The organism is Rickettsia philipii str. 364D (assembly GCF_000283995.1).
GTDB classification, from domain to species: Bacteria; Pseudomonadota; Alphaproteobacteria; order Rickettsiales; family Rickettsiaceae; genus Rickettsia; species Rickettsia rickettsii.
On the sequence record NC_016930.1, the window covers coordinates 1,208,786 to 1,266,456 of the forward strand.

Here is a 57,671-nt window from a genome sequence, read left to right on the forward strand (position 1 = left end):
AACAAAAGATTAATACGCTGTTTATACAAGCTGAAGATAATGCTACTGCAGCAGAATTACCTTATTATCAAGATATTATTCTAGAACGTATTAAAATTTATTTAGGCTTTGCAGCAATACATCAAATAAACGTAACGTTTTATAAAGGCAAAAAGAGTCTTTAGATTAAGAGTTTGTTGGCATGAATATCAATGCCATCTCTACTATAACTCTGCAAGCTTGTAGGTGTTGTTGCCTGGCTCAGTTTATGTCATTCCCGCAGAAGCGGGAATCTAGTAAAACATCAAAAAACAAGTTTTTTTAGTTTACCAAATATGTATATCAATATTGAAGTTATTTTTCTGGATTCCCGCTTCCGCGGGAATGACATCGTACGGGCTAACCATACAACAACTCTGCAGCCGTAGGATCTAGGAAAAATAATCAAAATACTGTAAATCAGAATTTTTTACTGGATTGCTTCGTCAATTACTTCGTAATTTTCCTCGCAATGACAAAAAAGCTGAATCATGCGATAATACCTTGCAGTCGCTTAGCTCATGACGTCTCAGTATCCACGTAGGCAATACCAAAACATACAAACAAAAAAAGGAGTCTTTAATAAAGACTCCTTTTTCGTGTTAATAGCTTGTAAAAAGATTTCAGACTAATTACATATCAAATCTTAATCCTGCAATTAAGTTATGACCTTTATAACGGGTTCCACCAAATTTAACTTTATCCCCGTCAATAGTTTTGGTGGTATTTTTTGTTTTACCATAATCTCTCCAGCTATAAACTAGTTCAGCTTTTACACCTTGTGCAACTTCAAATGAAGTTCCTAAAGATAATTGATAAGCAAAGTTAGTTTTGTTTTTAGTAGTACCGTTGAAAGTGTCAGTTACACCACCTTTAATATCTTTAGAGTTAATTTTTTCCTTTACAAAAGCAGCACCAACACCTGCACCTGCAAATACTTTAAACATGCTTAAATCGACGAAATCAACATAACCGTTAAGTAATACACTTACAATAGTAGGTTTATTTTTTACTGAGAAAGAATTACCGTCTGGATAAGTTTTTGATTTCTTTAAATTACTACTTGCTACCGTTCCAATTGTTAAATCGGTTCTTAGATTATCCATGATATAGTAACCCGCACCGATCTCACCTGTAAATCCTGTATTAGACTTTATATTATTTAACTTAAAATCTGCTCCTTTAGGTTTTGTTTTGTTAAAAATCACACCACCGGCATTAAGTTTTAAATACCATTGATTTTCCACAGATGATGACATCGATGAATTAGTAGATGAAGCTACAGAAGAATTCATATCGCAATCAGCAAATGAAAGACCAGAAGTTAAAAGTGCGGTGCTTGCAGCTGCTATTAAAAGTAATTTTTTCATATTGTTAAATTTTTCCTTTAAATTTTATTAGTTGTTAGTAAAAACGATATTAGATAATAATTTTACAATTGTTACCTAAATTCGATAAAAAATAGCTTTAAGTGACATTTCTGAGTTGTCATCTAATATCACTCCGTGGCTTAACCACCACCGGAATCCAGTCTTTTTTTTTTTATTTCTAGATACCGTAAGCCACGGTATGATATTAGGTTATTACCTAAAACTATTAATATATTCTTGTTAATTATATATCAAATCTTATACCGGCTGTTAAGTTATGGCTTTGATAATGCATACCACCGGTTGGTACACTTGTTCCTTGGTAAATTACATTCTTACTTTTTGTTCTACCATCATCTATCCAGCTATAAGCTAGTTCTACTTTAACACCGTCGGCAATTTGTGCAGAAGTACCTAAAGTTAGCTTGTAAGAAATATTAGTTCTGTTTTTAGTGTTAGATGAAAGACCGGTTATCCCATTATATGTAATTTTTTCTTTAACTAATGCAGGACCAACACCGGCACCAGCAAAAACATCGAACATATCAAAATTAGTTAAATCTACATAACCGTTAATAAGTAAACGTGTAATAGTAGGTTTATGGCTTGCTGAAACATTAGTACGGGTAAAAGGTGCATTAGTCGCAGCTCCGGATTTCTTTAACTTACCACCGATTATAGTACCTAAAGTTAAATCGGCTCTAAAGTTTTCGGAAATATAATAACCGATACCTAAAGCAACTGGAACAGTTGTATTAGATTTTAATTTAACACCGGTTGCCTTATCTTTTTCTTCATTAAACATTGCTGCACCGGTATCTATTCTTAAATACCACTCATGATCCATGCCCTCAGCAAATGATACGCTAGAAGACAAAATTGTTGCACTTGTAGCAGCTATTAAAAGTAACTTTTTCATGATTAGCACCTCAAATTAAATAATTAAACATTATCTTAATGGCATATATAACATATTATATTTTTTAGTTCTATATTTAATCGGCAATTAGATTCACATAATAAAACTTTTATTAAGTTTTGTGATAAAATAAACACATATAGTTAATTCATGTATAAGATTTTTGAATGAATAGTTAATCCTATTCATTCAAAAATCTTATAATTTTCGCTTAAAAATATCTCAAAATAACAAATCAATTAGAAATCTTCACAGAACCTATGTATTTATTAAACTTATCTTTCTCATCTTTAAATTTATCGGCATCAGGCAAAGCAGTTTTTTTTTTGGTAATATTTTTCCATCCTTTATTTTCTATAAAATCTTTTGCACGTTCTACCCATTCTATTAACCCCGGTGATTCAGGTTTAATAGCACCTATAGGACAATCAGGAACACAAACGCCGCAATCTATACATTCATCAGGATTAATGACTAACATAAAATCATCTTCCCTTTCACCTTCATAAAAACAATCTACAGGACATACTTCAACACAATCGGTATATTTACATTTTACGCATTCATCGGTTACAACATAAGTCATTTTATTATCTGTTTTTGATTTTGTCGATTAATATAGCAGTTCTTAAAAGTAATACTAATAGAAAATATAATATAAAACTAATAAACATGATAATTAAAGGCTTTAGCATTGAAGAGTGAATAGTTGGACTCCCTAGCCTTAAAACACTAGCAGGCTGATGCAGACTATACCAAATATTTACCGAGAATTTTACTATCGGTATGTTAATCAGTCCGATAAGAGCAATAATAGAAGAAGGATTTTGTGCCTTTCTTATATTATCCGCACTATTCACCATAATAATATAGCTTAAATATAATAAAAATAATATGAGCATTGAGGTAAGTCTTGCATCCCAAACCCACCATGTCCCCCATATAGGTTTTCCCCATAAAGAACCTGTTACTAAACTAATCAAAGTAAAAGTAGCCCCAACGTAACTAGAAGCTACGGCTAGCAAATAGCTAATAGTAGTTTTCCATACTAAACAGCTAAAGCTGCATACTGCCATGAAAACATAAACACCAAGAGCCATCCAAGAGGCAGGGACATGAACATACATAATGCGTACAAAATCACCTTGCTGATAATCTACCGGCGAAACTATGAGGGCTAAATAAAGACCTATAATCATCATTACGCAAGTAGATATAGCTAATATAGGTATTATAACCTTTGATAATTTATTAAAATAATAGGGGGTTAATAGTTTTAGCATGTTTTCTTACTTCTTTATGTCATTCTGTGGCTAGAAATAACAGTTCTTATCCTCTTAAAAAACTCTTTCATTAATAGCCCCGAATCTTCGGCAAGAATTCCGCTATATATTTCCGGTCTATAAAAACAAGCACTACTGTTAAAATATCGCAAATTACTTTCGATTGCTCCGTGCTTGGAATCAGAAGCCCCATAAAATAAACGTTTTAACCTGCTATGAGCTATAGCTGCCGCACACATAGCACAAGGTTCTAAAGTAACGTAAATATCATAATCATTTAAATTTTTAGAAGATATAAGATTACATGCTTCATTAATAGCAATAATTTCAGCATGATAAAGAGCGTTATTTTTTTCTTCCGTATTGTTATGGGTACTAGCAATAATTTTCTGATTTAACCTATCTACAACTACCGCTCCGACCGGGACTTCATTTTTATCAAAAGCAATCTTTGCTTGTTTTAAAGCTTGCTCCATGAAAAAATTATTAAAATTAGCTTCTTTATCTAACAATATATTCACGGTACTTTACGTGTTCTTCGATTCCAAAAGGATCTTGGTGGATAATTATTTCAGCCTCCGGAAATTCCTGCAATATTTCAAAAGCAATCTCATCGCTAATTTTATGAGCATTATAAAGCGACATATTGCCGTCCATTTCCAGATGGCACTGGATAAAAGCTTTTTGACCGGCATATCTAGTTTTCATTTCGTGCATACCTTTTGCCCCTAAATGGTTATTCACTATCGAGATAATTTTTTGTCTGTCTTGTTCGGGTAATTCATGATCTACTAAATTTTTAAATGCCTTTTTAAATAAAGAATAAGAAGAGTGAAATATATATAACGAAATAACTACACCAAATAATGGGTCAACAAACCAAAAATAATCACTTAAATTTATAGAGATAATTACTATAACATTAGTTAGTAAGTCCGTGAAATAATGAAGCTTATCGGCTTTTACTATTTCCGATTCTGTTTTTTTAATTACATAAGTTTGGTAAAACACTAAAATAATTGTTAAGAATATACATACATACATTACAGTAGTACCGTCGCTAATATTCTCCGGTTTTGTTTTTTCAAATAAAGATTTAACCGAAGAAAAGCCTACAAAAAAAGCTGAAGCAAAGAAAAATATCGATTGAGAAAAAATTGTTAAATCCTGCAGTTTTTCATACCCGAATCGATGATGATGATCTGGCGGTTGCAGGGCAAATCTTAAAGCTATTAGATTAATAAAGGAGGAAGTTATATCAAGCATTGAATCCATTAAAGAAGCAAGGATTGATTGTGAATCGGTAACAACCCAAGCATATAATTTTATACTTAAAATAATTAATGCCGTAGTAACCGATAAATAAGATGCCGATTTTATTAACCGATTACGGCTATTAGTATCCATGACAAATCTTTCCAATTTATTTATTTGTAGTTTAACAAAGAAAATATAAAATTCAATTATAATGAGGTTCTGTGAACAAAATTAAAAATAATATTTTATAAAATACAAATAATTTAAATTTTGTTCACAGAATCTAGTTTTAGCTTTACAAAATTCTAAAAACCATATACTTATTAATTATATATTAATTTAGAGAGAATTATATGAAACTATTATCTAAAATTATGATTATAGCTCTTGCAACTTCTATGTTACAAGCCTGTAACGGTCCGGGCGGTATGAATAAACAAGGTACAGGAACACTTCTTGGCGGTGCTGGCGGCGCATTACTTGGTTCTCAATTCGGTAAGGGCAAAGGACAGCTTGTTGGAGTAGGTGTAGGTGCATTACTTGGAGCAGTTCTTGGTGGACAAATCGGTGCAGGTATGGATGAACAGGATAGAAGACTTGCAGAGCTTACCTCACAGAGAGCTTTAGAAACAGCTCCTAGTGGTAGTAACGTAGAATGGCGTAATCCGGATAACGGCAATTACGGTTACGTAACACCTAATAAAACTTATAGAAATAGCACTGGTCAATATTGCCGTGAGTACACTCAAACAGTTGTAATAGGCGGAAAACAACAAAAAGCATACGGTAATGCATGCCGCCAACCTGACGGACAATGGCAAGTTGTGAATTGATAGACAAAACGTCATTGCGAGGAAAATTACGAAGTAATTGCCGAAGCAATCTCAGGAATTTTATTATTTCATGAGATTGCCACGCAGCTTATGGCTGCTCGCAATGACGTTATAACAAAAGGAGCAACCTATGACTTTCATAATAACAAGTACGGAATTTAAACATAATGATCGCATTCCTGATAAATTTACTTGTAAAGGACAAAATGTTTCACCGCATCTTAGAGTGGAGTAATGCTCCTTCAGATACTAAATCTTTTGCACTTATAATGGATGATCCGGATGCACCGGTAGAAATAGCACCGCCACACGGTATATGGGATCATTGGGTAATATATAATATTTCTGCTTCTATTACTAAGCTTTCAGAAGGACAAATAGATAGTAGTATTAAAATTTAAAATAATAGCTGGCAAGAAAAAAAATACGGCGGTCCTTGTCCACCTGCCGGCAAACCTCATCGTTATTTTTTTAAACTATATGCCCTAAATGATTATCTTGAACTTGATGAGAATGCTAGCAAGCCAGATTTAGTATTAGCCCTGCAAAAACATTTACTTGCCGAGGCAACACTAATCGGCATTTATTCTATTTAATGAATGCTATTTATTGCCCACTGTGTCGTCCCGTGGCTTAACCACGGGATCTAGAAAAATAACTTAAAACATTAATAACTTTAGTATTTATTACTGGATCCCGTGGTCAAGCTACGGGATGACAGAAGTGAACTGACACATGCAAAAACCTATAATCGAGTTTCGTAACGTATCTAAAAAATTCGGTAATAAATTGCTGATAAATAACGTTAGTTTCACTGTCAAAAAAAATAATATCACTACTTTAATCGGACCTAACGGTGCAGGTAAAACTACCATAGTACGCTTAATGCTTGGACTTGAAAAACATACAAGCGGCGAGATTATAATTGATTCCAAACTAAAAATTGGATATGTACCGCAGAAGTTCGGATTAACCCCTGATTTACCTATTACAGTAAAAAATTTTTTAGAGTTGTTAGCACCGAGTAATTTTAATAACAATATTAAAGAGATTAACTCATTTATTGATTTGGAACATATAAAAGATCAAGAAATTTCTAAGCTCTCAGGAGGGCAGTTTCAAAAGGTAGTTCTTGCATGTTCAATAGTTAATAATCCCGACTTAATTATTTTAGATGAACCGTTACAGTCTTTAGACGTAACAAGCCAACAAGAATTTTATCAGCTTATTAATTTGATTCGTAAAAAGCTCAATATTACGGTTTTTATGATTTCTCATGATTTATTTACTGTAATAAAAAACTCCGATCAAGTGATATGCTTAAACGGTCACATATGTTGCAGCGGAATACCAAATGCAATAACTCCTAACTCTGAATTCTCAAATGCACTTTCTGCTCTAGGCTTCTATACTCACCACCATGACCATAAGCATTAGAATTCTTGCATAACTTATTTGTCTCCAAAAGGATCTCTCCTTATTAGCTATGTTATGCAAGAATTCTATTATACTTGAATTGTATTCCACGCTCACCTAAGCTTGTTCTGTAGCATCACCTATCAACTCTACTGTTAATGCATTGTGATCCGTATTATCGAACTGAGTTAAATCATTTTCATTTGTATTACCTGATTCTTGTTGGCCTGTTATCACATTAAACAATTCTTTCGTAATGAGCCTGGCCTTAGATAAGCTTTTTACCTTATAACTATTTTCAATAAAGAGTTTCTGCTGACTTGGTTTCATTGCAAGTAATTCTTTCACACTAACACCGGCGTCAGTCAAACTTTTTATATTATCGTCATTTTCAACAAAGCATTCTTGTTTATTGTTTTCTATATTCGAAATTTGTGCAAAAGTAAAACCTATGTTAAGCAACGATATTTCCTCTTCTGTTACATCTCGGTTCATTTGCTTACTTATTATAATTTGTTGTAGTAATTTACTATCAGTTTTTACAGTTTTTAGCTCTTCAATAGTAGAATATTGATTAACCTGGTTATTAGCATTTTTTCCTAAGTTTAATTCTATTGTTGGTACTTCTCTTGTAATAGGATAAACATTTGTTGCATCGCCATATATAAATCTTGCTCCATTGGTTTTGGATGAAGTATAGTGTTTATATCAAGTTTAGGAGTTTGTCCGCCACATCCTACATATAAATTTAATGCTTGTTTTTGTAATGCTTCTCTCAATTTATTTATTATAGGTACAAATAATAATTTATCTTCTTTCCCTAAATGCTCAAATGAATCTAGTACCATACATAGAAGTGGCTTTTTCATTCTTTTTTCCCTCTCCAGCAAGCCAAGCATATGACTGAGCTCTTATATTTCCTTTATCATCCGTAATTATATAAAAACCGGCATTTGCTTTACTCATACCGTCTAAAATACATCTTTCGGAATCATGTCCTATAGATTGGCAAGAATTACTAAATTTACCAAGCATAAAACCTTTCATATCATCGGCAGGTAATTTAGGAAAATTATACTTTTTGCCTGTTACCTCTATATCAAAATTAATATCAGGCATATAATATTCTTTTATAAAGTTCAATGCTTTTTGAAAACTATTATTATCTAGTTTTCCTTTTAAAGAAAAATTAGCTAAATTTTTTGCATGTAATTTATTTTCTTCTGATAATTCTTCTGCGTTGTACTTATAAGATTCTTTAATTACTATTTCAGTTACTTGATTTACTAATTCTTTAAATCATTTTTAGTTATCTGCTGAAAATCATTTAATTTATTTTCTTTAAGAATTTTTTGAAATTTTTCAGTTTTTTCCAGTAAGTGTGCATTACTGAAAATATATAATGAGTCTCTTCCAGATTTATTTAAAATTTGAAAAAATTCTAATGTTTTGGAAGACAATGTTTGTGGTAAATTAAATTGAAAACTCAATTCTATTGTTTCTTTTGTATCATAATTAACAGTTTTTAAGTAACTTTTTATATCTTCTAAATTTCCAAAGTAAGTAGATACTTTTTTAGCCATTTCTAAAGAATTTAAACCGCCATTCTCCTTATATAAGTCAGCGATTTTCGACAATATGGCAATATTCCTTACATAGTTCTTTACTAATAAGATTTTTTTAAGGCGTGTATTTGTACTTAAATATTGCTTATGTATTTTTTCAAAAACATCATTAGTATTTAATTGATCAAAATTATTTTCTAATAATTCTTTTAATGTATCACTAGACTTTTTATTAAAGCCCTCTTTATATAATATATTTCAGCATCGTCTTGGTTTATTCCAGCTTTTTTTAAAGTCATGGGATTACTTTTAGCATTTTCTTCTAAGGTTGTTATGGCCTTTTCTAAATTAATTTTTTCTTTTGGATCACTAGCTTTCGCTAGTTTTTTGTTTAATTGTTCCAAGCGTTGCTTTGGATCTTGTTTATCTATCCATTCTTCGGTAGTTAATAAATTATAAGTTTTTTCAATACTATTAAATGTAACTTTCATTAATTTCTTCTTTTATAATTATTCTACAAAAAACCATAAAACATGATAATTTTTAGAAAATAGCAAGGATTAGATTAATTTTTCTTAACGAAATCAAGGGATGAGTGTTAAGGATAATTTAGAAATACATCAAATAGCAAATTATATAGAGTAACTTACTATTTATATTAGATCACACCAAATATTGCTTTAAATATCTACCGGTATGGCTTTCCTCACAGGCAGCGATGTCGGCAGGGGTGCCACATACAACTATCTTACCGCCTTTGTCGCCACCTTCAGGACCGACGTCAATAATATAATCTGCAGTTTTTATAACATCTAAATTATGCTCGATAACTAAAACGGTATTGCCCATATCAACAAGTTTATGTAACACTTTTAACAATTTATTAATATCGTCGATATGTAATCCCGTAGTCGGTTCATCAAGTATATAAAGCGTTTTACCGGTTGAACGTCTTGATAATTCTTTAGCAAGCTTAACGCGTTGTGCTTCACCACCTGAAAGAGTAGTAGCAGACTGACCGATTTTAATATAGCCTAGACCCACTTCATTTAAGGTAATTAATTTTTCATAGATTAACGGTATTTTTTCAAAAAACTGCATCGCATCTTCTACAGTCATCATCAAAATATCGGCAATAGATTTACCTTTATATTTTATTTCAAGCGTTTCTCTATTATATCTGTGACCGTTACAAATATCACACTTTACATATACGTCAGGTAGGAAATGCATCTCTATTTTTATTAGCCCATCACCTTGGCATGCTTCACATCTACCACCTTTAACGTTAAACGAAAATCTGCCTACTTTATACCCTCTAGCTTTTGATTCAGGTAACTCCACAAACCAATCCCTAATATGGGTAAAGGCACCTGTATAAGTCGCAGGGTTTGAACGAGGAGTTCTACCTATCGGAGATTGATTAATATCGATAATTTTATCAATATATTCAAGTCCTTTTAACTCTCTATATTTGCCGGGAAATACTTTGCTAGTTGGCTCTAAATGCTTTAGAGCCGCTTTATATAGAGTATGAATCATCAAGCTTGATTTACCGCTTCCCGATACTCCCGTTATAACAGTAAAAGTACCAAGCGGAATTTTGATATCAACATTATCTAAATTGTTGGAAACCGCCCCAAGTAATTCAATTGCCCTATTATCATGCCCTACTCTTGTTTCAGACGGCACTTTGATTGTTTGACGACCACTTAGATACCTACCTGTGATACTTTCTTCACAATTCTTTATTTCTTCAGCATTTCCTTCCGCAATAACACGACCGCCGTGAATACCGGCTCCCGGTCCTATATCAATAATATGGTCTGCTTCATATATTGTTTCTTCATCATGCTCAACTACCAAAACGGTATTACCCAAATCTCTAAGCCTTTTTAGTGTCTCAATTAATCTTGTATTATCTCGTTGATGAAGACCAATAGACGGCTCATCAAGTACATATAAAACACCGCTCAGTCCTGAACCTATTTGAGATGCAAGACGAATACGCTGACTTTCCCCCCCCGATAAAGTACCTGCTTCTCGTGATAACGTTAGATAATCAAGCCCGACATTCATAAGAAATTTTAATCTCTCGGTAATTTCTTTGAGTATACGCTCAGCAATAAATAATTGCTTTTTATTTAATTTTTCTTCTAAGTGACTAAACCATTTTTGCAAGGCTGCAATACTCATACCTGCTACTTCGCCTATATGAAAATTTGCTATTTTAACGCATAATGCTTCGTCTTTTAATCTAAACCCTGAACAAGCAGTACATTTATGCTCTGACTTAAATTTAGCTAGTTCTTCTTTAATTAAAACCGATTCTATAGTACGGTCCTTTTCTTGCAAACTTGGTATTATACCGGCAAAAGGTTGTTTTATTATTTGCGTTTTAGAACCATCGTGAAATTCAAACTTTATTGCCTCTTCTCCTGAACCTTCAAATAAAATATCCTTAACATTTTGTGATAAACTTACAAAAGGTACTTCAATAGAAAATTTATAATGATCGGCAAGAGCCTTTAATGTCTCTAGGATAAATTTAGAAGCTGTACTACCCCAAGGCACTATTGCACCGTCTTTAATAGCAATTCTTTGATCCGGCACTATTAAATCTCTATCAAAGAAAAACTCCTTACCTATCCCTTCACATTTAGGACATGCTCCAAAAGGACTATTAAAAGAAAAGATTCGAGGCTCTATTTCAGTAAGCTGAAAACCCGATACCGGACAAGAATATTGCTCGGAAAAAGTAATACGCTGATTTTTTTCAAACTCGCTCTTAACTGCCGGCGGTAATTCTACAATTTCCAAATAAGTAATACCCTCGGCAAGATTTAACGAACTCTCTAAGCTATCTGCAAGTCTATTACCTAAACTTTCGTCTAGAACTATTCTATCAACGATCACTTCTATATTATGCTTCTTATTTTTATCAAGTTTCGGTAAATCATCAATTTCGCAAACTTCCCCGTTAACTATTAATTTCTGAAAGCCTTGCTTTTTCAAATTCATAATTTCACGCTTGAACTCACCCTTATGTCCTCTAACAATAGGAGCGAGTAAATATATTTTCGTACCCTTAGGTAGTTCGTTAATTATATCTACCATCTCGGAAACTGTTTGGCTATGTATCGGAAGACCGGTTGCCGGAGAGTAAGGAATACCCACCCTTGCATATAATAACCTAAGATAATCGTAAATTTCCGTTATAGTTCCAACCGTAGAACGTGGATTTTTGGAAGTAGTTTTTTGGTCAATTGCAATAGCAGGCGATAATCCGGAAATAGATTCTACATTAGGTTTATTTTGTAAATGTAAGAATTGCCTTGCATATGAAGATAAACTTTCAACATATCGCCTTTGACCTTCTGCATAAATAGTATCAAACGCTAAAGAAGACTTGCCTGAACCGCTAAGGCCGGTGATAACAACAAATTTATTCCTTGGAATATTAACATTTATATTTTTTAGATTATGCTCTTTAGCACCGCGTACCTTAATGTATTCTTGGTTCATAATCACTTCACTACAAAATTTTTGAGATATTTTTTAAAAAACCTGTAGTATTATAGGCTCTTTTATTTTATTATTGCAATAGTAATATTTAAAAGTAGGTATTAATGGCAGGTAGTTTAAATAAAGTAATATTAATAGGTAATGTAGGGCGTGATCCGGAAATGAGAACTACGGGCGAAGGAAAAAAAATCATTAATCTTTCCTTAGCAACAACCGAAACTTGGAAAGATCGCATTACCAGCGAACGAAAAGAACGCACTGAATGGCATAGAGTAGTGATATTTAGTGAAGGGTTAGTATCTGTTGTAGAACGCTATGTCACAAAAGGTAGCAAATTATATATTGAAGGTTCATTGCAAACCCGTAAGTGGAATGATAATTCAGGTCAAGAAAAATATACCACGGAAGTTGTGTTACAAAACTTTAATTCACAATTAATATTATTAGATAGTAAAAACTCTAATAATCATAATCAAGATTCAGGGCATAGCGAATATAAACATCCTGAAACTAAAAATCATTCCTTTGACCATAGCGACTTAGACGACGAAATACCGTTTTAATCAAAATTGTTATGAAAAATTTTATTTGGGCAATAATATTTTTAATACCAATATTTCTTTCAGGGTGTTCTACTACTCATGATGTAGCTAGAAGGGTAAAGCATTCGCAAGATATAGCAACTCAAAATAACTTTCAGATGGGGCTAGTAAACGGTGGTGATTTTACTCTTACGACTTATCAGCGTATTACCGACCGTAACCTACCTTTTGTATTCTATATTGAAGGAGATGGACATCTTGCGGATGGATCTGCTAATTCCGACAACCCTACTCCCGTTAATCCGATGCTCTTAAAGCTTGCTACAATGGATAAAAGACCGAATATTGTTTATATAGCAAGACCTTGCCAATATACTCCTTTAGACATGAACCCAAAATGCATTAGCGATTATTGGTTAGATAAAAGAATGGGGCAGGAAGTTGTAGATTCAATTAACAATGTCATAAATATTATCAATAACGGACAAAAATTTAGCTTAGTCGGCTTCTCCGGTGGCGGCGGGCTTACAATATTAATTGCCGCTCAAAATAGTAATGTTAAAGATATTATAACGATTGCCGGTAATTTAGATACTAAAAAGTTTGATAAATATCATAATTATCGTGGTTACTTAGTTAAATCCTTAAACCCGATAAATTATGCAAAACAGGTTAATAATATCCCTCAATTACATCTCTCCGGCATGGATGACAAAAGAGTCCCGCCTTTCATAGCAGCACTTTACGTAAAAGCAAGTAACTCACCGTGTGTAAAAAAGCAAACTTTTCCTAATATTTCTCATACAAAAGGTTGGGATAAAGTTTGGTCTAATATATTAGAGATTCCTCTGATTTGTAATTAGGCATTAGGAAATATTATTAATTTATATTCAAGCACTTATCATGGCTTTTGCCCTTAATGTTATGCCGGCTGTACCAAATTGTTTTAGACATTTTCCAATCTTTAAACGCTTTACTTCCGTAACATTTACACATGCTGTATCAACTGCTTGTATGTATGTTATTAGCTCTTTTGGTTTTCCTCACTTAATAAAAACCTTTAGAAACTGGGAAGTATTAATTATTATGATTCCAACAAGTATTGGATTTGGTATATTTCATTTTGAAAAATTGAAGCAAGAAAGTGGAAATTATCCGACAAAATCTTTTGCTCCTTCTCCGGTGATGTCTGCTTAATTGATAAATATTTATAGCAGGTTTCCTGTAATATCTATTAGTTTAAGCATATTATTAGAGAATTACAGGAAATAATCAAAAGTTTTAATAATTAGTAATAATTATAATCTATAATATTGCCGACGTTTCACTAAGCCTTGCAGCTTAAGACCGCCTTTAGCACACATCTATCGCAGTAACTCGTTAGCAGCGTTTGCATATTCCCCTCGGTTTAGCTTTTGCTGCAATGTTGATGCTTGAAATGCCCCAGCCCCACAGTTGAAAATAAACGAGATTAAGGCGGCTTGTTGGTTTTCGGTTAATGGCGCACACCCTAGTAGACGATTATCGATACATTTACCAGCTTCGAGTAATTATTATTTATCTTTCTACAGATCCTCGTTTGCTTTTTTGCGATATATTCTTGGGAGTAGTAATAAGAAATGAGGAAGGGGAGATTTATGTTTGTTAATAGTAGCCCTTATGCGTTCTAGTGTTTGTTTAGTATTTTTATTAGCATGTATTATAGCATCCATATAAAATACCTACTTCTTTCTGTTCTTTTTTGAAAGCTTCTTTATTTCCTATGTTAGCCAAAGCTTTAAAACTATGTTTTATAACTTGTCCAATATTTTTAAAAACATGCGAATTATCTTTTTTAGCTGTTTCTTTGCACCATATATCTAGATTCTCTAATTCTTTTTTGAGTTCTTGAGAAATTGCTTTTTTGTTTTCAGGATTTGCATTCCATTTTTCATAAGTATTAATAATCTTTTCTAATTTTTCTTTAAACTCTTTTTCGTTATTACTCGGTTTTAAATTAAGCATTACACCAGAATGGTCTGATGATAGTTCTGTGAGGGTATTAATAATCATTTCTTCTTTTAATCCATTATTAGCTCCATTAAGCAAATTTTCATATTTATGTCTACATATGGAACGATACTTGTGATATCATGATTATTAAATATTAGTTAACACAAAAGAAATTAAAGCTTTAATTAATAAACTTGAGAAATATTTTTAATATTTCGTTTTATAAGGTGATACATTATACTATTTAGAAGAAAGAGAAAAGCTGCTTAGTTTAGAGACTTGGTGAAAGACAATTAATATTCAGTTAAACGGTCAAAAGCTTGATTTTATGCTGCATCTGCGGTTTGATACGTTTTTAGAAATACCGAGAAATGCAGAATGGCGCACCCTAAAGGATTCGAACCTCTGACCCACAGATTAGAAATCTGTTGCTCTATCCAGCTGAGCTAAGGGTGCTAAACATTCATGGTAAGCATGATATCAGTTTAAGCAAAGTTTTTCAAGGATTCTTTTTTTATATAATAAGCAAATATGATAAAAAATATTCATGGATAAATTCTACAATTACAATTCTTCTTCACATCAGGCTTTACTTAGTTTTAAAGTAAAGCCTAATTCTAAACAAAATCTAATTAGCAATTTTGTAATTATTAATAATATCCCATATCTAAAATTATCTATAAAAGCAATACCGGAACAAGGTAAAGCGAATGCAGAAATCATAAATTATTTAGCAAAAGAATGGAAATTATCACGTAGTAATATCGAAATTATTAAAGGTCATACTCATAGCTTAAAAACGATATTGATAAAAAATATTAATGAAGACTATTTAAATTTGATTATTAATTCCTATATTAAATAAGGTGCAGTTGTTGCTAGACTTCCAATGTCATTCCCGCCTATGCGGGAATCCAGTTTATATTTATTATTTTCTAGATTCCTGCTTTCGCAGGAATGACATAAGCAGTCATATGACGAAAAAATAATTTATTAACTGGAATAATTATGATACAAGAAAAAAAGAAATTTGATGCCGAGGTTGGCAAGATTTTAAATTTAATGATTCACTCTCTTTATAGTAATAAAGAGATTTTTATGAGGGAGTTAATTTCCAATGCTTCGGATGCTTGTGATAAATTACGTTATTTATCTCAAAGTAATAGTGAATTAGTAGCCGGCGATAGCAATTTTAAAATTACGGTTAAAGTCGATAAAGATAACGGACAAATCATTATCCGTGATAACGGCATCGGCATGAATAAAGACGATTTAATTGAAAATCTCGGTACTATTGCAAGATCGGGTACGGCAAATTTTCTTAAAAGCCTATCCGGTGATTCTAAAAAAGACAATATGCTAATTGGTCAATTTGGTGTTGGATTTTATTCAAGCTTTATGGTAGCCGATAAAGTGACTGTAACCTCAAGAAAAGCTGGGGAAGATAAAGTCCATATTTGGGAATCAGACGGGCTTGGTGAATATACTGTCTCAGATTCAGATAAAGAGTTCACAAGAGGCACGGAAATCATTTTACATATCAAAAAGGAAGAAGATACATTCCTTGATCATTTTAGATTAAAACACATCGTTAAAAGCTATTCCGATCACATAGCAGTACCAATATATTTCTTTGATGAAGCTGGTAATAATGAAATCCAGCTTAATTCAGCTTCTGCATTATGGACAAGACCGAAATCGGAAATTACGGAAGAACAATATAAAGAATTCTACAAAAGTCTATCTTATGCCATTGATGACCCTTGGATAACTATGCATAATAAAAACGAGGGAGCTATAGAATTTACTAACCTACTTTTCATTCCATCAAGCAAAACATTTGATTTATTCCACCCTGATCGCAAAAGGCGAGTAAAATTATATATAAAAAGAGTATTTATATCTGATGAGAATATAGATTTAATCCCGTCATATTTAAGATTTTTACGAGGCGTGGTTGATTCAGAAGATTTACCACTAAATATTAGCCGTGAATCACTGCAGCATAATAGCGTGCTTGAGAAAATCAAAAATGCTATCACAAAAAGAGTGCTTGGCGAGCTTAGAAAAAAGAAAGAGGAATCACCTGAAGAATATAATAAGTTTTGGGCTAATTTCGGCGGTGCTTTAAAAGAGGGTTTATGTGAGGCTACTACCAACCATGAAAAATTATTAGAGGTATGCATATTCAGAAGTGCCTTGCATAATAAAATGATCAGCCTTGACGAATATATAGCGAATTTTAAAGAAGGGCAGAGTACTATATATTATTTAAGCGGTGATAACCCCGATAAATTACTTTCAAGCCCACAAATCGAAGGGTTGTTAAGTAAAAAAATCGATGTATTACTTTTTACCGATACAGTGGATGATTTTTGGGTAAATGTTAATAGCAAATATAAAGAACATGCTATTAAATCAGCGACAAGAAGCGATATCGATGTAGAGCAAACTACTTCACAATCTGAGGAGAAAAATACAGATAGTAAAAAATCCGATGATGAATATAAATTGCTAACAGATTATTTTAAAGAGATACTGGGGGAGTTGGTAAAAGAAGTTAAGATCTCTAAAAAACTTACTTCAAGTCCTGCTTGTCTTGCCGTTAGCGACGCTGCTATGGATATTCGTATGGAGAGATTTTTGATTGAACAGAAACAAATAGCTAATGCCTCAGCTAAAAATCTAGAGTTAAACCCTAAAAATAAAATCATAGAGAAAATCTTTAACGACTTAAAAGCAAATAATAAAAATAATGAAGAATTGGTTAATCTAATATTTGATCAAGCCTGTATTTTAGAGGGTGAACCGGTTGCTGATACAGGTGCATTTTCAAAGAGATTAAACGATATTGTACAAAAAGCCATATTATAACTTTAAACTTTTTTAATTTTAATGTAGAATAGCTGCAAACGTGAGTTTGGAAGTATTGTTCTGTTCGATGTCATTCCCGCGTAGGCGGGAATCTAGAAAGAACATTCAAAATATCTGATTATAGAATTTTATAATTAATCAAATTGGATTCCCGCCTACGCGGGAATGACATCGAGAAAATGTCTTATTACGATATTATATTTAGCAAACATATAGATAAGATCAAAAGCGAAGGAAGATATCGAGAATTTAAGGCCTTAAAAAGACAAGCCGATAATTTTCCTTTTGCAGAACACGCTAATAAACAAATAGTTATGTGGTGCATTAATGACTATTTGGGTATGAGTAAACATGCAAAAGTAATGCACGCTTCTATAGATGCCTTGCTAAAATACGGTGTTGGATCAGGTGGAACTCGCAATATCGGCGGTAATAATATTGCCATTCTTGGGCTTGAAAAAGAACTTGCAAATTTACACAAAAAGCAAGCAGCTTTAGTTTTTACATCCGGTTTTGTTGCAAATGATACAACGCTTGCAAGTCTTGCTAAAATCATGCCGGATATAGTATTTTTCTCCGATGAGCTAAATCATGCATCAATAATTGCAGGGATTACAAGTTCAAGAGCCGAGAAATATATATATAAACATTTAGATGTTAAGCATCTAGAAGAGCTTTTACAATCAGTCGATATTAATAGACCGAAAATTGTTGTTTTTGAATCGGCTTACTCTATGGACGGTTTTTTCTCACCTATCAAAGATATAATCAACTTAGCCAAAAAATATAATGCTTTAACCTTTATCGATGAAGTTCATACGGTCGGTTTATACGGTAAACGGGGTGGCGGTATTGCCGAGCTTCTTAATTGTAGTGATCAAATCGATATTATTCAAGGGACACTTGCCAAAGCATATGGTACTATCGGCGGTTATATCACTAGCAACCATAATTTAGTTGACTCTATAAGACTAACCGCTCCAGGGTTTATTTTCACTACTTCATTGCCGCCGGTAATTTCTACCGCTGCAACGCATAGTATTAGACATCTTAAAGAATCGAATGAAGAACGAATAAAACATCAAGAAGTAGTTGCAAAACTTAAAAATTCTTTTGAACGTTTTAATATACCGTATTTGAAAAATGAAAGTCATATAGTGCCGATAATTATTGGTGATCCGATTAAAACGGCGAAAGCCTCAAATATGCTCCTTAATAAATACGGTATTTACGTTCAACATATCAATTTTCCAACCGTGCCGAGAGGTACGGAACGCCTCCGCATCATCCCAACCCCTGCCCATACCGACAAAATGATCAATGATTTATCTGTAGCTTTAGTGCAGATATTTGCCGAACTTGATATAGAATTATCTTCTGCTAAAGAACTGAACGAAGAAGTACGCTTAAATAGTAATTGACTAAGCAGTCTAATAAAAAATGCTCTTAATTTCATTCCTGCGTGGCATTGTTGCGTGGATTGGTTTTCCGTAATTGCGAGAAGAATTACGTAGTAATTCGACGAAGCAATTCAGTAAAAAATTCTGTAAATCAGAATTTTTTTAATTATTTTTTTGGATTGCCACGTCGCTTCGCGCCTAGCAATGACGATTTGGCCTCCACGTAACAACACTTTCAGTTATTTAGCTCATAACGATATCTATCTTTGGTTAACAATGCCACAAATCTTATACCCAATTTATTTACTTGCTTTTGCTCCTAAATCATCTAGTTTATTGCAATATACTCTAAAAAAGTAGGATATAACCCTTTAAATTCTTTTTAAAAAATAAAGGGTTACCCCATAAATACCTTATCTTTATATAATTTAAAAAATAGTTGTATTTTTATACCACTATAGTATTAATTTTTTATTTCTATATAATTAATTTGTTTACTTTGAAGAATTTATAATTTGTTTTTGCTGCAAAATTTCAATACAAGGCTGTAATTATTGAAGTTAACTCAGATAAAGAACAAACGAGCAATAACAAAAAAGAAAAAAGTACTTCTACAAAATCGACTACGGCTAGTCGCTTAGCTCATGACAATATCCATCTTTAATTTAGCAATGTCTAAATTTTAACTTAATATAATTACCGAATATGTCTTTTTTTGACCGCAAAACTGCAATTATTAAACTCTTAAAAACTCATGCCGGCAAAGAGTTTACTGCTTCTAAAATAGCAACCTAGCTAGCTGATACTTATCCTGAAGAAGCAAAGAAAAAAGAGAAAGCAAGCAATGATAAACGATTACTTAATGCTAAAAGCAAAGTAAGAAAGAGAAAAATTATTATCATGATTTATAGCAATGAAAGCTATTGAACGCTATACAAAAAATAAAACCGAACATTAAGATAATAAAAAAAGGGCTTTTGACTAAATATTGTTATGTTAATAATACTAATAGAGCGGTTAATTATAATGAGGTATATTATAATAAAAAACTTGACCGTAAAAATGCAGTTATTGAGTTCCTTAAAGCTCATCCAGGGAAAGAATTTAGTAATGCTCAAATAGCCTACATGGATTGCTTAATACTTATCCTGATGAAACAAAACGAAAAGTACAAACAAGCAACGGCAAACGATTACTTAGCACTAAGAATAAAGTAGCAGAAAAAAATTATCATAATGAGTTATAGACACAAATTAAGGTTATTACTTACTATATCAAACATCGAACCGAACATTAATACAATAAAAAAGGGAAATCGGGCTAAATATTGTTATATTAATAATACCGATAAGATATTTGATATATCCAAAATTATTAAAGCCCTTGAAAATTATAAGAAGCAGGAGCTTACTGCTATGGAAATGGCTCAATTGCTGTTAAGTGCTAACGCGAAATAGTTAGTGATTGCAAAAATAGACGACTATATGCCAGCAAAGGTGAGTTCTGCGAAACTCACAGTTAGCAATGCCTAATCCTAATGGGATTTTACAAAAACTATTGCATATTACAGCTCTTTAGTTTATTTTGATTAGCAAACTATATACAGAATTAATGGATTATTAAAATGGGAATTACCGTATTAAAAAACGAAGGATTGGATTTTCATGCAAGAATTTCTACTCCTTTAAGTGAGATAGATGACGATATTCAAAAAGAATTACTTGATTTAACCAAAAAAGTTAAAATACCAGGTTTCAGAGCCGGTAAAGTACCAGTTTCAATTGTTAAGAAAAAATACGGTACTTCCGTCAGGAATGATATAATAGAAAGAAGAATTAACCATTCAGTAAATCACATTATTAAAGAGCATAATCTAAATATAATCGGTAGACCCAAAATTGAAGAATTACAAAACGAATCCGATAAAGCTTTAGAATTTACCGTAAAAATAGAGCTATTACCTAAAATTACTATTCCGGATTTAAAAAAAATCTCACTAGATCGTCCAAAATTAGAAGTAAACTCTAAAGATGTTGAAGAACAACTAGAAAAACTTGCTGCATTAACAAAAAATTATACTAAAGAAAGTAAAGCAAAAATAAAAGACGGAGATCAGGTTACTATTGATGCAATCGGGTACATCAAGGAGAAAACTTTTGAGGACGGTAAATTAAATGATTTTAAGGTAATAATAGGTAGTAATGCACTTATTCCCGGTTTTGAGAAACAATTAATAGGTTCTAAAACAGGTAGTAAAGTAGATGTTAATGTTACTTTTCCTGAAAATTACCATGCTAAAGATTTAGCAGGTAAGGATGCTCGTTTTGTAGTACAAATTAAAGCAGTACATACTGCAGAACCTACCGTTATCGATGACGAATTTGCTAAAAAATTCCAAAGTAATAGCCTTGAAGAATTGCGTACACATTTTACTAAACAAATAGAAAATGAGTCGGAAGAAGCTATTAATACTATAATGAAAATGAACTTATTTGATAAGTTAGAAAAATTGTTAGATTTTGATGTACCGGAATCTTTATTAGAGCAAGAAAAAAATATTCTAAAGTCCGGAACCGATAAAAATGAACAAGATGAATCATTATTGAAAGATAAATCCTCTAAAGAAATAACAGCATATTATAATAAATTAGCCCTACGCCGTGTGCGAATAGGCTTATTACTTGCTGAATATGCAAAATCTAAAAATTTGCAATTAGAGCCTGATGATTTAAGAAAAGTTATTATGCAACAAGCACGTAATTTTCCTGGGCAGGAAAATATGATATTTGATTTTTATAAAAATAATCCTAGAGCAATTGAAGGACTTAAAGGTCCTGCCTTAGAAGATAAAGCTGTACAATATATATTTAATCACGAAATAAAGCTTAAAGAAAAGAAATATACTAAGGAAGAGCTAGAGAAATATCTAGAAGCAGAAGAGCAACGTATTACTTTAATTTAAAGCTTATTCATTGTCATTGCAAGCGAACGTTAGTGAACGTGGCAATCTCAGGAATCCTCGTAATGACAATCCTCAGTATCCACCCAGGCAATACCTAGTAGTATTACTCCTGATTTTTTATAGTCTCTAAAGCAAGTTTAACTATTTTATTTACTCCAGCATTAGTGCAGGTAGAGATAGGAAAAACTTCTTTATTAGTAACTTTCTGCAGCTTATTTATTTTTTCCTGTATTTCCTCATCTGTGAGAACATCGCATTTATTAAGACATATGGTTTCGATTTTATTTTTTAGATAATCGGAATATGATTCAAGCTCAAGACGTACCGTATTATAATCTGCAACTACATCATTACTAGAGCCATCTATTAAATGTATTAATACATTACATCTTTCTATATGCTTTAAGAATTTATCGCCAAGTCCGTGACCTTGATGAGCCCCCTCAATTAAACCAGGAATATCGGCTATGACAAACTCTTCGTCATCAACATATACCACTCCAAGATTTGGCACTAAAGTAGTAAAGGGATAATCGGCAATTTTAGGCTTGGCTGCCGTTACAACGGATAAAAAAGTAGATTTACCGGCATTTGGAAGCCCCACAAGCCCAACATCAGAGAGAAGTTTTAAACTTAAATGAATCCACATTTCTTCGGCAATTTCTCCTTCCGTACGCTTTCTTGGAGCTTGATTAACCGACGATTTGAAATGGCTGTTACCAAGACCACCACTTCCTCCTTTAATTATTTCAAAGCTTTGATCATCCACAGTGAAATCATAAAATAATATATTGCCGTCCTCGGAAAAGATTTGAGTACCGATCGGGACATCAAGAACTAATGATTTTCCTGATTTACCGCTTCTATTTGAATCTTTACCGTTTTCGCCGTTTTCTGCGGTAAAATGCTGTTTATATCGATAATTTACTAGCGTATTAAGATGGTGATTACTCCTGAAAATAACACTACCGCCACGTCCACCATCACCACCGTCCGGTCCGCCTCTGTCAATAAATTTCTCACGATGGAAACTAACACAACCATTGCCGCCGTTCCCACCTTTTATATATATTTTAACTTCATCAATAAAATGCATATGATTTATATTTTCAACGTCATTGCGAGGCACGAAGCGACGTGGCAATCTCATCAAATCTCTTGAGATTGCTATGCTCCTTGCAGTCGCTCGCAATGACGAAAATGTTTACCTCTCCCGAATACCCTTATACTCTCTATGTACATAACCGGTGTAAAGCTGTCTAGGTCTGCTGATTTTTTGTTCAGGGTCTTCGTGCATTTCTTTCCATTGTGCCATCCAGCCTACGGTTCTTGCTATTGCAAAAAGTACCGTGAACATTTGCGACGGTATACCCATAGCTTTATAGATAATACCCGAATAAAAATCAACATTTGGATATAATTTTCTCTCAATAAAATATTCATCTTTAAGAGCGATAGCTTCAAGTTCTATTGCTATTTGTAAGAGCGGATTGTTGTCTAGCTGCCCGAGTTCCTTTAATACTTCTTTGCACGTTTCTTTAAGTACTACGGCACGCGGGTCATAGTTTTTATATACACGATGACCAAAACCCATTAATCTAAATGGATCATTTTTATCCTTAGCTTTAGCTATATATTTAGGAATATACTCAGAACTACCGATTTCTTTAAGCATATTTATTACCGCTTCATTAGCCCCGCCGTGAGCAGGTCCCCAAAGTGAGGCAATACCCGTGCTAATACAAGCAAAAGGGTTAGCTCCGGATGAGCCGGCAATTCGGACTGTTGAAGTAGAAGCATTCTGCTCATGATCGGCATGTAGGATAAATATCTTATTAAGAGCATTTTTTATTATTGGATTTACTGTATATTTCGTACAAGGCGTTGCAAACATCATATGCAGAAAATTTTCGGTAAAATCTAACGAATTATCAGGATAAATAAACGGTTGTCCTATAGAATATTTATAAGACATTGCAGCGATGGTAGGTATCTTAGCAATCATTCTAATAGCGGTAAGTTCGTAATCTGCTTCCTTAAAATTCAATAAATCAGGATAAAATGCCGCAAGAGAACCGACAGCCGCAAGCATAATAGCCATAGGATGAGAAGAGCTACAAAAGGTCTGAAATAAATAGTGTAATCTTTCATTCACTAATGAATGATGAGCAACCTGTTTAGTGAAATTATTATACTGCTCGCCACTTGGTAGTTCCCCATAAATCAGTAAATATGCTACTTCTAAAAAATCACTTTTCTCAGCTAAGTCTTTAATATCATATCCTCGATGCCGCAAGATTCCTTTATCACCGTCTATATAGGTGATAGTAGACTGACAAGAAGCAGTAGACATAAAACCCGGGTCGTAAGTAAAGCAATCGGCTTCCGCAGATACCCTACTTATATCGATTACATCCTCACCGATACTTGCTTTAAGTATAGGTAATTTAAATATTTTTCCTCTGATTTTTAATTCAGCAAATTCTGAATCATTATTATTTTCATTGGTCATATGGATATACCTTATTTTTATACATCAGTAAGTATAACCCTAATTTAATGAAATTAGAAATGAATTATGATTTATTAGGATTTAAAAATTTTCTTTGATATCTTGCTCAACTTGCAAGGTTAATGAAAATTTAAAACGTACATGCTTCTACTTTCAACTGCAAGCCTAAAGCGTTTAATAGATAATATTCTCTATATATATGTTCCCTATTTATATGAGCTTCTTAGAGATTTTTGCTATACCTCCTCTTGCTATAATGGCTTCTTTTAAAACAGCCATTATAGCTCATTATTATGATCCACGAAATATTACTCTAACGCTTCATTAATATACCCTACTAATATTTCCTCATGTTGTAATTTTTCCTTTAAATAATCTGTAAACTTTCCATATAACACCCTCAATTTCGTTTATAAACTTCTTCTATTATTTCTAAGGCTTTTTTTAATACCTTTGCCTTGAGTATCTTTATTACCTGCATTTAATAGCAGAATATCTGTTATAAAAATTGTATTTGTTTAGTGTTTTGCATATTAAGCTTAACTAGAGATGATTACACTGTCGCATATATACGACTAATTGTCCAGTAGAAAATTATTTTGAAAAGTACGTGAAGCTGTTAGTACTAGATTAATGTACAAGTTATGCAAGAAGTCTATTATTGACTAAATACTCCTTAATCTTGAGTAAATCATACCAAGAGGTGCGTTTTTGCATAGGTTGGCGGAGTAAATAGGCAGGGTGGAAGATTGCCGTAGTTTGAATAGGAGCGGATAGATATTTATTGGTATAAAAATAATATTCTTGTCTAATTTTAGTAATACCCGAATTTTTTCCAAGTAAGCTAGTTGCAGCCGTGCTACCGACTAGAATAATTAGCTGCGGGTTAATAAGAGCAATATGCTTCTCGACAAAAGGTCTACAAATATCGACTTCTTCGAACGTCGGCTGTCTATTAGCAGGAGGACGCCAAAATACCGTATTAGTAATATAAGCGTTATTTTTTCGTGAAATTCCGATAGCATGTAGCATATTATCAAGTAAATTGCCACTTTCGCCGTAAAAAGGTATTCCTTTCAAATCTTCGGTACTTCCCGGGGCTTCGCCTATTAACATAATTTTAGCTTCCAAATTACCGTCACCGAAAACCGTATTAGTAGCAAATTTCTTAAGTTCACAACCATTAAAATTTAGTAGAGATTCTTTTAGTTCTTCGATATTATTAGCTTTATCGGCAAGAGATCTTGCTAGGGTTATATTATCATGAACTTTATCATTCATATTGAATACAGTTTCTTTTGTAGACATAAGTTTTACTTGTGGCTTTTCAGTTAGTTCAGTATTATTACGTACCTTTAATTGCGGTGGATGTTCATGGCAATAATATTCAACACCGACTGCACTTAACCATTTAAGCGTATTATTCATTATCTTAAAATAAAATATGTTAAAATATTCCGTACCACACGAACTAAATGGCATAAGGCTTGATAAAGCTCTATCATCGCTTCTTGAAAATGTTTCAAGGAATCAAATCCAAAAAGCTATTAAAGATTCGCAAGTACTAGTTAATGATGTAATTATTTCTGATCCTGATGTTTTGGTCAAGGAGAATGATATTATATTATTTTCTTTTAAAGAACCTGAAGAGCTAAAAATTGCAGCAGCAAATGTAGCACTTGATATAATATATGAAGACGATGATTTGATAGTAATTAACAAAGCTGCAGGTATGACGGTACACCCAGGAGCAGGGCATCATGACGATACGCTTGTTAATGCTTTATTACATCATACAAAAAACTTATCGGATATCGGCTCATCAGAAAGACCCGGGATAGTACATCGTTTAGATAAAGACACTACGGGCTTGATGGTAGTTGCTAAAAATAATAAAGTACATATGCTACTTGCAAATCAGATAGAACAAAGGCAGGTAATACGGAAATATAAAGTGTTAGTGTGGGGAGTAATAAATCCGCTAGAAGGAGTCATTAAGAATAATATAGGTCGCAGCCGAAGCGATCGCCAAAAAATGACCATATTAAAATATGGCGGCAAAGAAGCCGTTACACATTATAAGACTCTAGAATTATTTTATAAAGGTAGTATTAGTATGGTGGAGTGCAAGCTTAGTACGGGTAGAACTCACCAAATTAGAGTACAGCTAAGCCATTTAAAGCATTCGGTAGTCGGCGACCAAACTTACGGCAATAACGACCGAAAAATTGCTTATTCTCCCCCTGAACTAAAAGCAAAATTAATTGATTTTAAACGTCAAGCCCTGCATTCTTGGTATTTAAGTTTTACTCATCCGACTAGTAATGAGATTATGGAATTTTCTTGTGAGTTGCCAAGGGATATGGAAGAGATAATTAGTTTATAATTGACAAAATATTAATCCTTAATATTATATTAAAAATTAATATTTATTTATAAAATGAAAAAAGCTAATGCTAAATTATAAGAAGCCTTATATTCTATGGAAGAGGGTATTTTAAACCTTAAAAACAAAAAGCGAGCTTAGAAAAGATTTTTACTTTTCTGCAAAATTTAAATACCGCCACAGACAAAATTATTTCCTTAGATATATCAAATTATAGAGATTGGCCAGAAGTAAAAGATTTTATTTTAAAATTAGGTAATAATTTATCTTTTAAACCGCAATCTATGAAAATTGCTAGCTCTTCCCAATATAGTACAGAACATGAAATTAAAATTTCTGAATTCGTCAATGAACTTCTTTCTCTAAGATTAAAAACAGGCATAGATATTAATAATAGTACGTATATTGATGATGCAAATTATAGGAAAGAACTTTTATTAAAAAAATTTTTAGCAGAATTTAAAAAAAATGATTTTAATGAGCAAGAAGAACAAAAATTTATAAAAGTTGCATGCAAAGAAGCAAAAGCACCTGATAATATAGACATGCAATATATACAAGCTCTGAGGATTTTCTCTGAATTTGATTTCAGTAAAATAGATGAAAAAAATAATTGGTGATATAATAACATAAAACGGTTTATGAAAATAATTAAAATACCTAAAACCAAAAATTATCTTAAAATAGATATTATAACTCTAGAACCCGAATATTATAAGAATAAATTTGGTAATAATATATTTCATGAATTTACTGAACTTAAAAAACGAGCACCGATAGGTAGTGTAGATGAGATTTTAGAAATGAAAAATTTTGGCAGAAAATAAAACTTTCCATGCAATGTTCTATAAAGCAAATTCTTAGTGACGCTACAGATAAATTAAATAAAATAGGTATTAGTTCGCCGCAATTAGAAGCACGAATTTTACTACAGCATGTTATAAATAAACCTATTGAGTATTTACTTATTAATCTTGATGAACAGTTAAATGAAGCCAAGATAGAAGCTTTTGAAAAACTGTTAGCGAGAAGATTAAAGCATGAACCGATAGTATATATTACAGGTGTTAAAGAATTTTACTCACGTGAATTTATTGTTAATAAACATGTATTAATTCCAAGAAGCGATACTGAAGTTTTGGTGGATGTTGTATTTCAATGTCATTCCCGCGAAAGCGGGAATCCAGAAAAAAAACAACCGGATCCCTGCTTTCGCGGGAATGACATAAGCGAAAACTGCAATGACAAATTCTTAAATATCCTAGAACTTGGCACAGGTAGCGGCTGCATTGCTATCAGTCTATTATGTGAGTTACCGAATGCTAATGTAGTTGCAACCGATATAAGTCTTGATGCTATAGACATTATCAAAAGTAATGCGGCAAAATATGAGGTAACGGATCGCATTCAGATTATTCACAGTAATTGGTTTGAGAATATTGAAACTCAGAAATTTGATTTTATCGTTAGCAACCCGCCATATATAGCTCACAGCGAAAAATCAGAGATGGCAATTGAAACAATCAATTATGAACCGTCTATTGCTTTATTTGCTGAAAAAGACGGACTGCAAGCTTACTTTCTCATCGCCGAAAATGCCAAACAATTCTTAAAACCAAACGGTAAGATTATATTAGAAATAGGGTTTAAACAGGAAGAAGCGGTAACCCAAATTTTCTTAGATCATGGTTATAATATTGAAAGCGTTTATAAGGATCTACAAGGTCACAGTAGGGTAATATTATTGTCTCCTATTAATCTCAATCGGTCATATGCAAGACGTATCGGTAAAAGCTTATCAGGAGTGCAAAAGAATTTATTAGATAACAAACTACCAAAATATTTATTTTCTAAAGAAAAGCTTGTAAATGAAAAACGTAAAGTATTTCTTGAGATAGGCTTTGGTATGGGTGAGCATTTCATTAATCAAGCTAAAATGAATCCTAATGCACTTTTTATTGGGATAGAGGTATATTTAAACGGAGTTGCAAATGTTTTAAAGCTTGCAGGCGAACAAAATATCACGAATTTTTTATTATTCCCTAATAATTTGGATTTAATATTAAATGAGATACCAAGTAATAGCCTTGACGGAATTTATATTTTATTTCCCGATCCATGGATAAAAAATAAGCAAAAAAAGAAACGTATTTTCAATAAAGAACGACTTAAGTTTTTACAAGATAAGCTAAAAGACAATGGTAATTTAGTATTTGCTTCCGATATCGAAAATTATTTTTATGAAGCAATAGAGTTAATACAACAGAACAGTAATTTTGAAATTATAAATAAAAACGATTATTTAAAACCGCACGATAACTATGTAATTACCAAATATCATCAAAAAGCTATTAAGGCGAATAGAACGCCGAAATTTATGATTTTGCGGCACGTTTTAGGCGATCATTAATTGCAGCCCCTATATTCACTTGAGGTATAGGGCTAACTGCTATACCTCTTACATCATGAGATGCAGCATAATCGTCAAGTATTCTTAAATAAGCATAAAGATTTGCAGCGGCTTCTATAAAGTCACCTTTTACACTTAAGTTTAATGAAAATCTTCCTGTAAGATTGCTATTGCTAAAATTTAATCCGATTTCTTTATCCTCTAAATTTATAGCATTTAGCCTAACCGGTACTTTTGGTGAATAGTGTTTTGCAAGCATTCCCGAAGCTTTTATAGTACTTGTCTCTGATGCTTTCAAAACTTCTATCCCTAGTATTTCTCCTAAAATTTCAGCAGTTATAAACCCTTCTCTAAGAATAGTAGGAGTAACAGTTGTTGTATCAATTATCGTTGACTCTAGCCCATATTTAGATTGATAGATTTCAGGTGCTAAAATAAAAATTTCCTGATTATCCTTAAAATGTTTTGTGACATGCTCAGCGTTAGTCGGACTAATATAGTTTGAAGGGTTAGCACTTGGGGCAGCTATAGGTATGCCTGATTGTTTGATAAGCTCTAACGCTACAGGATAAGATGGTATCCGAAGTGCTATGGTATTTAGTCCTGCTGTTACGCTAGGGGCAATATTTGCATTCTCTTTTAAAGGGACAACTATAGATAATGGTCCAGACCAAAATTTTTCTGCTATTTTTGTAGCTAAATCGTCAAACTCCCCTATTTCCTTTGCTTGCTCTATGGAGGAGACATGCACGATAAGCGGATTGATAGCAGGGCGCTCTTTGAACTGAAAAATCTTTAAACACGCCTCATTATTTGTGGCATCCGCACCAATCCCATAGACTGTTTCAGTCGGAAAAACAACCACTTTACCTGATTTTATAAATTGAACTGCTTTGTTTATCATAAGCGGTTAAACTTAGCTACTTTATCAAATAATTCACAAATATTCTGTAATAACGACAAACGATTTTGAGCGATCTTTGGATCAGAGTCATTAACGAGTACATTATCAAAAAAGCTAGTAATGGGAGTTAATAGAGACGATAATAAATTTAAGGCTTTCTTATAATCTTTATCAGCTATACTATCTATAATTTGCGGAGAAATTTTTTGGATTACTTCAAATAATTCTTTTTCAGGTTGTGTACTAAAGAGACTCACATCAACTAAGCCGGTAATTTTCTGATCACCAATTATATTGCTAGCTCGTTTGTAAGCATTTAATAATTGCTTGCCTGCATCTTCTATTAAAAATTCTTTTAACTCATCAAGCTTAAAGTTTGTATCTACTAAATTTAAGTCAAGAACTGCATTAATTAACGCAATATCATAGTCATTTTTAAAGTAAAATTTTGCTCTTTCTTCAAAAAAAGATATTATTAAATTCTTATTTTCATCAGATGAATCTTTATATAAGTTTATAGAAAAATTAATTAAATCATTAAAATTTAGCTCTAATTTATTTTCAAGTATTATTCTTATTATACCAAGAGCTTGACGTCTTAAGGCATATGGATCACCTGAGCCTGTTGGTGTTTCCCCTGCTATCATCAAACCTACTAAACTATCTAGCTTATCGGCTAAAGCAAGTAAAGCCGCATTTCCACTTGGTACATTGTCACTCAAACCTTGCGGTTTATAATGGTCTTTAATTGCAGCGGCTATTTCTGCATTTAGCCCTTCATGTTTTGCATAATAATAACCCATAATCCCCTGTAAATCAGGAAATTCCCTGACCATCTCAGAAACAAGATCACTTTTGCAAAGTCTAGCTGCTGTAATCACATCCTTATTATTTGGAGCTATATAATTACAAATATCGGTTATGCGTTCAATTTTTTCTCTTAAATTACCAAGCTTTGCATGAAATGTTACAGCTTCTAATTGGCCTAATCTTGATTCTAAAGTTTTAGCTATATCCTGCTTACAAAAATATAAAGCATCCGAAAGACGTGCCGATAGAACTTTCTCGTTACCTTGAATAACTAGTTCAGCATTTGTAAATCTGCCATTACTGACAAAGAGAAAATACGGTGTGAAATTTCCTGTTTTATCAAATAAACAAAAATATTTCTGATGCGTACGCATCGAAGAAATAAGTACTTCTTTAGGTAACTCTAAAAATTTTTGCGGTATTTTTCCAAGCAGCACAACAGGAAATTCGCTAAGCCCTACTACTTCTTCTACTAAACGATTATCTTCTTTTATAATTAACTCATGAGAATTTGCTAGTTCCAGTAAACCGGTTTTAATTATCGCCTCTCTCTTTGCTCTTTCTAAAATAACATGATTTTCTAAAAGCTTATTTCTATAATCTTCAAAATCTGTTACTTCTAATTTTTTATTATCAGTAAGACGATGCCCATACGTAATATTATTAGCGGTTAAATGCCCAAATTGCATCGGTAATATTTCGCCGTCAAATATACATAAAATATTTCGCAGAGGTCTAATCCATTTTATTTTGTAATCACCCCAAAACATCGATTTTGCCCAGCTATATTTATTAATAGCCTCTATAATAATCTCCGGCAAAATCTCTTTTATTTCTCTTTCTTCTGTTTTTTTGACAAAGAAATAATATAGCTGATTACTAATTAATTTAGTAGGAAGCTCTAATTTACTAACATTATGAGCTTTACAAAAGCCGTTAATAGCGGCTTCCGGAGCTTCTATGCTTGGTCCTTTAATTTCTTCCTCTTTTGGCAAAGTTATCTTTGGCAAATGGGTAGCATGCAGCGTTATCCTGCGAGGTCCCGCGAATACTTGTACTTTTGCAAATATTTCGTTTTCTTCAAAAATTTTTGTGAATATATTTAAATAACCCTCTTCAGCATTTTTTTGCATAAAAGCCGGAATTTCTTCGCTAAATAGTTCTAATAATAACTCGCTCACTTGTTCATCTCCAACCATTTTGTACAACAAATTCTAGCTAAATGACGCACTCTTAAAACATAAGAAGCACGCTCAGTGACGCTGATTACTCCAAGTGCATTTAGTTGATTAAATGCATGACTTGCCTTAAGGCATTCATCATAAGCCGGCATAGGTAAATTAGCTTTGATTAATCTCTCACACTGGTCTTCGCTATCCTTGAAATGTCGCAGTAACATTTCACTATCGGCAAGCTCTAAATTATATTTTGAAAATTGCCATTCAGCTTCGAAATCCACTTCACCGTATTTTAAAGCTTTTTCGCCTACTTGCCCGTTCCAATCAAGCTCTCTTACTTCATCAACACCTTGAATATATAAAGCAAGCCTCTCGAGTCCATAAGTGATTTCACCGGCAACGGGACAGCATTCAATACCACCGATTTGCTGCATATAAGTAAATTGCGATACTTCCATACCGTTACACCATACTTCCCAGCCAAGCCCGGCAGCACCTAAGGTTGGCGACTCCCAATCATCTTCAACAAATCTGATATCATGAATTTTTAAATCTATGCCTAAACATTCTAAGCTTTTAAGATATAACTCTTGAATATTATCCGGAGACGGCTTTAAGATAACTTGAAACTGATAATAATGCTGCATTCTATTAGGATGCATACCATACCTGCTATCTCCTGGTCTTCTTGATGGCTGAACATATGCAACAGACCAAGGTTTAGTACCAAGGCAGCGAAGTACAGTTGCAGGGTGAAACGTACCGGCTCCAACATAGGCATCGTAAGGTTGCAATATTGCACAGCCATAATCCTGCCAATAATTTTGTAATGTCAGAATAATTTGCTGAAATGATAGTTTTTTCATAGGGTATTATTATTGGGAAAGAAAATTTTGATCAGTTAAAAGGATCAAATATTTTTATATTAAACATATTATAATGTTTAATATTTCTAGTAACTAGTATCATATTACTTTGTTTTGCCTGTGCAGCTATTAAAGCATCGATTACATTCGTACTATCAATACTCATTAATTCACCCCACTCCTCACATATTTCTTTGTCAATATTAAGAATTCTTTCATTATAATCTATTATTATTCTTTCTAACCATTTTTCTAATTTCAAACTTGCTATTTTATCTTTCTTGGCTAATTTTGATATTCCCTTTCTTATTTCGCCGATAGTAATACAACTTAAGTATAACTGGCTAGAATGAATAATTGAAAACCATGCTGCTACTTGAGAATTGGATTTTTTCTTTTGAATTTCAGATACAACATTAGTATCTAATAAATATTTCATAATTCAAAATCTCTAGCATATCCTTTTGCTCTCTGAATATCCAAATTATCTGTCTTAGGTATGCTCAATAAATATTCTTTGAAATCAGGTTTTTGTTTAGTAAGTTGTTTATAGTCTTTTATACTAATAATTACAACTGCTTCTTTACCCCTTTTTGTAATACATTGAGGGGTACCATGCATTGCAATATCAATAATATTACTTAACTTATTCTTTGCTTCGTGTAACTGCCATTTATTCATATAAAATCCTCATATAGCTAGATTGTCTAGATTATTAGAATATAAAGATGCAAAAAAATAAAATATTTTTTTATTAATTTGAGGTCTTAATAATACTCCTTGCCGATCTCGATTTTAGGACGATTGTTTGCTACTCGCCAATCGTTAGTATCACGGAAAGAATAAACACAGCCGCAAAATTCTTGTTTATAAAAGTTCTCTTCTTTTGCAATTTCGTACATTCTGCTAGCACCGCCATCTTTACGCCAATTATAAGTCCAATAGGTCACCCCTTCATAATGAGATGCCGCCCTAGTTCCTGATTCATTAATTTGGTTCATATCTTTCCATCTAGAAATACCAAGCGAGCTAGTTATAACTTTAAAGCCGTTCTCATAAGCATATAAAGCCGTACGCTCGAAACGCATATCAAAACACATTGTACAGCGTATACCTCTCTCAGGCTCAAGCTCCATCCCTTTAGCACGCCTAAACCAATTTTGTGGATCATAATCTGCATCGATAAATTCTATATTATGTTTCTCGGCAAATTTAATATTTTCGTTTTTACGAAGCTCATATTCTTTTTTAGGATGAATATTAGGATTATAGAAAAAAAGCATAAACTTAATGCCGGTATCGATCATTTTTTCCATTAAAGGGCCAACACAAGGAGCACAACAACAATGGAGTAAAACCTTGCTTTCACCGTTTGGTATTTCAAAAACTTCGCTCATATTAATTTACTAGATTCTTTTTATAGGTTTCTTTATAGAATTTTAGAATTATATAAGATAACAAGGCAAGTGCAATTAAATAATATGCAATAGCATAATTGTCTCCAGTCACTTTCGTTAACATCATTGCTAACATTGGAGCAGTACCGCCAAATATAGCAGCTGCAAGGTTATATGAAAGTGCAACACCGGTAAATCTTATGCTAGTCGGAAATATCTCTACTAAAACCATTGGAATAGGCCTCATATAGATGCTAATAACTCCAGCAAATATTACTTGAGATATTATAGCTAAAGTAAAATTCATCGATCCTAAGACTACAAAAATAGGATAGACTGATAAAATTAACAAGATAATCCCCCATATTAGTATAGGACGTCGCCCCACCTTATCCGAAACATACGCAGATATAGGAAATACTATCATCATTACGATTAATATTATACTACTAACAATTGTGCTTTGCTGATTAGTATAACCGAGTGTTTGCATAAAATTACCAATAAAAACCGTAGAAGTATAAAAAGGAGCAGTTACGGTAATATACAGACCAAGTGCGATAATTAGTGCTTTTGGGTATTTTGTTAATGTTTCTCGTAAAGGAAAACGTGCTAAACGCCTTGTTCCCTTAGCTTTTTTATAAATAGGACTTTCTGCTAGGTTCTTTCTAATATATAAACCTACGGAGCTAATAAATAAACCGGCAATAAAAGGTATCCTCCAACCCCATTCAAATAGCATATCGGCAGGCATAAAATAAGAAAAACCGGCTGCTGTACCAAGTCCAAGCAGCATACCGCTGCACATACTAACAAATGAACTACTCCCCGCAAGTCCTCGCTGCTCGAACGAAGCATGTTCTACAATATACGAAATACAACCGCTAAATTCCCCTCCTAAAGAAAAACCTTGTATGAGTCTGATAATAGTTAAAATAATAGGAGCGGCAATTCCAATAGTTTTATAACTTGGTAAGAGCCCTATCCCGACGTCGGTATTGCCATAGCTATAATACCCATCACCAAAGCAGTACGTCTACCGAATCTATCACCTATATTACCGAAAATAATACCGCCGAGCGGTCGTACTACAAAGCCTGCAGCAAATACCGCAAAAGTTAACGTCTCTTGCATTTCTGGATCCGGAAAAAATGCTGCCCTATAATATAAGCAAATTGCGCATATAATGCATAATCATACCATTCTAAAGCGTTGCCGATCATACCGGATATTACTACTTTTCTCATTAAGTTATTTTATTGATTTAAAAAAAGATAATAAGAGTAATATTTTATATTCTCAAGTAAAAATAACTTTATTTCATGCGAATAGCTTTGCTTGCGTTGATACCGTAGTCGTCATTGCGAGGAGCGTAGAGATGTGGCAATCTAGAAAAATAATTAAAACAATTCTGATTTACAGAATTTTTACTGGATTGCTTCGTCGAATTACTGCGTAATTCTTCTCGCAATGACTATACCCTATCTATGTTTTTCATTAACCACTTTCTTAGTTAATTTAACATTGATTTGAGAAGGAGAAACTTTAATATTTTGTTTGATGTTTTTTGTTTTTTCTTGAGATAGAAGACTTTCTTTATCATTTTGTAATGTTTTCATAAACTTATCTATATTGCTTTGTTCTAGTTTTATTGCATTATCATTATTCAAAATTAATCCTCCAATTTTTTCACCAAGTTCAGGTGCATATCTGACGGCAAAAATTGATGCCGGTACAACTATTATAGAAAAAGCTGCTCCTGCAGTCGCAACACTGATTGCTCCGACTAATAAAGCACAAACAGCACCGGCGATTTTTCCAGTTGCTTGTTTAAATATATTACTTTTTTGTGTAAATACTAAAGACATCTCTAATATTTTATTAAATTCTTTCTTTATATAGATGGTTGCTTCATCAATATTATTATATTTCTTCATTGCATACATTACAGAAGCCTTAAATAATTTTTTGTGAGACTCCGCATAATTTATTATTTTATCAAAATTCTTCTCTTTTAAAAGAGTTTTAAATATATTTTTAATTTTTTCTTTTTCGGTACTATTTATTTCATCTCCAAAATAAACTTCTACAAGATTTGCTGCTATTATATCTTGTGATTGCTCTAAAATATTATTCTTATTTTGCTCATTTTCGTCTTCAGAAGTAATCATTATTGCAAATAACTCTAATGCTACGGAAAAATTATCATCGTTAATAACCCGCATACCTAAATAATTTTTGAGTCTAGAAATACATTTATTAATATATTTTTCAGCCTCTGGTTTAGAATTAAGCCTTAGCGTATAATCTATAGCAAGCATATTTGCAATAGTAGAGCAAGTAGATTTCATAAGATTATTGACAAAATTATTAACAATATCTTTTTTAAATAAATTAGTATTTACGTTATTAAGTACTATTGCATTATTCATTTTGGTAATTTATTTTGAGGCTAATTCTCTGATATATAATATCAATTTAGCATAAATAAGATTAGGAGCATGATTTACTGAAAGTTTATATATATTCTTAGGTGTTAATACTTCTTCATTACGTACTCGTACAAAAGATATAAGAGTATTAGGAGGCATATAAGAATAAATTTCAGAAAATATTTTTAGAAAAGTCAAAAAATCTGCACATGCATATTTTATATTTATGCTATAATTATTTACATAAATCGATTCACCTTCTTCTTCAATCGCCTGAACATTATTTTTAAAAAATACTGAATTTATAAATACATCTATAGGTTCTACTAAATCATATTTATTGCTTAAGCTTTTTATTTTAGGAATTAGTTCTTGATAATTTAAGTAACTCACACTACTTGGCACGCTTAAATCTACATATTTTTTGTACGATTCTAATATTTCTTCTTTAGAGTTAATGACAGAATAAAGCTTTAAAACTTCCTCTGTTAGATTTTCTTGTAAAACTTGTTTATCAAGAATAGATTTACTGTATTCTTGCTGGAAAATTTTTATTATCCAAATAGTTAAGGAAATAAAGAAGAAATATATAATAAATTGAAAAAATATAAGATTCTTTAAATACATAATATATTTTTCAAACATTATTTTTACCTTGGGTTATTAGTGCCGTTGCATGGTTTATGTCATTCCCGCCTACGTGGGAATGACATGGAATATTACGTTTTATTATCAACTATATTAACCGATAAAGGAATTACTACCTTACCGAATATATCAAGTATTTTATCCTTATATATAACATAATCTATCTGCAAATTAGATAATTTATTTTTTACGTTTGTCATATGATCATCTAGCATCTTTAGAGATTCATATACCGATAGATTATTAGTATGATATTTAAGTATTAACTTGATTATTAATTGTCTCTTAGAAACTAACAAAATATTATCTATATTTGTTAATTCCCATTTAATTTCTTCTAATTTAAAAGCCGGATTTAAAGTAATTATTAGCCTTTTAAGTAAATCAAACGGCAGTGGTACCGGTGCTTCTAGTAATTTTTCTATTACATATAAATCAGCTAGGCTAGTAGTATTTTTAATATAAGGATATTTATATTTGATCTCATCATATTCTTGATTTGTTGCATAATATTTTTCATTAATAGAGTTTATGTCTTTGTAATTTTGTTTTGTATTATATTTGATAATACCAACCACTAATATTAATATTATAAGTAATGCACTATATAATTTAAATGTCAGATCCTTTATAGTAACTAGTTTTTTTATTGATTTTAAATTATTATTATAAGCGGGAAAACTCTTATATTCTAGAAACAGTCTACTAATATTCGTATCTATAAATCTTTCTTTTTCTAGAGTTTGCTTATTTAGTATATTATCAACCGGTATAAAGATTACAGGGCGTTCTTCAAAGTTTGTTGATTCTAATAAAGATTTTAACTCTTCATCTACTATAAGAATTATACAGACTCTTTGGTCAAGATTACTTATATAGTTTTTAAATAATATCAAACAATCATTAATTTCTTGTTCTATAATACCTTGAACATAGCCGATTGTTTTATCAAATGGATACTCAAGATTTCTAATTGTTATTATATTATTTTTATGTTTGATAATAAATTTTATACCGCTAGCTTGTGATGCATATACACAAATTTGAAAATAATCGTTATATTTATCATTTTCTATATTCTGCACTATTTTATTTATAATAACTTTTAGCTCTAACGTTAAAAAGTAAATTCCTTTTAAATCAAGAGATCTTTTATCTATAATGCATGAAATTATATCACTTAAAGGTGTTTCAAATGGACACGACATAATTAAAGTCGACCAAATTTCACTTGGGGTAGTAGTAATTTCGTAAACACAATGTGCTATAATGTCTTCTTTATTAAAATAACCTTCAATAAATTGTTCAATAGGATCAAGTTTAACTATTGACTGTAATATAGGTATTTGATCGTGCCGTGTTTTACATTCACTGCCGTCAAGTAAAAAATAAATATCGCTTTTTGGAAATTTACTAAAAAAGTTTTTATAAGGATTTAAGTCTATCTGTTCCCGAGTAGGGATAAATAATTTATCTAATAATTTATTATCGAGAAAAGTACTAAGAAATACACCTTTATTACCTAGTAACACCACAATCTTTTTTCTTTTGAAAGAAAATATTTTTAATTTTGTAGCAAATTGAACAAAATGTAATTTGATCGAATCAAAAATATTTTTCATAAATAAATTTATTTTAATCATAATTCAGTGTATTTTACTATACTGGACGTCATTTCTGCGTGGATACCTGAACCGTCATTGCGAACGACTAAAAGGAGCGTGGCAATCTCAGGACTTTGGCACGAGATTGCGTACGTACAATTACTACGTAATTTTCCTCGCCATGACGAAAAATGATCCTCTCCGGAATGACATAACATTAAATAATATATCTTACCATGACTAAATTTACCACTGAAGAAGTTAGAAGTAAATTTATAACTTACTTTAAAGCAAATAATCATACACATGTACCGGCCAGCTCGTTAATTCCACACAATGACCCTAGCTTAATGTTTGTTAATTCCGGAATGGTACAATTTAAAAATGTTTTTACCGGACAAGGAAAAAGACCTTATAACAAAGCGGTAACTAGTCAAAAGTCTCTTAGAGCCGGCGGCAAGCATAATGACCTTGAGAATGTCGGTTATACGGCAAGACATCATACCTTTTTTGAAATGCTAGGTAATTTTTCATTCGGTGACTATTTTAAAGAACAAGCCATATATTACGCTTGGAATTTATTGACTAAAGAATTTGAACTCCCAAAAGACAAGCTTTATGCAACAATTTATCATACTGATGACGAAGCAGCTGCTTATTGGAAAAAAATAGCAGGTTTTGGGGATGATCGCATCATAAAGATCAAAACAAACGATAATTTTTGGTCAATGGGTGATACTGGCCCTTGCGGTCCTTGTTCCGAAATTTTTTACGACCACGGTGAACAAATATATGGCGGACTTCCTGGTACTAAAGATGAAGACGGTGATAGATTTATCGAGATTTGGAATATGGTATTTATGCAATATGAACAAATCGATAAAGATACTAGCATAGAATTATCGCAAAAATCTATCGATACCGGTATGGGTCTTGAGCGTATGACGGCAGTATTACAGCATGTTAACAACAATTATGATATAGATTTATTTCAGGAAATAATTAATTTTACCGAAAATATAGTAAAAGTGAAAGCAGAGGGAGAAGCTAAATTTTCTTACCGAGTTATTGCCGACCACTTACGAGCAAGTAGCTTTTTAATAGCTGACGGCGTTATTCCTTCAAATGAGGGGCGTGGTTACGTACTTCGCCGCATTATGCGAAGATCCATGAGGCATGCTCATATGCTTGGGTCAAAAGAACCTTTAATGTATAAATTACTGCCAAAACTTGTTGATTTAATGGGGAATGTTTATCCTGAACTTAAAAGAGCAGAAAGCTTTATAAGCAGTATCTTAGAACAAGAAGAAATTAGATTTAAAGCCACATTAGAACGTGGTCTCAAACTTCTTACCGAAGAAACAGAAACGCTAACAAAAGGTAATAAATTATCAGGAGAAGTAGCATTTAAACTATACGATACTTACGGATTTCCGCTTGATTTAACCGAAGATATTCTAAAAAACCGTGATATTGCCGTTGATCACAAAGGGTTTGAAGGACAAATGCTTATGCAAAAAGAACGTGCTAGAAAATCTTGGCTTGGCTCCGGTGAATCAAAAACCAATCAGTTGTGGTTTGATATCAAAGAGCAACATGGTAGCACGGAGTTTTTAGGATATACACTTAATGAAGCAAAATGTAAAATAATTGCATTAATCAAAAATAATAATTTAGTTAATGATATAAAAGAAATAGATACACAATTCCTACTAATCAGCAACCAAACTCCTTTCTACGGTGAATCAGGCGGTCAAATAGGTGACATCGGAACGATATCTGCAAAAGATTCTGAAGTAGAAGTAATAGATACTTTAAAATATTTAGGTTCTATTATAGTCCACAAATGTATTTTGAAAAAGGGGCAGATTAACGTAGGCGAGAATGCTAATTTTAGTATAGACATAAGATATAGGCAAAATTTAAGAATTCATCATTCGGCAACGCATATATTACATGCAGTACTGCATGAGGTACTTGGGAAACATGTTACTCAAAAAGGTTCGTTAGTCGCTCCGACTTATTTACGCTTTGATATTAGCCATTCTAAAGCTGTGACTAATGAAGAAATCACTTTAATCGAAGATAAGGTAAATGAGATTATTAGAGATAATCATGAAGTAACTACTACATTAATGGCAACTGAAGATGCAATTAAACAAGGAGCTATGGCACTGTTTGGCGAGAAATACGACTCTGAAGTAAGAGTAGTTAAGATGGGTGAGACTTCTTTAGAATTATGCGGCGGTACGCATGTCAGACGTACCGGTGACATCGGTTGCTTTAAAATCACAAGCGAAAGTGCTATAGCAGCAGGTGTTCGTAGAATTGAAGCAGTTTGCGGTGAATTCGTAATTACATTAATGAGAGAAAAGGATAGTTTACTTAAATCGATAGAAAGCAGTTTCAAAACTAATAAAAATGAACTTATTACTAAGGTTAATAATATCTTAGAGCGTAACAAGGAAGTTGAGAAAGAGTTAGAAAAAACTCTTTTAGCTAGTTTAGATTTAAGTATAGAGCAAATTGAAAAGCAAGCTGCACAAATAACAGGAATAAAACTATTATATAAAAAAGTAGGAAATATAGACAATAAAATATTACGTCAAGCTGCCGAAAATTTAACAAAAAAAGTAGAAGATTTGATAATGGTATATATTGCCGAGGGAATTGGTAAATTATCTATTACGGTTGCGGTGAGTAAAGCTATAACAGACAAATACAATGCAGATATAATTGCAAAAAAACTTTCTTTATTCTTAGGTGGCAGCGGCGGAGGTGGACAAGCAAGCCTTGCTCAAGCCGGTGGAAATGATATAGGTAAGCTAACTAACATCCATGAAAAATTATACAGTTTATTGACAGTGTCGTAGTGTACTAATTTAGGACGTCATTACGAGTGTGCTTTGTAGATGGATACCCGGTTGTCATTGTGAGCAACCGTAGTACTTGTGTGGCAATTTCGTCAAATATCCTGAGATTACTTCGTAATTTCCTCGCAATGACAAGGTGGTATCCACATAACAATGCCTATGCAGGGAGGCATTGTAATGACAAAATTTATGGTTGTTAATACGCTGCTTTCACAAAATAAAGACCGGAGGCGGGAGCAGTAGGACCAGCGGCTTTTCTATCTTTGGCTTCTAAAACATCTTTAATTTGTTCTGCCTGCCAAATATTTTTACCAACAAGTACTAAACTGCCAACAATATTACGTACCATATGATGCAAAAATGACGGGGCTGAAAGATATAATTTTATTTCTTCGTCTTCTTTAATAATATTAAGTTCAGTTAAAGTTTTAATCGGTGATTTTGATTGACATGAGCTAGCCCTAAATGAAGTAAAATCATGTTTGCCTAATAGATAGGCGGCAGCTTGTTGCATAGCCGAAACATCTAAAGGTGAACTAATCCACCATGCTCTATTTAAATCAATTACCGATGGATAAGGTCTATTAATAATTCTATATATATAATAACGAGAGGTAGCCGAAAACCTAGCATGAAAATCATTGGGGGCTAATTCACAATTCCATACTCCTACGGCATAGGGTCTTGCAAAATAGTTGATAGCTGTAATAATTTTGTGAGGTTCTAAATATTTTGAAAGATCAAAATGTGCTACTTGACCTACAGCATGAACACCGGCATCTGTCCTTCCTGACCCAAACAATATCACCTGTTCACCGGAAAATTTATAAATCGCTTCTTCTAATATCTGCTGTACCGACATTACTCCTGCTTGTCTTTGCCAACCTGCAAGATCCGTGCCTAAATATTCAATGGTAATTTTATATCGATACATAATAGCCCACTGTCATCCCGTGGCTTGACCACGGGATCTTGTATCACAGCCCGTGTCCTGAGATCCCAAATCACGGGATGACAGTATAAGTATTATCATGCTTCTAGTAAATCCGATGGATTACCATCACCACGCTTTCCTCCGCTTCTAAAGCTATTAAGTTTTTTGGATCTAATAGGATGTTGTAACTTTCTTAAAGCTTTTGACTCGATTTGTCTTATACGTTCTCTAGTTACTTTAAATTGCTGCCCTACTTCTTCTAATGTATGGTCAGTATTCATACCTATACCGAAACGCATTCTAAGCACTCTTTCTTCACGAGGCGTAAGGGTGGCAAGTACTCTAGTGGTAACTTCTCGTAAATTTGACTGAATTGCTGCATCAATCGGTGCTACTGCATTCTTATCTTCGATAAAATCGCCTAATTGACCGCCGTCACTATCATCACCTACGGGATTCTCAAGACTTATAGGTTCTTTAGCTATTTTCATGACTTTACGCACTTTATCAAGCGGCATTGAAAGACGGTTAGCGATTTCCATTGCTGTTGGTTCGTATCCGAGTTCATTAAGCATTTGTCTTGAAGTACGTAGTATCTTATTAATTGTTTCAATCATATGCACAGGAATACGTATAGTCCTTGCTTGATCGGCAATAGCTCTTGTTATAGCTTGTCTAATCCACCACGTAGCATAGGTAGAGAATTTATAACCACGGCGATATTCAAATTTATCCACTGCTTTCATAAGTCCTATATTACCTTCTTGAATTAAATCTAAAAACTGCAATCCTCTATTAGCGTATTTTTTAGCAATAGATATAACTAAACGTAAATTCGCTTCTATCATATCTTTTTTTGCTTGTAGCGTTTGTCTCTCGCTTTTTTGTATAGTATTCACTAGTTTTTTAAAATCATTAACTAAAAGACCGGTTTTAGATTCTATAACCGATAATTCAGCAATCATTTGATCTATATAATCCGATTCTTTAGTCATTAACTCTTTCCAAGCGACTTTTTTATTTTTCAGCATTTTTTCTTTCCATGCTGCATTGATAACCGATCCTATATATTCATCAAGGAAATTTTGGCGAGTTACTCCATATTTTTCAGCAAGTTTTAAAAAAGCTGTTTCTTTATTAATTAAATCACGATTTATTCCATACATCTTACCTAAAATTTCTTCCGTTCTTTTAGAATTAAAATGTATTTCCGAAACTTCATTTATTAATAATTCCAAATTATTATATTTTTTGCTATTTTGTAAAACCTTCGGCTCAAAAGATTTCTCATAACATTTTTTAGCTTCAATGAGTAGCTCTTCGCAGATAAAAGCAATCTTTTTCATACGCTCTATAATATTAGGTAATATCTGCGTTTCTACTCTAGACATAGATAAGTGATTATCCTCATGCTCTTCTCCTTCGGTCTCACTACTATGTTCTTCATCATTTTCGGGTGTTTCGTCATGTAACATGTTAGCTTCTAAATCTATCAGATCACGTAGTAACATTTTTTCATTAACTAAATCTTCATACCATACTATAAAACAACGCATAGCAATAGGGCTTCTACATAAGGAAGCAGTCATTGTTTTATGTCCTTCCTCAATCCTTTTTGCTATTTCTACTTCATGTTCACGAGTTAAAAGATCGACTCCCCCCATATCCTTAAGATATAATCTTACAGGATCATCGGTAGTACCTATATTTTCTTCTTCTACCTCATCCTCAGGTTCATTATCAACATTGGTAGATAGCTTAAATTCTTCATCCATTCCGATATCAAGCTTAATTTCATCATCTTCATTAGATTCTAAAATATCTACTCCTGCATCGGAAAATTTTAATATAGCTTCCTCTAATTGTCTTATTGAAGGATTTTTATTAAGAGGAAGAGCGTTGTTTATATCATCATAAGTGACCGGTATCTTTTTAGATTTAGCTTTTTTAAGTAAACTATCTATTTTATCTAGATCATTGTCTATATTGCTATTGCTCATTAAATACCTATATGCTTTTTTCTTTTAAAAGAAGTTTGAAATAATTAAGTTATCGTGTGATTAATAAAAGATTCGTTTAAAACTTGCAGTTCATTTGCAATCTTCAGAATTTCTTTTTTATATAGTAAAACTTTTTCAAAGTCGTGATTGTCAGTACTGTTTATGGTAATAGCGTATTCTTGTTGTAAATTTATTAGATAATATTTCTTATGTAGCCACTGCCATAATAAATCCAGTCTGATATTATTTTTATTACATGAGATATCTAAAAACAAATTATCCGTCTTTGATAATAATAAAAAAATATCAAAAAAGCTAGTTTTTTCCACAATTGCAGTAATTTCACTTGCTTCTACGTTATTATCTATAATCTCGTTTAAATACCAATTACGGAATTCTTCAAGCGATTTATTATTAAAATTTAAATTTAAGATGAAATCTCTAATATCTTTTTCTTCAAGTATTATAGGAAATTTAACCAACAAAGCACAAAAAGCGTGTTCTAGTATTTCAAGCTCCGAATAGCCGTGACTTGAAATTATAGGAGCCAAATTTGAGTTTTTAGTTGTAGCTTTCTTCTGCTTTGTAACTAAATTTTGCCATATTTGATCTTTAAAAAACCTGTAATAACTTACTTTTAAATCACTATCCGATATTTTGCTGCAATAATTTTTTAAATTTTTCTCTAAATTAGCTTTTTCTTCCGCAGTTTTAAAACTCTTGCCGCTATACTCAATATGCCAAATCATTTCTGATAAGCTTATTCTTTTATCTATAAGCTTTGCAAAAAAATCAGCACCGTTTTTATTTACTGCATCGTCGGGATCAAGTCCGCTGGGTAACCTAATAAAAGAAATTTTCTTTTCACTATTAATAAGCGGTAATGCTAAGTTAATAGTTCTTATACTAGCTTTTATGCCTGCATTATCTCCGTCAAGACATAATATAATTTCATCGCCAGCACGCCATAATTTATGTAAGTGATTCTCAGTAACGCTAGTACCGAGACTCGCAACCGTTTCACTAAAACCTGCTTGATGTAGTGCTATAACATCAAAATAACCTTCTACTAAAATCGAATGATTTTTTTTATAGCTACTGCTTATCGCTTTATGCTCACCGTATAGAGTTTCACTTTTTTGAAATACTGTAGTTTCAGGTGAATTTAAGTATTTAGGCAGCCCCTCCCCTAGTACTCTACCGCCAAAGCCTACAATTTTATTGTAAATATTTCTAATTGGAATAGTAATACGGTTAGAAAATAAATTATATATTTCACCGTTTTCTCGCTTGCCGATTAGCCCTGCTTTACCAAGTTTTATAATATCTATATTTTTATCGTGAAAAAATTTTTCAAATTTATTATTCTTCGGGGCAAAACCTATTGAAAACTCTTTTACTGTTTCTTCGGTAATACCCCTTTCGTGTAGATAATGTAATATTTCAGGTGTTAATTGTGTCCTGAAAAACTTATTGGCGAGTTCTAAAATATTTAGAATTTCATCGGATTCTTCATAAAATTCTTTCTGTTTTGCAGTTAATTTCGGTATCTCTATACCGTAATCGATTGCAAGCTTTATAGCAGACTCATTATAAGATAAACCGCTAATATTAGAAGTAAATTTTATAACGTCACCGGCTGCTTTACAACCAAAACAATAGAAAAATCTCTTACTATTACTAACCGTAAAAGATGGGGTCTTTTCTTGATGGAAGGGACATAAACCTACATAGTTACCGGATTTTCTAGTTAAAGCTACTTTTTGCCGCACTACATCCGATATGTTAATACGGTTTCTTAAGAACTCATAAAATTCTGGTGCAACTCTCATTATATTACAATATGTAGGAAAGAATAGCTGTAGAAAGACAATAAGAAAGCGGTATAGACAAATTATCGTTAATTCTTAAATCTTTTGAATAAAATTCAGCTAATGTAGCCCCTATGCAGCTTATAATAATACTAATAAAACTTGTATTATATCCTAAATAGAAATACACTAATATACTTATAAAAATTGCAGAAGCTAAAAAGGTAATAGAACCGGCTATAGATTTACCGTTACCTAAGCTATTTCCTATTTTAACGCCGACAAGAGCCGCTAAACAATCTGAAATAATTAAAATCAACCACGAACAAATCACTAAATTTTTAGGGAAAAGAAGAGCAGTTAAGAAAAAACCGATCATCATAAAGCTAACGCCGCTTAAAGCAAAAGAACCGTTATTTTCTTCAAGCCTTATAACTTTTGAAAAAAATCTAGTTACAAATTCGCTAATTTTTGCATTATTATGACGTGATACATCTAAATATAATGTAATAGCCGTTATTATAAATAATAATAACGTAATAGCGGTTCTTGGAATAAATAAATAAAGCAGCGGAAATATTATAGCCAATAGGTGGAAAATTTTACGCTTTTTCTCAAAGTCAAAATCTTTAATTTCCATAAGATTACTAATTTGTTGCTATTGTTATATGAGAAATAATGCCAACATCATTGCAAACAGTATTCGATGTCATTCCTGCTTTCGCAGGCATGACATAACAGAATCCGCTTAGACAAGGACCACTTGCAATGACAATATTTAGGCAATGCCAAATAATTAAAAAGGCTTATTTGACAAATTTCACTATTACAAATATACTTGCTGAAATCTATATTATTGAAAATAGTATACTAAAATTACTAAATCTATACAATATAATTATGAATACAAAATTTCCTATCACTGCTAAAGGTTTTGAAAAATTAGAACACGAGCTTAAACATTTAAAACATGTAGAACGTAAAAAAATTAGTGCAGATATAGCAGAAGCACGAGAACACGGCGATTTATCCGAGAATGCGGAATATGAAGCGGCACGTGAGAAACAAGCATTTATAGAAGGGCGTATTAAAGAGCTTGAAGATATGACGGCAAGAGCGGAAATTATTGATATTGGTAAATTATCGGGAGATAACATAAAATTCGGGGCTACGGTTACTTTGATCGACGACGATACTGAAGAAGAAGTAACATATATTATTGTAGGAGAATATGAAGCCGATATAACTAGAAAAAGAGTTTCAATCGCTTCCCCTATAGCAAAAGCTTTGATTGGAAAATCGGTAGGTGATTTTGTAGAAGTTACAACACCGAAAGGATCTAAATCATACGAAGTAGTTACCGTTGAATATAAAGAACTAGAACTTTAATTTGATTTTTTTGTCACTATAAACGTTAACCGTATGGCTTGTTATGTCATTCCCGCCTACTTAGGAACGACATCGAGTAGGTTTTTCGATCCATGTAACAACCCCTGCTCCTTGCAATGACGATTTGGGTATCAACAACGCAGGTATGACATTATTAATTACTTCTTCTTAAACATCTCGAGCATTCTTTTTGTTACTATAAATCCGCCGAAGATATTTATAGAAGCAAGCAGCGTTGCAAAATACCCTAGTAGACCGGGAAACCCAAAAGCAGAGCTACTTGCAGCAATCATAGAACTAAGAACTATAATACCTGAAATAGCGTTAGTAATAGACATAAGCGGAGTATGGAGTGCAGGCGTTACTTTCCACACAACATAATAGCCCACAAAAGAAGCTAATACAAAAATAGTTATAGCAAATACTAGCGGATCTATAGTACTTGTGTTTGTTTGCCAACTAGTATCTATTACCAAATCTTTTAATTTATCTGATAATTCTTGGGTATTATGGGCAATTTCAGCAGCCTGTTTAGCCATCGTCGGTAATTGATTCATATATTTAATTTCTCACTCACAATTTTTCCGTCTTTAGTAATCAACATCTCACGTACTAACGCATCATCCATATTAAACTTACCGTCTTGCAATGCATAGGTTAGAAAATTATACAAATTCTTAGCATATAATTTTGAGCTGTCGGTAGCAATTTTAGTAGCAAGGTTTGATAAACCTATTATGGTAACTCCGTGCTTAGTAACGATCTTATCCGGTTCTGAATCTTCCACGTTCCCGCCTGTACTAGTCGCTATATCAACAATCACTGAGCCGCGCTTCATAGATTCTAGCATTTTTTCCGTAACAAGCAGAGGTGCTTTTTTTCCCGGAATTTGTGCAGTAGTAATCACTATATCATATCCTTTAATAATTTTTGCTAAAAACTCTTCTTGTTTAGCTTTATAAGCTTCCGAACTCTCGTAAGCATAGCCTGATTTATCTTGTAAATCCTCCTGTAATTCCGGTGAAACAAACTTAGCTCCTAAGCTTTCTACCTGCTCTTTGGTAGCAGCTCTTACATCATATCCTGCAACAATGCTACCAAGCCTTTTTGCCGTTGCAATAGCTTGAAGACCGGCAACACCGATACCAAGCACTAAAGTTTTACACGGTGAAATCGTCCCTGCTGCCGTCATCATCATAGGAAAAGCCCTTGTATAATGATAGCTTGCTTCAATTACCGCTCTATAGCCTACTAAGTTACTTTGAGAAGATAAAGCGTCCATATTTTGAGCTTTAGTAATTCTCGGCACAAACTCCATAGCAAAAGTCGTAAGGTTTTTTTTAGCTGCCGCTTTTATATATTCATGATTTAAATAAGGCGATAATAATCCTACAATAATTGCTCCTTTTTTTGCAAATTCAAGCTCACTATATTTATCCGTAACGGATGAAGGTTGCACCTTTAATATAATATCAGCATCAGAAATAATTTCGAGTGGTACCGAAGATATTTTAGCACCTAGAGCAACATATTCTTCATCAAGAAAACCGGCATGAAGCCCTATATCTTTTTCTACCATAACCGTATAGCCTTTTTTGACTAGCAATCCTGCTACTTCAGGAGTTATTACGGCTCGTGTTTCATTCTTGGCTTTTTCTTTTAAAGCAACGATTTTCATAAATACTAATTATATTTTGCATTAACTGAATACATAAGGTATTTTAAACATAATTTAAAATATAAAACAACGAAAATGAAAAAAATATTTTTTCTAATCATTATTTATCTTTTTGTGAATTCAAGCTTAGCATTTGGGGCAGATGATAAAACAGCTATTTCGGAGCTAAAAACTTATCTACGTAAGATAAAATCGGTTGCGATAGATTTTACTCAAGAAGATTCGTACGGTAAAATAGTTAAAGGAAAATTACTGATCCATAAACCTTATAATTTTAGATGTAATTATTATCCTCCTTTCCCTTTAGTTATAATAGGTACTAAAAATTTCGTATCGATGTATGATTATGATATGGAGCAAGTAAGCCGTATTAATAGAAGCGAAAATACATTTAATTTTTTATTAGAAGATAATGAGCATTTTGACAAGGATTTTGTTTTTGAAGCGGTAATTAACGCAAGAAATATTTCTAAAATTACTATCTATCATACTCTAACAGAAAAACGTAGCGAAATTACTTTTAATAAAGCTACTCAACAAATTGAAGCATTAAAAATATTTGAAGATAATAATATAGTCACTATTACTTTTGATAAAATAGCTAAAGTACAAAAATTTTCCGATGATTTGTTTAAAATAAAAAACCCTGAAATATTCGGTCCTCCTAAAAGATTAACAAAATCGGAAATAGAAAAAAAATATATTGTTTCTTAAAAATAAACAGGTTATGTTAATTATGCTAGTAGTGGGCATTGTACCTGTTTAGTCGGTCAGGTCTGAAAGGAAGCAGCCAGAGTGGGATTCGATGGGTCATTACTAGCATTATTCTAATTTTGATGTCATTAAGGCGGCTCGTTTTATGTCATTCCCGCGAAAGCAGGAATTCTCAGTAAAACATATACAAAATAAATTTTTTATAAAGTCTTATAACTATCGTGCTAGATATAAATTCATCAAATCAATATATTCCTTTTGCAAGGAAATATCGTCCTAGTAACTTTGCCGAGCTTCAGGGGCAAGAGGTATTAGTTAAAGTTTTAAGCTATACTATTTTAAACGATAGGCTCGCCGGAGGCTATCTTTTAACAGGTATTAGAGGAGTCGGTAAAACTACTTCCGCCCGAATTATTGCTAAAGCTGTCAACTGTTCTGCTTTAATTACCGAAAATACGACTATTAAAACATGCGAGCAATGTACGAATTGCATCAGCTTTAATAATCATAATCACCCTGATATAATCGAAATTGATGCGGCAAGTAAAACTAGCGTAGATGACATACGTAGAATTATAGAATCCGCCGAATATAAGCCCCTACAAGGTAAGCATAAAATCTTCATTATTGATGAGGTGCATATGCTCTCTAAAGGGGCATTTAATGCACTTCTTAAGACACTGGAAGAACCACCACCTCATATAATATTTATCTTTGCAACGACGGAAGTACAAAAGATACCTGCAACTATTATCTCAAGATGTCAACGTTATGATTTAAGGCGGTTGAGTTTTGAAGAGATTTTTAAGCTACTTGAATATATAACTAAGCAAGAAAATTTAAAAACCGATATAGAAGCACTAAGAATTATAGCTTACAAATCGGAAGGGTCGGCACGTGATGCAGTCTCTATTTTAGATCAAGCAGCTAGTATGTCGGTAAAATCTGACAATATAATTAGTCCTCAAGTAATTAATCAAATGCTTGGGCTTGTCGATAGTTCGGTTATAATAGAATTTGTCGAATATATTGTCCACAGAGAGACGGAAAAAGCTATAAATTTAATAAATAAACTTTACGGTTCTTCGGTTAATCTTGAGATTTTTATAGAATCGGCATCAGATTTTATTGCTTATCTTAATAAAGTAAAAATGTTACCTAATTATAGTTTGCCTATATATGAATCATTTAATGATAGAACTAAAAACATATTAGATAAAACCAGCTTGCCACACTTATCAATCTTATGGCAAATATATAATAAGGGAGTAGGGGAAATAAAAATTTCCTATAACCAACTAACAGAAACGGAAATGTTAGTTATAAAATCTATATATTCGACGTCGCTACCCTTGCTTACAGATTTTGACGGTAATAATCAAAATTTAAATCAATCAATTAATCCGGAAATAAAAAAAAATTTTGAAATTGTAGATTTTCTTGAATATTTATATAAAAATAATGAGATAGATATATATTATTTCCTGCTCAATCATACGGAACTTAAAAATCTCAGTAATAATAGATTAGAGTTCGTAAGTCTTAAAGTTACAAGCAAAATAAAAAGACAAATAGACGATTTGTTAGCTGCTTTTACTAATGAAAAGTTTGAGATAATAATAATAAAAGAGCAGAACAAGCAAACCTTAAAGAATCAGTTAATTGGTAAGATTGAAGCAAGTAACGATTTTGGTTTAATTAAAAAACATTTCCCAAATATAACAATTTCGGATATTTTACTTAAAAGCTAAAAATATATAGGATAGAATTATGGTAAATTTTAATCAGTTTTTAAAGCAAGCCCAATCAATGCAAAAGAAAATGCAAGAAGCTCAAGAGCAAATGGCAAATGCAAGATATACCGGTAAAGCCGGAGGCGGGCTTGTTGAGGTTATTGCAACCGGTAAAGGCGAAGTTGAAAAGATTTCAATTGATGAATCTTTATTAAAAGCAGAAGAAAAAGAAATGCTTGAGGATTTAATTAAAGTTGCCTTTAATAATGCTCAACAAAAATGTGATGAAGATTCTCAAAATTCTTTATCAGGAGCTTTAAACGGTATGAGATTACCACCAGGCTTTAAAATGCCGTTTTAACACGGCTCTTATGTCATTCTTGCAAAGAGATCGTGTTGAGAGTGGATACAAGTCGTCATTGCACGCGAACGTTAGTGAGCGTGGCAATCTCAGGAATTCTTCCCATTGCTTCGTCAATTTACTATTGTAAATTTCCTCGCAATGACGGAAAAACTGCTCCACGCAACAACGTCTTTAGTTGCTTAGCTCATGACGATTTGGTATCCATATTTATTCACAACATATCATCACAATAAGATGTATTATCCCCAACATCTCGTTAAGCTCTGTTTGCACTATCTCAGGCAAAACTTTAAGTTTCTCTTTTAATATTTGATATTCTTCATTGTTGTCATCATTATATATTTCTTTATATTTCAATAGCGTTTTATCCCTATTTTATCCTTAAGAGAAGGGGTAATCATATCGTTTAGTTTATCTAACTTTTGCTCTAATTTTTCTTTTTGCTCTTCTGTTAGCTCTTTTTTACCGGTTTCTAAAAAATTTTTCAAATTACAAGCATCTTGTAGATAAAGTTTAACAACATCAATATTATAATCTTATTATTGACAAGTTCTTTGATCTTCTTAATGTCTTCATTGTAAATAGCATTAAACAAATTGATTTCGTCATATTTAGATTTATACACAAAACCCCTTTTATTTAAAAAAGGCATGTTAGCACTTTTTGATATAAAGGCCAAGAAATAATTAACAATTTAACTATTTCTTAATAAAAAGGAAATTTGTAAAAAATAGACATCTTTCCAAAGCAGTTTATAGAGAGAAATTTAAAGGATACACGGAAGCACTTGCCGCTGCAGCATATATAGACATACGTGAAGATTAGGGATTAGGATCGACGTACAAATTGCCTTTAGAAGCAAGTTATGCAAGAAGTTTAATAATTCAAGATCAATAAATCCTTATCAATCCTGAAACCTTTGAAACGCTCAAGTAGCGACATACCAAGAAGCGAAATATCAAGGTCACCAAGACCTACATGTCCTTTGATGTTCTTAAATTCCTTACCGATTACTACACTATTTAAGGTTATAGGGGCGGCTTTATTTTCGCCGTTAGCTGTTAGATAAGTTCTAGTATATTTTAATTTAGTTAAGTCAAAGCCTAATTTTTGAGCATCTTCTTTAGTTAAAGCTATATCACTTGCCCCTGTATCTACCATAAATTTTATTTTAACGTTATTTACAAAAGCATTGATATAAAAATGCCCGTCTCTGCTACGGGCTATAATAATTTCTCCGACTTCAGTAGACCATTTATATGATGGAACTAAAGCAGACATTACTCTATGATAAGCGTAGTTCAGCTCAAACCTAAAAGCATAACCGGTTATTATAACTAAGAAAATTACTGCCCACATTGCTAATTGCAAACAAAATCTGCGTATTTCATTTTGGCTAATAGTACTGTAAATTATACTAAATAATATTAATAATGACGCACAAAAACTCCCTATATTTTGTGGTGCTTTAAAAAATTTTGGATAATGTTGATTGATATATTTGTATAATAAACCGGTTACAATTACGGTGCTACAAATGATAAAAATAAGTTTTATGAGTTTTTTATTCATATAATATACTACAAGTAAATAAAGAATAGGTATACGCAGTTCTATCTGAGTATATAAATTTTAATCTATATAATCAAACCAAAGTCCCAGCCCATTTTTAAGTGGAAAACTACCTTCTTGGTTCACTAGAATAATAATTCCAAGTTCTTCTGACGGTATAAAGCCAATAAAAGAATTAATACCGTTAATTATATAGTCTGAGTGAAAAATTAAATCCTTATTTGAGCATCCTTTTACTTTAAGAATACGCCATCCAAGAGCATAATATGACTCAATCATTTTTTGATCAATAGGCCAAATCGGTTACCATTTAAATCCAAAAACATCTTTGTTTGATTTTACTATTTTACACATACGATCTAAAGTACTTTTAGCAATAAGATTCGGTTTATAACCAAAACTAAGTGTGAATATTTCAATCATTCCATCTATCGATGCAAAAATACCGACAGATGCAGGTACCGTCTTTGGGTAATAAGGCGGAAACGGCAGCAATGTTATTACCTCCTGTCCGTCTATTATTGCTTTAGAATGCGGATAAGCAAGTTGTACATTCGGGGCCCTAGCGGTAATATTTGTATATTTTGCGTTTTAAGCGTTGTACGCAAATTATCTATTGCAGCATTTAAACTTGATTTTTTACAATTTAAAGCTTCTTCAAGTAAACTAAAATATGTTACTATACTTATAGCATTGCCCGGGTTTACAACTAGCTTGTTGTTTTTTTAGCAACGTTGCTCAATTTCAATATTTCCTGAGAATTGATAACCTGTTGTATGGCTTAAAATATTATTAAGACTAATAGCATTTTTAGTTATGGTAATTTGAATTTTTCATCAAAATCTCAACTTTCTTGATCTACCATTAATGCAATTGCCGTTGCTGAAACAGCTTTTGAAACCGATGCTAAAGGAAATAAAGTTTTATCCATAAATAACTCCACTATTACCTTTCTGATTTCCAAAAGTTGTTTTATAAATAACTTCACCTTTGTATAAAATTGCAATTGCTCCTCCTTGTAATTCAAGTTTTTTAGTTTTTGCGGTCATTATACTCATGTCTATGCCAAAACTGTACGATGTGATAATAGTAACATTATACTAAAAAATGGATAAGCTTTTTATTCATATGGCGATATTATTTATTGATTCTATGTCATTCCTGCGAAAGCAGGAATCCAGCTTTCTAAACAAATTATATACTAATTAACCGCTATTGCCTTTTCTTTATCTTTTAATCTAATAGTAGCAAGCTCTAATAAATATTTGTCATCTAAAGCTTCAATAATTTGCTCATATAATTCAGCTGGCATTAGATAAGCAGTCGGTTTATTATGATTTAATAAGGCAACAGGCTCACCACTTGCCTTATCCAATAATGCAGTAGGGCTTTTTTTAAATTCTGATATACTAACTGCTAGATTTGCATGAATATGTTCCATTATTGACTCCAAGTAAACGAAGAAAGTTATACGAAGATCAACTTGGAAAAGAGCAAGGAGTCTACAAGACTAGGAGCGGAGCGTATCCTTAATACGTGGCTACCTGCGAACTTATTTAGACGACGTAGCCAGTTTTTTAAATTCATTGAGGATACCTATAATTAATACTAATTATAGGCTATCATTTTATCTTTATCAAGAAAATCACCTTAAATCGCCGATATTCTCTAAAAACAACCTAGCTCGATGCGATGCCGGTTTATTAAAAAAATCCTCGGCAGGCTGATTTGCTAAAATCTGTCCTTGATCCATAAAAATAACACGATCCGCTATTAATTTTGCAAACTTCAAATGGTGCGTGACCACTACCATGCTCATTTGATCTTTTAATAAATTTATATTCTCTATAACATCTTTAATATTTTCAGGATCGAGTGCCGAAGTCGGTTCGTCGAATAACAAAATTTTCGGCTTCATCATTAAAGCCCTTGCTATTGCGGTGCGTTGCTTTTGCCCTCCTGATAGGCTTGCCGGATATGAGTCAAATTTTTGCGTTAACTTAAATTTTGCAAGCAATTCCTTTGCCATAGAAATTGCCTGTTCTTTTGGCAAATTTAAAACATTTACCGGCGTATAGATTAGGTTTTCTCCTACCGTTAAATGCGGGAATAGATTAAAATTTTGAAAAACCATACCAACTTTTAAAAGAAGCTTTCTTCTATTTTTAAGCAGTAGCTTCTTCCCGTCTACCAAAAAAGTACCACTACTTGGTTCTTCTAAATTATTTAAAATTCTAAGCAGAGTAGTTTTACCGCTTCCCGAAGGACCGATTATTACAGTAGTTTCCTTAGTAGTAAAACTTAAATCAATATTCTTAATTGCGTAATTCTTGCCATAACGCTTACAAACTTTTTCTAAAATAATCATAAACTAGACCGTAAATTTATAACCGTCATAAAGCGGCTTAACGTTATTTGGAAGCATTTTCGTAATCTCATGATAATCTATCGTGTGTCTCATATTGGTTAATAATATCTGCTCAGGTTTATATTTTTCACGCCATTCTAGAACTTTGTCAAGCCCTGCATGATTCGGATTTGATTTATAATCCATACAATCTAATATCCATATTTTTATATCTTTTAAAAATTTATCTGATTCAGGAGGAAAATCGATTAAATCGGGCGAATAAACGAAATCACCTATACGTAAGCCCAAGCTATCTATAGGACCGTGATGCTGTCTAAAAAATTGTATTTCGATAGTATTAATCTTAATTTTATCAAAAAAACTAACAGATTGAGTTGTGAACAGTCGCCCAAGCTTAAATAACTTATTGTTAAATAGATAATCAAATTTTGTATGGAGCTTTGCCGTACTATCGTGATCTGTATAGATTTCAAATGGCTTGCCTTGCATAAAAGTAAATACTCGTAAATCATCGATGCCGTTAACGTGATCGGAATGATAATGTGTTAATATAGCACAATCGAGCTTATTTATCTTTTCTCGTAATAGTTGATTTCTAATATCAAAACCGAAATCAACTAATATTTGACTATGTTCATCGTTAATATATATTGCTGATCTAGTCCTTTTATTGTACTTTGAAGGAGATGTGCAAGTACTACAATCGCACCCGATCATCGGTACGCCTATAGATGCTCCACACCCAAGTATTGTTACTTGTAACATAAATATTTAAAATAATGTTTGAAGTTTTTTATAATTTTTGCGGCTTAAATCAAGAAATATTCTTATTTTTGAATAAAATTACTAATATCGGCTTTATACCTTATTTTTTTAAAATAATTTCGTTTTGTTTTAATATCGCTAATTTCGTTTTAATATATATTTTATACTGTATATATTTTTATATTCAATTAAAGAAAACCAAAAATGATAAGAAGCGGCAAAATAAATTCTGGCACAATTATAATAAGTTAGTTGAAATCGGTATAATATACGGGGTATTCGGTTTAATTTTTACCGCTCTTAAATTTTCAGTTAATTTCCCTCGCCCTTATTGCAGTCTTCCTGTAGATAGTTTCATGACCAT

Annotated in this window: 62 protein-coding genes, 1 tRNA gene, 1 other RNA gene and 4 pseudogenes (2 of these 68 running past the window's edge); 25 read left to right on the forward strand and 43 right to left on the reverse strand. The window is 32.4% G+C overall.

Annotated features, from left to right (window positions below; all coding sequences use genetic code 11):
- Positions 1 to 164, forward strand: partial view of a DUF721 domain-containing protein gene (locus RSA_RS06340; RefSeq protein WP_014365060.1) — the 3' portion only. Its footprint begins 160 nt before the window's first position; 164 of the gene's 324 nt are visible here — the last part of the coding sequence; its start codon lies off the left edge, out of view; its stop codon occupies positions 162 to 164.
- A 486-nt stretch (positions 165 to 650) separates the two neighbouring features.
- Here the strand turns inward: RSA_RS06340 and RSA_RS06345 are convergent, their stop codons facing one another.
- From RSA_RS06345 to RSA_RS06370, 6 genes are all read right to left on the reverse strand, one after another.
- Positions 651 to 1,388 carry an outer membrane protein gene (locus RSA_RS06345; protein ID WP_014365061.1) on the reverse strand — a complete coding sequence of 246 codons (738 nt, stop codon included), beginning with the start codon at positions 1,386 to 1,388 and terminating at the stop codon, positions 651 to 653.
- 244 nt (positions 1,389 to 1,632) lie between these two features.
- Positions 1,633 to 2,307, reverse strand: coding sequence for an outer membrane beta-barrel protein (locus tag RSA_RS06350; RefSeq protein WP_014365062.1), 675 nt, complete (start codon positions 2,305 to 2,307; stop codon positions 1,633 to 1,635).
- A 235-nt stretch (positions 2,308 to 2,542) separates the two neighbouring features.
- On the reverse strand, positions 2,543 to 2,893 hold the full coding sequence (locus RSA_RS06355; RefSeq protein ID WP_012151392.1) for a ferredoxin family protein: 351 nt from the start codon (positions 2,891 to 2,893) through the stop codon (positions 2,543 to 2,545).
- A 4-nt stretch (positions 2,894 to 2,897) separates the two neighbouring features.
- The gene (locus tag RSA_RS06360) at positions 2,898 to 3,590 is read right to left on the reverse strand and encodes a heme ABC transporter permease (RefSeq protein ID WP_012151393.1); all 693 of its coding nucleotides are present in this window, start codon (positions 3,588 to 3,590) and stop codon (positions 2,898 to 2,900) included.
- Positions 3,591 to 3,604: 14 nt separating this feature from the next.
- Positions 3,605 to 4,111: a nucleoside deaminase gene (locus RSA_RS06365; protein ID WP_014365063.1), complete on the reverse strand. Its 507-nt coding sequence runs from the start codon at positions 4,109 to 4,111 to the stop codon at positions 3,605 to 3,607.
- On the reverse strand, positions 4,092 to 4,997 hold the full coding sequence (locus RSA_RS06370) for a cation diffusion facilitator family transporter (RefSeq protein WP_014365064.1): 906 nt from the start codon (positions 4,995 to 4,997) through the stop codon (positions 4,092 to 4,094). Before RSA_RS06370 ends, RSA_RS06365 begins: the two co-directional genes overlap by 20 nt.
- A gap of 203 nt (positions 4,998 to 5,200) precedes the next feature.
- Between RSA_RS06370 and RSA_RS06375 the strand changes: the two genes are divergently transcribed.
- Positions 5,201 to 5,680 carry an RT0821/Lpp0805 family surface protein gene (locus RSA_RS06375; RefSeq protein WP_004997204.1) on the forward strand — a complete coding sequence of 160 codons (480 nt, stop codon included), beginning with the start codon at positions 5,201 to 5,203 and terminating at the stop codon, positions 5,678 to 5,680.
- Here RSA_RS06375 and RSA_RS10500 read toward each other — a convergent pair.
- Positions 5,679 to 5,765, reverse strand: a pseudogene (locus RSA_RS10500) (lytic transglycosylase domain-containing protein); the annotation flags it as partial. The gene RSA_RS06375 and the pseudogene RSA_RS10500 sit on opposite strands and share 2 nt — an antisense overlap.
- 45 nt (positions 5,766 to 5,810) lie before the next feature.
- Between RSA_RS10500 and RSA_RS08680 the strand changes: the two are divergent.
- Together RSA_RS08680 and RSA_RS06385 are read left to right on the forward strand one after the other, a co-directional pair.
- Positions 5,811 to 6,276 (forward strand): annotated as a pseudogene (locus tag RSA_RS08680) (YbhB/YbcL family Raf kinase inhibitor-like protein).
- 139 nt (positions 6,277 to 6,415) lie between these two features.
- Entirely contained in the window at positions 6,416 to 7,117 is a 702-nt protein-coding gene (locus RSA_RS06385) for an ATP-binding cassette domain-containing protein (RefSeq protein WP_014365066.1), read from the forward strand.
- A gap of 96 nt (positions 7,118 to 7,213) precedes the next feature.
- On the opposite strand, the gene RSA_RS06390 is transcribed toward RSA_RS06385, so the two are convergent.
- From RSA_RS06390 to uvrA, 6 genes are all read right to left on the reverse strand, one after another.
- Positions 7,214 to 7,591 (reverse strand): hypothetical protein, encoded by a 378-nt coding sequence (locus RSA_RS06390; protein ID WP_231284232.1) that lies wholly within the window; start codon positions 7,589 to 7,591, stop codon positions 7,214 to 7,216.
- A gap of 116 nt (positions 7,592 to 7,707) precedes the next feature.
- Positions 7,708 to 7,944: a hypothetical protein gene (locus tag RSA_RS06395; RefSeq protein WP_016830557.1), complete on the reverse strand. Its 237-nt coding sequence runs from the start codon at positions 7,942 to 7,944 to the stop codon at positions 7,708 to 7,710.
- Positions 7,925 to 8,215, reverse strand: coding sequence for a hypothetical protein (locus RSA_RS06400; RefSeq protein WP_014362505.1), 291 nt, complete (start codon positions 8,213 to 8,215; stop codon positions 7,925 to 7,927). The genes RSA_RS06395 and RSA_RS06400 overlap by 20 nt, the downstream gene beginning before the upstream one ends.
- 167 nt (positions 8,216 to 8,382) lie before the next feature.
- Complete coding sequence (locus RSA_RS06405) at positions 8,383 to 8,733, reverse strand: hypothetical protein (protein ID WP_014363324.1); 351 nt, start codon at positions 8,731 to 8,733, stop codon at positions 8,383 to 8,385.
- A gap of 137 nt (positions 8,734 to 8,870) precedes the next feature.
- Positions 8,871 to 9,152 (reverse strand): hypothetical protein, encoded by a 282-nt coding sequence (locus RSA_RS06410; RefSeq protein ID WP_014365067.1) that lies wholly within the window; start codon positions 9,150 to 9,152, stop codon positions 8,871 to 8,873.
- Positions 9,153 to 9,324: 172 nt separating this feature from the next.
- Positions 9,325 to 12,186 (reverse strand): excinuclease ABC subunit UvrA, encoded by a 2,862-nt coding sequence (uvrA, locus tag RSA_RS06415; RefSeq protein WP_014365068.1) that lies wholly within the window; start codon positions 12,184 to 12,186, stop codon positions 9,325 to 9,327.
- A gap of 104 nt (positions 12,187 to 12,290) precedes the next feature.
- Here uvrA and RSA_RS06420 point away from each other — a divergent pair, with 104 nt between their 5' ends.
- Genes RSA_RS06420 through RSA_RS06430 form a run of 3 tightly spaced genes read left to right on the forward strand, consistent with a single transcriptional unit; the run spans position 12,291 to position 13,925 of the window.
- Positions 12,291 to 12,749, forward strand: coding sequence for a single-stranded DNA-binding protein (locus RSA_RS06420; protein ID WP_010977855.1), 459 nt, complete (start codon positions 12,291 to 12,293; stop codon positions 12,747 to 12,749).
- An 11-nt stretch (positions 12,750 to 12,760) separates the two neighbouring features.
- Positions 12,761 to 13,591 (forward strand): alpha/beta hydrolase family protein, encoded by an 831-nt coding sequence (locus RSA_RS06425; RefSeq protein WP_014363326.1) that lies wholly within the window; start codon positions 12,761 to 12,763, stop codon positions 13,589 to 13,591.
- Between the two features lie 40 nt (positions 13,592 to 13,631).
- Positions 13,632 to 13,925, forward strand: coding sequence for a hypothetical protein (locus tag RSA_RS06430; protein WP_014365069.1), 294 nt, complete (start codon positions 13,632 to 13,634; stop codon positions 13,923 to 13,925).
- A 101-nt stretch (positions 13,926 to 14,026) separates the two neighbouring features.
- Here RSA_RS06430 and RSA_RS08150 read toward each other — a convergent pair.
- The 3 genes and pseudogenes from RSA_RS08150 to RSA_RS06440 form a co-directional block, all read right to left on the reverse strand.
- A pseudogene (locus RSA_RS08150) lies at positions 14,027 to 14,257 on the reverse strand (glycoside hydrolase family protein).
- Positions 14,258 to 14,417: 160 nt separating this feature from the next.
- The gene (locus RSA_RS06435; protein WP_041472368.1) at positions 14,418 to 14,816 is read right to left on the reverse strand and encodes a hypothetical protein; all 399 of its coding nucleotides are present in this window, start codon (positions 14,814 to 14,816) and stop codon (positions 14,418 to 14,420) included.
- Between the two features lie 283 nt (positions 14,817 to 15,099).
- Positions 15,100 to 15,176, reverse strand: a tRNA-Arg gene (locus RSA_RS06440).
- A 91-nt stretch (positions 15,177 to 15,267) separates the two neighbouring features.
- On the opposite strand from RSA_RS06440, the gene RSA_RS06445 reads away from it, so the two are divergent.
- From RSA_RS06445 to tig, 6 genes are all read left to right on the forward strand, one after another.
- Positions 15,268 to 15,585 carry an A1G_07140 family DUF167 domain protein gene (locus tag RSA_RS06445; protein ID WP_014365070.1) on the forward strand — a complete coding sequence of 106 codons (318 nt, stop codon included), beginning with the start codon at positions 15,268 to 15,270 and terminating at the stop codon, positions 15,583 to 15,585.
- A 143-nt stretch (positions 15,586 to 15,728) separates the two neighbouring features.
- On the forward strand, positions 15,729 to 17,594 hold the full coding sequence (gene htpG, locus RSA_RS06450; RefSeq protein ID WP_014365071.1) for a molecular chaperone HtpG: 1,866 nt from the start codon (positions 15,729 to 15,731) through the stop codon (positions 17,592 to 17,594).
- A 179-nt stretch (positions 17,595 to 17,773) separates the two neighbouring features.
- Positions 17,774 to 19,015 carry a 5-aminolevulinate synthase gene (gene hemA, locus RSA_RS06455; RefSeq protein ID WP_014365072.1) on the forward strand — a complete coding sequence of 414 codons (1,242 nt, stop codon included), beginning with the start codon at positions 17,774 to 17,776 and terminating at the stop codon, positions 19,013 to 19,015.
- Positions 19,016 to 19,917: 902 nt separating this feature from the next.
- Complete coding sequence (locus RSA_RS06460) at positions 19,918 to 20,211, forward strand: hypothetical protein (RefSeq protein WP_012151411.1); 294 nt, start codon at positions 19,918 to 19,920, stop codon at positions 20,209 to 20,211.
- Positions 20,212 to 20,229: 18 nt separating this feature from the next.
- Positions 20,230 to 20,451: a hypothetical protein gene (locus RSA_RS10375; protein ID WP_014363331.1), complete on the forward strand. Its 222-nt coding sequence runs from the start codon at positions 20,230 to 20,232 to the stop codon at positions 20,449 to 20,451.
- 167 nt (positions 20,452 to 20,618) lie between these two features.
- Positions 20,619 to 21,956, forward strand: a complete 1,338-nt coding sequence (gene tig, locus RSA_RS06470) for a trigger factor (protein ID WP_012151412.1) — start codon at positions 20,619 to 20,621, stop codon at positions 21,954 to 21,956.
- A gap of 103 nt (positions 21,957 to 22,059) precedes the next feature.
- Here tig and obgE read toward each other — a convergent pair whose 3' ends face one another.
- Positions 22,060 to 23,052, reverse strand: coding sequence for a GTPase ObgE (gene obgE / locus RSA_RS06475; RefSeq protein WP_012737046.1), 993 nt, complete (start codon positions 23,050 to 23,052; stop codon positions 22,060 to 22,062).
- A 108-nt stretch (positions 23,053 to 23,160) separates the two neighbouring features.
- Positions 23,161 to 24,468 carry a citrate synthase gene (locus tag RSA_RS06480; RefSeq protein ID WP_012262633.1) on the reverse strand — a complete coding sequence of 436 codons (1,308 nt, stop codon included), beginning with the start codon at positions 24,466 to 24,468 and terminating at the stop codon, positions 23,161 to 23,163.
- A 199-nt stretch (positions 24,469 to 24,667) separates the two neighbouring features.
- Between RSA_RS06480 and RSA_RS10130 the strand changes: the two genes are divergently transcribed.
- Complete coding sequence (locus tag RSA_RS10130; RefSeq protein ID WP_269208625.1) at positions 24,668 to 24,796, forward strand: hypothetical protein; 129 nt, start codon at positions 24,668 to 24,670, stop codon at positions 24,794 to 24,796.
- 314 nt (positions 24,797 to 25,110) lie between these two features.
- Here RSA_RS10130 and RSA_RS06485 read toward each other — a convergent pair whose 3' ends face one another.
- Positions 25,111 to 25,896, reverse strand: coding sequence for a uracil-DNA glycosylase (locus RSA_RS06485; RefSeq protein WP_014365074.1), 786 nt, complete (start codon positions 25,894 to 25,896; stop codon positions 25,111 to 25,113).
- 16 nt (positions 25,897 to 25,912) lie between these two features.
- On the opposite strand from RSA_RS06485, the gene RSA_RS06490 reads away from it, so the two are divergent.
- The 4 genes from RSA_RS06490 (at position 25,913) to trmB (ending at position 29,264) form a co-directional block, all read left to right on the forward strand.
- A complete protein-coding gene (locus tag RSA_RS06490; protein ID WP_014365075.1) occupies positions 25,913 to 26,854 on the forward strand; it encodes an RluA family pseudouridine synthase in 942 nt (313 codons plus the stop codon).
- A gap of 284 nt (positions 26,855 to 27,138) precedes the next feature.
- Complete coding sequence (locus RSA_RS08695; protein WP_014365076.1) at positions 27,139 to 27,474, forward strand: hypothetical protein; 336 nt, start codon at positions 27,139 to 27,141, stop codon at positions 27,472 to 27,474.
- 21 nt (positions 27,475 to 27,495) lie between these two features.
- Positions 27,496 to 27,681, forward strand: coding sequence for a hypothetical protein (locus tag RSA_RS06500; RefSeq protein WP_014363337.1), 186 nt, complete (start codon positions 27,496 to 27,498; stop codon positions 27,679 to 27,681).
- A gap of 8 nt (positions 27,682 to 27,689) precedes the next feature.
- Positions 27,690 to 29,264: a bifunctional peptide chain release factor N(5)-glutamine methyltransferase PrmC/tRNA (guanosine(46)-N7)-methyltransferase TrmB gene (gene trmB / locus RSA_RS06505; protein WP_014365077.1), complete on the forward strand. Its 1,575-nt coding sequence runs from the start codon at positions 27,690 to 27,692 to the stop codon at positions 29,262 to 29,264.
- On the opposite strand, the gene RSA_RS06510 is transcribed toward trmB, so the two are convergent.
- The 10 genes and pseudogenes from RSA_RS06510 to RSA_RS06555 all read right to left on the reverse strand — a co-directional run bounded on the left by RSA_RS06510 (position 29,230) and on the right by RSA_RS06555 (position 39,142).
- Complete coding sequence (locus RSA_RS06510; RefSeq protein WP_014365078.1) at positions 29,230 to 30,168, reverse strand: L-threonylcarbamoyladenylate synthase; 939 nt, start codon at positions 30,166 to 30,168, stop codon at positions 29,230 to 29,232. The genes trmB and RSA_RS06510 overlap by 35 nt on opposite strands.
- A complete protein-coding gene (gene glyS / locus RSA_RS06515; protein ID WP_041472415.1) occupies positions 30,165 to 32,159 on the reverse strand; it encodes a glycine--tRNA ligase subunit beta in 1,995 nt (664 codons plus the stop codon). The genes RSA_RS06510 and glyS overlap by 4 nt, the downstream gene beginning before the upstream one ends.
- Positions 32,156 to 33,022 carry a glycine--tRNA ligase subunit alpha gene (locus tag RSA_RS06520; protein ID WP_014365080.1) on the reverse strand — a complete coding sequence of 289 codons (867 nt, stop codon included), beginning with the start codon at positions 33,020 to 33,022 and terminating at the stop codon, positions 32,156 to 32,158. Before RSA_RS06520 ends, glyS begins: the two co-directional genes overlap by 4 nt.
- Positions 33,023 to 33,053: 31 nt before the next feature.
- Entirely contained in the window at positions 33,054 to 33,461 is a 408-nt protein-coding gene (locus tag RSA_RS06525; RefSeq protein WP_014365081.1) for a type II toxin-antitoxin system VapC family toxin, read from the reverse strand.
- Positions 33,458 to 33,703, reverse strand: coding sequence for a type II toxin-antitoxin system Phd/YefM family antitoxin (locus tag RSA_RS06530; RefSeq protein ID WP_012151425.1), 246 nt, complete (start codon positions 33,701 to 33,703; stop codon positions 33,458 to 33,460). The genes RSA_RS06525 and RSA_RS06530 overlap by 4 nt, the downstream gene beginning before the upstream one ends.
- A gap of 86 nt (positions 33,704 to 33,789) precedes the next feature.
- Positions 33,790 to 34,419 (reverse strand): epoxyqueuosine reductase QueH, encoded by a 630-nt coding sequence (locus RSA_RS06535; RefSeq protein ID WP_012151426.1) that lies wholly within the window; start codon positions 34,417 to 34,419, stop codon positions 33,790 to 33,792.
- A gap of 1 nt (position 34,420) precedes the next feature.
- Positions 34,421 to 35,666: pseudogene (locus RSA_RS06540) on the reverse strand (metabolite/H+ symporter).
- Positions 35,667 to 35,900: 234 nt separating this feature from the next.
- Complete coding sequence (locus RSA_RS06545; RefSeq protein WP_014365082.1) at positions 35,901 to 36,851, reverse strand: RP853 family protein; 951 nt, start codon at positions 36,849 to 36,851, stop codon at positions 35,901 to 35,903.
- Between the two features lie 9 nt (positions 36,852 to 36,860).
- Complete coding sequence (locus RSA_RS06550; protein ID WP_014365083.1) at positions 36,861 to 37,496, reverse strand: hypothetical protein; 636 nt, start codon at positions 37,494 to 37,496, stop codon at positions 36,861 to 36,863.
- A 74-nt stretch (positions 37,497 to 37,570) separates the two neighbouring features.
- A complete protein-coding gene (locus RSA_RS06555) occupies positions 37,571 to 39,142 on the reverse strand; it encodes a hypothetical protein (protein WP_014365084.1) in 1,572 nt (523 codons plus the stop codon).
- A 197-nt stretch (positions 39,143 to 39,339) separates the two neighbouring features.
- On the opposite strand from RSA_RS06555, the gene alaS reads away from it, so the two are divergent.
- Complete coding sequence (gene alaS / locus RSA_RS06560) at positions 39,340 to 41,976, forward strand: alanine--tRNA ligase (RefSeq protein ID WP_014365085.1); 2,637 nt, start codon at positions 39,340 to 39,342, stop codon at positions 41,974 to 41,976.
- Positions 41,977 to 42,172: 196 nt separating this feature from the next.
- Here alaS and truA read toward each other — a convergent pair whose 3' ends face one another.
- The 4 genes from truA to RSA_RS06580 form a co-directional block, all read right to left on the reverse strand.
- Entirely contained in the window at positions 42,173 to 42,910 is a 738-nt protein-coding gene (truA, locus tag RSA_RS06565) for a tRNA pseudouridine(38-40) synthase TruA (protein ID WP_014365086.1), read from the reverse strand.
- Positions 42,911 to 43,005: 95 nt separating this feature from the next.
- Positions 43,006 to 44,910: an RNA polymerase sigma factor RpoD gene (gene rpoD, locus RSA_RS06570; protein ID WP_014365087.1), complete on the reverse strand. Its 1,905-nt coding sequence runs from the start codon at positions 44,908 to 44,910 to the stop codon at positions 43,006 to 43,008.
- A 44-nt stretch (positions 44,911 to 44,954) separates the two neighbouring features.
- Complete coding sequence (dnaG, locus tag RSA_RS06575) at positions 44,955 to 46,742, reverse strand: DNA primase (protein ID WP_014365088.1); 1,788 nt, start codon at positions 46,740 to 46,742, stop codon at positions 44,955 to 44,957.
- A 4-nt stretch (positions 46,743 to 46,746) separates the two neighbouring features.
- Entirely contained in the window at positions 46,747 to 47,361 is a 615-nt protein-coding gene (locus RSA_RS06580; protein ID WP_012151434.1) for a diacylglycerol/polyprenol kinase family protein, read from the reverse strand.
- 260 nt (positions 47,362 to 47,621) lie between these two features.
- Between RSA_RS06580 and greA the strand changes: the two genes are divergently transcribed.
- Complete coding sequence (greA, locus tag RSA_RS06585; RefSeq protein WP_004997127.1) at positions 47,622 to 48,110, forward strand: transcription elongation factor GreA; 489 nt, start codon at positions 47,622 to 47,624, stop codon at positions 48,108 to 48,110.
- 158 nt (positions 48,111 to 48,268) lie between these two features.
- Here greA and RSA_RS06590 read toward each other — a convergent pair whose 3' ends face one another.
- Both RSA_RS06590 and RSA_RS06595 read right to left on the reverse strand, forming a co-directional pair.
- On the reverse strand, positions 48,269 to 48,667 hold the full coding sequence (locus RSA_RS06590) for an NAD(P) transhydrogenase subunit alpha (RefSeq protein ID WP_010977888.1): 399 nt from the start codon (positions 48,665 to 48,667) through the stop codon (positions 48,269 to 48,271).
- Positions 48,664 to 49,788 carry an NAD(P) transhydrogenase subunit alpha gene (locus tag RSA_RS06595; protein ID WP_014365089.1) on the reverse strand — a complete coding sequence of 375 codons (1,125 nt, stop codon included), beginning with the start codon at positions 49,786 to 49,788 and terminating at the stop codon, positions 48,664 to 48,666. The genes RSA_RS06590 and RSA_RS06595 overlap by 4 nt, the downstream gene beginning before the upstream one ends.
- 75 nt (positions 49,789 to 49,863) lie before the next feature.
- Between RSA_RS06595 and RSA_RS06600 the strand changes: the two genes are divergently transcribed.
- From RSA_RS06600 to RSA_RS06610, 4 genes are all read left to right on the forward strand, one after another.
- A complete protein-coding gene (locus tag RSA_RS06600) occupies positions 49,864 to 50,502 on the forward strand; it encodes an outer-membrane lipoprotein carrier protein LolA (protein WP_012151436.1) in 639 nt (212 codons plus the stop codon).
- A 20-nt stretch (positions 50,503 to 50,522) separates the two neighbouring features.
- Positions 50,523 to 50,616, forward strand: an RNA gene (gene ffs, locus RSA_RS08165) — signal recognition particle sRNA small type.
- A gap of 107 nt (positions 50,617 to 50,723) precedes the next feature.
- Positions 50,724 to 52,253: a DNA polymerase III subunit gamma/tau gene (gene dnaX, locus RSA_RS06605; RefSeq protein ID WP_014365090.1), complete on the forward strand. Its 1,530-nt coding sequence runs from the start codon at positions 50,724 to 50,726 to the stop codon at positions 52,251 to 52,253.
- Between the two features lie 19 nt (positions 52,254 to 52,272).
- Positions 52,273 to 52,596, forward strand: a complete 324-nt coding sequence (locus RSA_RS06610; protein ID WP_012151438.1) for a YbaB/EbfC family nucleoid-associated protein — start codon at positions 52,273 to 52,275, stop codon at positions 52,594 to 52,596.
- A 356-nt stretch (positions 52,597 to 52,952) separates the two neighbouring features.
- Here the strand turns inward: RSA_RS06610 and RSA_RS10135 are convergent, their stop codons facing one another.
- The 8 genes from RSA_RS10135 to RSA_RS06650 all read right to left on the reverse strand — a co-directional run bounded on the left by RSA_RS10135 (position 52,953) and on the right by RSA_RS06650 (position 57,307).
- A complete protein-coding gene (locus tag RSA_RS10135) occupies positions 52,953 to 53,087 on the reverse strand; it encodes a hypothetical protein (protein WP_014365091.1) in 135 nt (44 codons plus the stop codon).
- A 388-nt stretch (positions 53,088 to 53,475) separates the two neighbouring features.
- Complete coding sequence (locus RSA_RS06615; protein WP_014365092.1) at positions 53,476 to 54,171, reverse strand: TIGR02281 family clan AA aspartic protease; 696 nt, start codon at positions 54,169 to 54,171, stop codon at positions 53,476 to 53,478.
- Between the two features lie 60 nt (positions 54,172 to 54,231).
- Complete coding sequence (locus RSA_RS06620; protein ID WP_014365093.1) at positions 54,232 to 54,450, reverse strand: hypothetical protein; 219 nt, start codon at positions 54,448 to 54,450, stop codon at positions 54,232 to 54,234.
- Between the two features lie 24 nt (positions 54,451 to 54,474).
- Entirely contained in the window at positions 54,475 to 54,666 is a 192-nt protein-coding gene (locus RSA_RS06625) for a hypothetical protein (protein WP_012262643.1), read from the reverse strand.
- A gap of 349 nt (positions 54,667 to 55,015) precedes the next feature.
- Entirely contained in the window at positions 55,016 to 55,177 is a 162-nt protein-coding gene (locus RSA_RS08700; protein WP_012262644.1) for a serine hydrolase, read from the reverse strand.
- A gap of 195 nt (positions 55,178 to 55,372) precedes the next feature.
- Complete coding sequence (locus tag RSA_RS06640; RefSeq protein WP_012151447.1) at positions 55,373 to 55,612, reverse strand: type II toxin-antitoxin system Phd/YefM family antitoxin; 240 nt, start codon at positions 55,610 to 55,612, stop codon at positions 55,373 to 55,375.
- Positions 55,613 to 55,816: 204 nt separating this feature from the next.
- Positions 55,817 to 56,539, reverse strand: coding sequence for an amino acid ABC transporter ATP-binding protein (locus RSA_RS06645; RefSeq protein ID WP_010977895.1), 723 nt, complete (start codon positions 56,537 to 56,539; stop codon positions 55,817 to 55,819).
- A gap of 3 nt (positions 56,540 to 56,542) precedes the next feature.
- Complete coding sequence (locus tag RSA_RS06650; protein WP_014365094.1) at positions 56,543 to 57,307, reverse strand: MBL fold metallo-hydrolase; 765 nt, start codon at positions 57,305 to 57,307, stop codon at positions 56,543 to 56,545.
- Between the two features lie 14 nt (positions 57,308 to 57,321).
- On the opposite strand from RSA_RS06650, the gene RSA_RS06655 reads away from it, so the two are divergent.
- A protein-coding gene (locus RSA_RS06655) for a phosphatase PAP2 family protein (RefSeq protein ID WP_014365095.1) crosses the window boundary here: on the forward strand, positions 57,322 to 57,671 show its 5' portion. It continues 298 nt past the right edge of the window; 350 of the gene's 648 nt are visible here — the first part of the coding sequence; the start codon lies at positions 57,322 to 57,324; its stop codon lies off the right edge, out of view.

What these genes read in the sequence shown, in the direction of transcription:
- RSA_RS06615 (WP_014365092.1), bottom strand. Translation starts at nt 54,171, where the DNA reads ATGAATAAAAAACTCATAAAACTTATTTTTATCATTTGTAGCACCGTA.
- RSA_RS06385 (WP_014365066.1), top strand. Translation starts at nt 6,416, where the DNA reads ATGCAAAAACCTATAATCGAGTTTCGTAACGTATCTAAAAAATTCGGT.
- RSA_RS06590 (WP_010977888.1), bottom strand. Translation starts at nt 48,667, where the DNA reads ATGAATCAATTACCGACGATGGCTAAACAGGCTGCTGAAATTGCCCAT.
- uvrA (WP_014365068.1), bottom strand. Translation starts at nt 12,186, where the DNA reads ATGAACCAAGAATACATTAAGGTACGCGGTGCTAAAGAGCATAATCTA.
- RSA_RS06550 (WP_014365083.1), bottom strand. Translation starts at nt 37,496, where the DNA reads ATGTTTGAAAAATATATTATGTATTTAAAGAATCTTATATTTTTTCAA.
- RSA_RS08695 (WP_014365076.1), top strand. Translation starts at nt 27,139, where the DNA reads ATGAAAATTGCTAGCTCTTCCCAATATAGTACAGAACATGAAATTAAA.
- RSA_RS06375 (WP_004997204.1), top strand. Translation starts at nt 5,201, where the DNA reads ATGAAACTATTATCTAAAATTATGATTATAGCTCTTGCAACTTCTATG.
- htpG (WP_014365071.1), top strand. Translation starts at nt 15,729, where the DNA reads ATGATACAAGAAAAAAAGAAATTTGATGCCGAGGTTGGCAAGATTTTA.
- alaS (WP_014365085.1), top strand. Translation starts at nt 39,340, where the DNA reads ATGACTAAATTTACCACTGAAGAAGTTAGAAGTAAATTTATAACTTAC.
- RSA_RS06485 (WP_014365074.1), bottom strand. Translation starts at nt 25,896, where the DNA reads ATGAATAATACGCTTAAATGGTTAAGTGCAGTCGGTGTTGAATATTAT.
- RSA_RS06645 (WP_010977895.1), bottom strand. Translation starts at nt 56,539, where the DNA reads ATGATTATTTTAGAAAAAGTTTGTAAGCGTTATGGCAAGAATTACGCA.
- RSA_RS06445 (WP_014365070.1), top strand. Translation starts at nt 15,268, where the DNA reads ATGGATAAATTCTACAATTACAATTCTTCTTCACATCAGGCTTTACTT.
- RSA_RS06490 (WP_014365075.1), top strand. Translation starts at nt 25,913, where the DNA reads ATGTTAAAATATTCCGTACCACACGAACTAAATGGCATAAGGCTTGAT.
- RSA_RS06640 (WP_012151447.1), bottom strand. Translation starts at nt 55,612, where the DNA reads ATGGAACATATTCATGCAAATCTAGCAGTTAGTATATCAGAATTTAAA.
- trmB (WP_014365077.1), top strand. Translation starts at nt 27,690, where the DNA reads ATGCAATGTTCTATAAAGCAAATTCTTAGTGACGCTACAGATAAATTA.
- RSA_RS06555 (WP_014365084.1), bottom strand. Translation starts at nt 39,142, where the DNA reads ATGATTAAAATAAATTTATTTATGAAAAATATTTTTGATTCGATCAAA.
- dnaG (WP_014365088.1), bottom strand. Translation starts at nt 46,742, where the DNA reads ATGAGAGTTGCACCAGAATTTTATGAGTTCTTAAGAAACCGTATTAAC.
- RSA_RS06520 (WP_014365080.1), bottom strand. Translation starts at nt 33,022, where the DNA reads ATGAAAAAACTATCATTTCAGCAAATTATTCTGACATTACAAAATTAT.
- RSA_RS06420 (WP_010977855.1), top strand. Translation starts at nt 12,291, where the DNA reads ATGGCAGGTAGTTTAAATAAAGTAATATTAATAGGTAATGTAGGGCGT.
- RSA_RS06650 (WP_014365094.1), bottom strand. Translation starts at nt 57,307, where the DNA reads ATGTTACAAGTAACAATACTTGGGTGTGGAGCATCTATAGGCGTACCG.
- tig (WP_012151412.1), top strand. Translation starts at nt 20,619, where the DNA reads ATGGGAATTACCGTATTAAAAAACGAAGGATTGGATTTTCATGCAAGA.
- RSA_RS06395 (WP_016830557.1), bottom strand. Translation starts at nt 7,944, where the DNA reads ATGGTACTAGATTCATTTGAGCATTTAGGGAAAGAAGATAAATTATTA.
- RSA_RS06545 (WP_014365082.1), bottom strand. Translation starts at nt 36,851, where the DNA reads ATGAATAATGCAATAGTACTTAATAACGTAAATACTAATTTATTTAAA.
- RSA_RS06535 (WP_012151426.1), bottom strand. Translation starts at nt 34,419, where the DNA reads ATGAGCGAAGTTTTTGAAATACCAAACGGTGAAAGCAAGGTTTTACTC.
- truA (WP_014365086.1), bottom strand. Translation starts at nt 42,910, where the DNA reads ATGTATCGATATAAAATTACCATTGAATATTTAGGCACGGATCTTGCA.
- RSA_RS06600 (WP_012151436.1), top strand. Translation starts at nt 49,864, where the DNA reads ATGAAAAAAATATTTTTTCTAATCATTATTTATCTTTTTGTGAATTCA.
- RSA_RS06530 (WP_012151425.1), bottom strand. Translation starts at nt 33,703, where the DNA reads ATGAATAAATGGCAGTTACACGAAGCAAAGAATAAGTTAAGTAATATT.
- RSA_RS06430 (WP_014365069.1), top strand. Translation starts at nt 13,632, where the DNA reads ATGGCTTTTGCCCTTAATGTTATGCCGGCTGTACCAAATTGTTTTAGA.
- RSA_RS06610 (WP_012151438.1), top strand. Translation starts at nt 52,273, where the DNA reads ATGGTAAATTTTAATCAGTTTTTAAAGCAAGCCCAATCAATGCAAAAG.
- RSA_RS06500 (WP_014363337.1), top strand. Translation starts at nt 27,496, where the DNA reads ATGAAAATAATTAAAATACCTAAAACCAAAAATTATCTTAAAATAGAT.
- RSA_RS06425 (WP_014363326.1), top strand. Translation starts at nt 12,761, where the DNA reads ATGAAAAATTTTATTTGGGCAATAATATTTTTAATACCAATATTTCTT.
- RSA_RS06350 (WP_014365062.1), bottom strand. Translation starts at nt 2,307, where the DNA reads ATGAAAAAGTTACTTTTAATAGCTGCTACAAGTGCAACAATTTTGTCT.
- RSA_RS06400 (WP_014362505.1), bottom strand. Translation starts at nt 8,215, where the DNA reads ATGCCTGATATTAATTTTGATATAGAGGTAACAGGCAAAAAGTATAAT.
- RSA_RS06370 (WP_014365064.1), bottom strand. Translation starts at nt 4,997, where the DNA reads ATGGATACTAATAGCCGTAATCGGTTAATAAAATCGGCATCTTATTTA.
- RSA_RS10375 (WP_014363331.1), top strand. Translation starts at nt 20,230, where the DNA reads ATGAGTTATAGACACAAATTAAGGTTATTACTTACTATATCAAACATC.
- RSA_RS06410 (WP_014365067.1), bottom strand. Translation starts at nt 9,152, where the DNA reads ATGAAAGTTACATTTAATAGTATTGAAAAAACTTATAATTTATTAACT.
- hemA (WP_014365072.1), top strand. Translation starts at nt 17,774, where the DNA reads ATGTCTTATTACGATATTATATTTAGCAAACATATAGATAAGATCAAA.
- RSA_RS06580 (WP_012151434.1), bottom strand. Translation starts at nt 47,361, where the DNA reads ATGGAAATTAAAGATTTTGACTTTGAGAAAAAGCGTAAAATTTTCCAC.
- RSA_RS06480 (WP_012262633.1), bottom strand. Translation starts at nt 24,468, where the DNA reads ATGACCAATGAAAATAATAATGATTCAGAATTTGCTGAATTAAAAATC.
- RSA_RS06345 (WP_014365061.1), bottom strand. Translation starts at nt 1,388, where the DNA reads ATGAAAAAATTACTTTTAATAGCAGCTGCAAGCACCGCACTTTTAACT.
- RSA_RS06620 (WP_014365093.1), bottom strand. Translation starts at nt 54,450, where the DNA reads ATGATTGAGTCATATTATGCTCTTGGATGGCGTATTCTTAAAGTAAAA.
- RSA_RS06360 (WP_012151393.1), bottom strand. Translation starts at nt 3,590, where the DNA reads ATGCTAAAACTATTAACCCCCTATTATTTTAATAAATTATCAAAGGTT.
- RSA_RS06510 (WP_014365078.1), bottom strand. Translation starts at nt 30,168, where the DNA reads ATGATAAACAAAGCAGTTCAATTTATAAAATCAGGTAAAGTGGTTGTT.
- obgE (WP_012737046.1), bottom strand. Translation starts at nt 23,052, where the DNA reads ATGCATTTTATTGATGAAGTTAAAATATATATAAAAGGTGGGAACGGC.
- RSA_RS10130 (WP_269208625.1), top strand. Translation starts at nt 24,668, where the DNA reads ATGTTCCCTATTTATATGAGCTTCTTAGAGATTTTTGCTATACCTCCT.
- RSA_RS06390 (WP_231284232.1), bottom strand. Translation starts at nt 7,591, where the DNA reads ATGAACCGAGATGTAACAGAAGAGGAAATATCGTTGCTTAACATAGGT.
- greA (WP_004997127.1), top strand. Translation starts at nt 47,622, where the DNA reads ATGAATACAAAATTTCCTATCACTGCTAAAGGTTTTGAAAAATTAGAA.
- rpoD (WP_014365087.1), bottom strand. Translation starts at nt 44,910, where the DNA reads ATGAGCAATAGCAATATAGACAATGATCTAGATAAAATAGATAGTTTA.
- RSA_RS06355 (WP_012151392.1), bottom strand. Translation starts at nt 2,893, where the DNA reads ATGACTTATGTTGTAACCGATGAATGCGTAAAATGTAAATATACCGAT.
- RSA_RS06595 (WP_014365089.1), bottom strand. Translation starts at nt 49,788, where the DNA reads ATGAAAATCGTTGCTTTAAAAGAAAAAGCCAAGAATGAAACACGAGCC.
- RSA_RS06525 (WP_014365081.1), bottom strand. Translation starts at nt 33,461, where the DNA reads ATGAAATATTTATTAGATACTAATGTTGTATCTGAAATTCAAAAGAAA.